The 57,045-nt window shown below is 71.1% G+C and carries 54 protein-coding genes, 2 tRNA genes and 2 pseudogenes (1 of these 58 only partly in view); 37 read left to right on the top strand and 21 right to left on the bottom strand.

The features are described 5' to 3' along the window. A protein-coding gene (locus ACERUN_RS07940) for a PadR family transcriptional regulator (RefSeq protein ID WP_370289327.1) crosses the window boundary here: on the top strand, positions 1–405 show its 3' portion. Its footprint begins 186 nt before the window's first position; 405 of the gene's 591 nt are visible here — the last part of the coding sequence; the start codon falls outside the window, past its left edge; its stop codon occupies positions 403–405. Between the two features lie 134 nt (positions 406–539). Next, positions 540–1,622 (top strand): inositol-3-phosphate synthase, encoded by a 1,083-nt coding sequence (locus ACERUN_RS07935; RefSeq protein WP_370289326.1) that lies wholly within the window; start codon positions 540–542, stop codon positions 1,620–1,622. 85 nt (positions 1,623–1,707) lie between these two features. Here ACERUN_RS07935 and ACERUN_RS07930 read toward each other — a convergent pair whose 3' ends face one another. Continuing rightward, complete coding sequence (locus ACERUN_RS07930; RefSeq protein ID WP_370289325.1) at positions 1,708–2,190, bottom strand: SRPBCC family protein; 483 nt, start codon at positions 2,188–2,190, stop codon at positions 1,708–1,710. Between the two features lie 223 nt (positions 2,191–2,413). Here ACERUN_RS07930 and ACERUN_RS07925 point away from each other — a divergent pair, with 223 nt between their 5' ends. Continuing rightward, complete coding sequence (locus ACERUN_RS07925; RefSeq protein WP_370289324.1) at positions 2,414–3,040, top strand: HAD family hydrolase; 627 nt, start codon at positions 2,414–2,416, stop codon at positions 3,038–3,040. On the opposite strand, the gene ACERUN_RS07920 is transcribed toward ACERUN_RS07925, so the two are convergent. Then, positions 3,037–4,527, bottom strand: a complete 1,491-nt coding sequence (locus ACERUN_RS07920; protein WP_370289323.1) for a CCA tRNA nucleotidyltransferase — start codon at positions 4,525–4,527, stop codon at positions 3,037–3,039. The two genes, ACERUN_RS07925 and ACERUN_RS07920, sit on opposite strands and share 4 nt — an antisense overlap. A gap of 150 nt (positions 4,528–4,677) precedes the next feature. On the opposite strand from ACERUN_RS07920, the gene ACERUN_RS07915 reads away from it, so the two are divergent. From ACERUN_RS07915 to trxA, 7 genes are all read left to right on the top strand, one after another. Beyond that, a complete protein-coding gene (locus ACERUN_RS07915; RefSeq protein ID WP_370289322.1) occupies positions 4,678–7,086 on the top strand; it encodes a DUF6049 family protein in 2,409 nt (802 codons plus the stop codon). Beyond that, positions 7,083–8,756: a murein biosynthesis integral membrane protein MurJ gene (gene murJ, locus ACERUN_RS07910; protein ID WP_370289321.1), complete on the top strand. Its 1,674-nt coding sequence runs from the start codon at positions 7,083–7,085 to the stop codon at positions 8,754–8,756. The genes ACERUN_RS07915 and murJ overlap by 4 nt, the downstream gene beginning before the upstream one ends. 94 nt (positions 8,757–8,850) lie before the next feature. Next, on the top strand, positions 8,851–10,845 hold the full coding sequence (locus tag ACERUN_RS07905) for a hypothetical protein (RefSeq protein WP_370289320.1): 1,995 nt from the start codon (positions 8,851–8,853) through the stop codon (positions 10,843–10,845). Continuing rightward, positions 10,838–11,668, top strand: a complete 831-nt coding sequence (gene sigM, locus ACERUN_RS07900) for an RNA polymerase sigma factor SigM (protein ID WP_370289319.1) — start codon at positions 10,838–10,840, stop codon at positions 11,666–11,668. Before ACERUN_RS07905 ends, sigM begins: the two co-directional genes overlap by 8 nt. Then, positions 11,661–12,524, top strand: a complete 864-nt coding sequence (locus ACERUN_RS07895) for a hypothetical protein (protein ID WP_370289318.1) — start codon at positions 11,661–11,663, stop codon at positions 12,522–12,524. Before sigM ends, ACERUN_RS07895 begins: the two co-directional genes overlap by 8 nt. Before the next feature lie 109 nt (positions 12,525–12,633). Next, entirely contained in the window at positions 12,634–13,605 is a 972-nt protein-coding gene (gene trxB, locus ACERUN_RS07890) for a thioredoxin-disulfide reductase (RefSeq protein WP_370289317.1), read from the top strand. 92 nt (positions 13,606–13,697) lie between these two features. After that, on the top strand, positions 13,698–14,027 hold the full coding sequence (gene trxA, locus ACERUN_RS07885) for a thioredoxin (protein WP_370289316.1): 330 nt from the start codon (positions 13,698–13,700) through the stop codon (positions 14,025–14,027). Positions 14,028–14,067: 40 nt separating this feature from the next. Here trxA and ACERUN_RS07880 read toward each other — a convergent pair whose 3' ends face one another. Next, positions 14,068–14,727: a GNAT family N-acetyltransferase gene (locus ACERUN_RS07880; RefSeq protein WP_370289315.1), complete on the bottom strand. Its 660-nt coding sequence runs from the start codon at positions 14,725–14,727 to the stop codon at positions 14,068–14,070. Between the two features lie 88 nt (positions 14,728–14,815). Between ACERUN_RS07880 and ACERUN_RS07875 the strand changes: the two genes are divergently transcribed. Next, positions 14,816–16,030: a pyridoxal phosphate-dependent aminotransferase gene (locus ACERUN_RS07875; RefSeq protein WP_370289314.1), complete on the top strand. Its 1,215-nt coding sequence runs from the start codon at positions 14,816–14,818 to the stop codon at positions 16,028–16,030. A gap of 170 nt (positions 16,031–16,200) precedes the next feature. Next, a pseudogene (locus ACERUN_RS07870) lies at positions 16,201–16,929 on the top strand (lysophospholipid acyltransferase family protein). Positions 16,930–17,065: 136 nt separating this feature from the next. Here the strand turns inward: ACERUN_RS07870 and ACERUN_RS07865 are convergent. From ACERUN_RS07865 to rpmH, 8 genes are all read right to left on the bottom strand, one after another. Then, on the bottom strand, positions 17,066–18,115 hold the full coding sequence (locus ACERUN_RS07865; protein ID WP_370289313.1) for a ParB/RepB/Spo0J family partition protein: 1,050 nt from the start codon (positions 18,113–18,115) through the stop codon (positions 17,066–17,068). Next, entirely contained in the window at positions 18,112–19,059 is a 948-nt protein-coding gene (locus ACERUN_RS07860; protein WP_370289311.1) for a ParA family protein, read from the bottom strand. Before ACERUN_RS07860 ends, ACERUN_RS07865 begins: the two co-directional genes overlap by 4 nt. A gap of 240 nt (positions 19,060–19,299) precedes the next feature. Continuing rightward, a complete protein-coding gene (gene rsmG / locus ACERUN_RS07855) occupies positions 19,300–20,157 on the bottom strand; it encodes a 16S rRNA (guanine(527)-N(7))-methyltransferase RsmG (protein ID WP_370289309.1) in 858 nt (285 codons plus the stop codon). A gap of 15 nt (positions 20,158–20,172) precedes the next feature. Next, on the bottom strand, positions 20,173–20,631 hold the full coding sequence (locus ACERUN_RS07850; protein ID WP_370289400.1) for a protein jag: 459 nt from the start codon (positions 20,629–20,631) through the stop codon (positions 20,173–20,175). A gap of 68 nt (positions 20,632–20,699) precedes the next feature. Continuing rightward, positions 20,700–21,674 (bottom strand): membrane protein insertase YidC, encoded by a 975-nt coding sequence (gene yidC, locus ACERUN_RS07845; RefSeq protein ID WP_370289399.1) that lies wholly within the window; start codon positions 21,672–21,674, stop codon positions 20,700–20,702. A gap of 36 nt (positions 21,675–21,710) precedes the next feature. Next, entirely contained in the window at positions 21,711–22,043 is a 333-nt protein-coding gene (gene yidD / locus ACERUN_RS07840) for a membrane protein insertion efficiency factor YidD (RefSeq protein ID WP_370289308.1), read from the bottom strand. Then, positions 22,040–22,426 (bottom strand): ribonuclease P protein component, encoded by a 387-nt coding sequence (gene rnpA, locus ACERUN_RS07835; RefSeq protein WP_370289307.1) that lies wholly within the window; start codon positions 22,424–22,426, stop codon positions 22,040–22,042. The genes yidD and rnpA overlap by 4 nt, the downstream gene beginning before the upstream one ends. Before the next feature lie 46 nt (positions 22,427–22,472). After that, positions 22,473–22,610 (bottom strand): 50S ribosomal protein L34, encoded by a 138-nt coding sequence (gene rpmH / locus ACERUN_RS07830; RefSeq protein ID WP_370289305.1) that lies wholly within the window; start codon positions 22,608–22,610, stop codon positions 22,473–22,475. Between the two features lie 652 nt (positions 22,611–23,262). Here rpmH and dnaA point away from each other — a divergent pair. The 3 genes and pseudogenes from dnaA to gnd all read left to right on the top strand — a co-directional run. Continuing rightward, positions 23,263–24,807: a chromosomal replication initiator protein DnaA gene (gene dnaA, locus ACERUN_RS07825; protein WP_370289398.1), complete on the top strand. Its 1,545-nt coding sequence runs from the start codon at positions 23,263–23,265 to the stop codon at positions 24,805–24,807. Positions 24,808–25,293: 486 nt separating this feature from the next. Then, on the top strand, positions 25,294–26,442 hold the full coding sequence (gene dnaN / locus ACERUN_RS07820; protein ID WP_370289304.1) for a DNA polymerase III subunit beta: 1,149 nt from the start codon (positions 25,294–25,296) through the stop codon (positions 26,440–26,442). 82 nt (positions 26,443–26,524) lie between these two features. Further along, positions 26,525–27,418, top strand: a pseudogene (gene gnd / locus ACERUN_RS07815) (phosphogluconate dehydrogenase (NAD(+)-dependent, decarboxylating)); the annotation flags it as partial. A 38-nt stretch (positions 27,419–27,456) separates the two neighbouring features. Here the strand turns inward: gnd and ACERUN_RS07810 are convergent. Together ACERUN_RS07810 and ACERUN_RS07805 are read right to left on the bottom strand one after the other, a co-directional pair. Then, entirely contained in the window at positions 27,457–27,906 is a 450-nt protein-coding gene (locus ACERUN_RS07810) for a DUF2752 domain-containing protein (RefSeq protein WP_370289303.1), read from the bottom strand. A gap of 26 nt (positions 27,907–27,932) precedes the next feature. After that, a complete protein-coding gene (locus tag ACERUN_RS07805; protein ID WP_370289302.1) occupies positions 27,933–28,478 on the bottom strand; it encodes an NINE protein in 546 nt (181 codons plus the stop codon). A gap of 142 nt (positions 28,479–28,620) precedes the next feature. Here ACERUN_RS07805 and recF point away from each other — a divergent pair, with 142 nt between their 5' ends. The 10 genes from recF to ACERUN_RS07755 all read left to right on the top strand — a co-directional run bounded on the left by recF (position 28,621) and on the right by ACERUN_RS07755 (position 39,171). Further along, complete coding sequence (recF, locus tag ACERUN_RS07800; RefSeq protein WP_370289397.1) at positions 28,621–29,763, top strand: DNA replication/repair protein RecF; 1,143 nt, start codon at positions 28,621–28,623, stop codon at positions 29,761–29,763. Further along, positions 29,750–30,412 carry a DUF721 domain-containing protein gene (locus ACERUN_RS07795; protein WP_370289301.1) on the top strand — a complete coding sequence of 221 codons (663 nt, stop codon included), beginning with the start codon at positions 29,750–29,752 and terminating at the stop codon, positions 30,410–30,412. The genes recF and ACERUN_RS07795 overlap by 14 nt, the downstream gene beginning before the upstream one ends. Positions 30,413–30,825: 413 nt before the next feature. Then, on the top strand, positions 30,826–32,874 hold the full coding sequence (gene gyrB / locus ACERUN_RS07790) for a DNA topoisomerase (ATP-hydrolyzing) subunit B (protein WP_370289395.1): 2,049 nt from the start codon (positions 30,826–30,828) through the stop codon (positions 32,872–32,874). A 132-nt stretch (positions 32,875–33,006) separates the two neighbouring features. Continuing rightward, positions 33,007–35,610 (top strand): DNA gyrase subunit A, encoded by a 2,604-nt coding sequence (gene gyrA, locus ACERUN_RS07785; protein WP_370289394.1) that lies wholly within the window; start codon positions 33,007–33,009, stop codon positions 35,608–35,610. After that, positions 35,610–36,095, top strand: a complete 486-nt coding sequence (locus ACERUN_RS07780; RefSeq protein ID WP_370289300.1) for a DUF3566 domain-containing protein — start codon at positions 35,610–35,612, stop codon at positions 36,093–36,095. Before gyrA ends, ACERUN_RS07780 begins: the two co-directional genes overlap by 1 nt. 112 nt (positions 36,096–36,207) lie before the next feature. After that, positions 36,208–36,281: transfer RNA gene (locus tag ACERUN_RS07775), tRNA-Ile, on the top strand. Positions 36,282–36,343: 62 nt separating this feature from the next. After that, entirely contained in the window at positions 36,344–36,469 is a 126-nt protein-coding gene (locus ACERUN_RS07770; protein WP_370289299.1) for a DLW-39 family protein, read from the top strand. Positions 36,470–36,499: 30 nt separating this feature from the next. Next, a tRNA-Ala gene (locus tag ACERUN_RS07765) sits at positions 36,500–36,575 on the top strand. Positions 36,576–36,727: 152 nt separating this feature from the next. Next, a complete protein-coding gene (locus tag ACERUN_RS07760) occupies positions 36,728–37,999 on the top strand; it encodes a DNA cytosine methyltransferase (RefSeq protein ID WP_370289298.1) in 1,272 nt (423 codons plus the stop codon). Continuing rightward, positions 37,996–39,171, top strand: a complete 1,176-nt coding sequence (locus ACERUN_RS07755) for a DNA cytosine methyltransferase (protein WP_370289297.1) — start codon at positions 37,996–37,998, stop codon at positions 39,169–39,171. The genes ACERUN_RS07760 and ACERUN_RS07755 overlap by 4 nt, the downstream gene beginning before the upstream one ends. Here the strand turns inward: ACERUN_RS07755 and ACERUN_RS07750 are convergent. From ACERUN_RS07750 to ACERUN_RS07735, 4 genes are all read right to left on the bottom strand, one after another. Beyond that, the gene (locus tag ACERUN_RS07750) at positions 39,158–40,159 is read right to left on the bottom strand and encodes a hypothetical protein (protein ID WP_370289296.1); all 1,002 of its coding nucleotides are present in this window, start codon (positions 40,157–40,159) and stop codon (positions 39,158–39,160) included. The genes ACERUN_RS07755 and ACERUN_RS07750 overlap by 14 nt on opposite strands. Positions 40,160–40,374: 215 nt before the next feature. Then, on the bottom strand, positions 40,375–41,790 hold the full coding sequence (locus tag ACERUN_RS07745) for an AAA family ATPase (RefSeq protein ID WP_372740695.1): 1,416 nt from the start codon (positions 41,788–41,790) through the stop codon (positions 40,375–40,377). Positions 41,791–41,888: 98 nt separating this feature from the next. Then, entirely contained in the window at positions 41,889–42,320 is a 432-nt protein-coding gene (locus ACERUN_RS07740) for a very short patch repair endonuclease (protein WP_370289294.1), read from the bottom strand. Between the two features lie 437 nt (positions 42,321–42,757). Next, positions 42,758–43,081 (bottom strand): HNH endonuclease, encoded by a 324-nt coding sequence (locus tag ACERUN_RS07735; protein WP_372740696.1) that lies wholly within the window; start codon positions 43,079–43,081, stop codon positions 42,758–42,760. A gap of 88 nt (positions 43,082–43,169) precedes the next feature. On the opposite strand from ACERUN_RS07735, the gene ACERUN_RS07730 reads away from it, so the two are divergent. The 7 genes from ACERUN_RS07730 to ACERUN_RS07700 all read left to right on the top strand — a co-directional run bounded on the left by ACERUN_RS07730 (position 43,170) and on the right by ACERUN_RS07700 (position 50,583). Then, a complete protein-coding gene (locus ACERUN_RS07730) occupies positions 43,170–43,559 on the top strand; it encodes a hypothetical protein (RefSeq protein WP_370289292.1) in 390 nt (129 codons plus the stop codon). Between the two features lie 9 nt (positions 43,560–43,568). Then, on the top strand, positions 43,569–44,132 hold the full coding sequence (locus ACERUN_RS07725; protein ID WP_370289291.1) for a hypothetical protein: 564 nt from the start codon (positions 43,569–43,571) through the stop codon (positions 44,130–44,132). Positions 44,133–44,253: 121 nt separating this feature from the next. Then, positions 44,254–45,282 carry a patatin-like phospholipase family protein gene (locus tag ACERUN_RS07720; protein ID WP_370289290.1) on the top strand — a complete coding sequence of 343 codons (1,029 nt, stop codon included), beginning with the start codon at positions 44,254–44,256 and terminating at the stop codon, positions 45,280–45,282. Positions 45,283–45,330: 48 nt separating this feature from the next. Beyond that, positions 45,331–46,866, top strand: a complete 1,536-nt coding sequence (locus tag ACERUN_RS07715) for a flavin-containing monooxygenase (RefSeq protein ID WP_370289289.1) — start codon at positions 45,331–45,333, stop codon at positions 46,864–46,866. Continuing rightward, positions 46,863–47,714 (top strand): SDR family oxidoreductase, encoded by an 852-nt coding sequence (locus tag ACERUN_RS07710; RefSeq protein WP_370289288.1) that lies wholly within the window; start codon positions 46,863–46,865, stop codon positions 47,712–47,714. The genes ACERUN_RS07715 and ACERUN_RS07710 overlap by 4 nt, the downstream gene beginning before the upstream one ends. 120 nt (positions 47,715–47,834) lie before the next feature. Then, a complete protein-coding gene (locus ACERUN_RS07705) occupies positions 47,835–49,493 on the top strand; it encodes an alpha/beta hydrolase (protein WP_370289287.1) in 1,659 nt (552 codons plus the stop codon). A gap of 85 nt (positions 49,494–49,578) precedes the next feature. After that, positions 49,579–50,583 (top strand): hypothetical protein, encoded by a 1,005-nt coding sequence (locus tag ACERUN_RS07700; protein WP_370289285.1) that lies wholly within the window; start codon positions 49,579–49,581, stop codon positions 50,581–50,583. A gap of 45 nt (positions 50,584–50,628) precedes the next feature. Here the strand turns inward: ACERUN_RS07700 and ACERUN_RS07695 are convergent, their stop codons facing one another. Next, positions 50,629–51,264: an NAD(P)-dependent oxidoreductase gene (locus ACERUN_RS07695; RefSeq protein ID WP_370289284.1), complete on the bottom strand. Its 636-nt coding sequence runs from the start codon at positions 51,262–51,264 to the stop codon at positions 50,629–50,631. Positions 51,265–51,312: 48 nt separating this feature from the next. Between ACERUN_RS07695 and ACERUN_RS07690 the strand changes: the two genes are divergently transcribed. Next, positions 51,313–51,813, top strand: a complete 501-nt coding sequence (locus ACERUN_RS07690) for a MarR family winged helix-turn-helix transcriptional regulator (RefSeq protein ID WP_370289283.1) — start codon at positions 51,313–51,315, stop codon at positions 51,811–51,813. Positions 51,814–51,866: 53 nt separating this feature from the next. On the opposite strand, the gene ACERUN_RS07685 is transcribed toward ACERUN_RS07690, so the two are convergent. Together ACERUN_RS07685 and ACERUN_RS07680 are read right to left on the bottom strand one after the other, a co-directional pair. Continuing rightward, positions 51,867–52,643 (bottom strand): MBL fold metallo-hydrolase, encoded by a 777-nt coding sequence (locus ACERUN_RS07685; RefSeq protein WP_370289282.1) that lies wholly within the window; start codon positions 52,641–52,643, stop codon positions 51,867–51,869. 11 nt (positions 52,644–52,654) lie between these two features. Beyond that, positions 52,655–53,566 carry an ABC transporter substrate-binding protein gene (locus ACERUN_RS07680; RefSeq protein WP_370289281.1) on the bottom strand — a complete coding sequence of 304 codons (912 nt, stop codon included), beginning with the start codon at positions 53,564–53,566 and terminating at the stop codon, positions 52,655–52,657. A 201-nt stretch (positions 53,567–53,767) separates the two neighbouring features. On the opposite strand from ACERUN_RS07680, the gene ACERUN_RS07675 reads away from it, so the two are divergent. Both ACERUN_RS07675 and ACERUN_RS07670 read left to right on the top strand, forming a co-directional pair. Further along, positions 53,768–54,589 (top strand): SURF1 family protein, encoded by an 822-nt coding sequence (locus ACERUN_RS07675; RefSeq protein WP_370289280.1) that lies wholly within the window; start codon positions 53,768–53,770, stop codon positions 54,587–54,589. Beyond that, a complete protein-coding gene (locus tag ACERUN_RS07670; RefSeq protein ID WP_370289279.1) occupies positions 54,586–54,954 on the top strand; it encodes a DUF3817 domain-containing protein in 369 nt (122 codons plus the stop codon). The genes ACERUN_RS07675 and ACERUN_RS07670 overlap by 4 nt, the downstream gene beginning before the upstream one ends. 37 nt (positions 54,955–54,991) lie before the next feature. Here the strand turns inward: ACERUN_RS07670 and ACERUN_RS07665 are convergent, their stop codons facing one another. Further along, on the bottom strand, positions 54,992–55,144 hold the full coding sequence (locus tag ACERUN_RS07665) for a hypothetical protein (protein ID WP_370289278.1): 153 nt from the start codon (positions 55,142–55,144) through the stop codon (positions 54,992–54,994). Positions 55,145–55,359: 215 nt separating this feature from the next. Between ACERUN_RS07665 and ACERUN_RS07660 the strand changes: the two genes are divergently transcribed. Both ACERUN_RS07660 and ACERUN_RS07655 read left to right on the top strand, forming a co-directional pair. Further along, the gene (locus ACERUN_RS07660; protein WP_370289277.1) at positions 55,360–55,902 is read left to right on the top strand and encodes a peptidylprolyl isomerase; all 543 of its coding nucleotides are present in this window, start codon (positions 55,360–55,362) and stop codon (positions 55,900–55,902) included. A 28-nt stretch (positions 55,903–55,930) separates the two neighbouring features. Continuing rightward, the gene (locus tag ACERUN_RS07655; RefSeq protein WP_370289276.1) at positions 55,931–56,845 is read left to right on the top strand and encodes a rhomboid family intramembrane serine protease; all 915 of its coding nucleotides are present in this window, start codon (positions 55,931–55,933) and stop codon (positions 56,843–56,845) included. The last annotated feature ends 200 nt before the right edge of the window (positions 56,846–57,045 follow it).

The following is a 57,045-nucleotide window of genomic DNA, read 5'->3' as shown; positions in this document are numbered from 1 at the left end:
CCGTCGGGGCCCGTGTCCCGTCGCCAGCGGATCGTCTACCAGCTCACCGAGCTCGGAGCCTCCGAGTTCACGCGGCTGATGTCCGAGGTCGGCCCCGCCGCCTGGGAGGACGACAACTTCGACATCCGCTTCCGCTTCTTCTCCTCCACCGACATGGAGATCCGGCTGCGCGTGCTCGAGGGCCGTCGCTCCCGCCTCCAGGAGCGGCTCGACCGGGTGCAGCGCGAGCTGTCGATGACGCAGAAGGAGGTCGACCGCTACGCGGCCGAGCTCCAGCGCCACGGTGTCGAGTCGGTCGAGCGCGAGGTGCGCTGGCTCTCGGAGCTCATCAACGCCGAGCGCGACGCCGCCCCGCGGCGCGACGACACCGACGACCGGTCCGGCCTCCCGCCGCGACCGGCCTGATCCGCTGCTCCACCCCGCACGACCAGCACCCCAGCAGCACCGCACCCCAGCACCAGTCATCACCCAGTCATCACCCAGCAGCACCCAGACCCGTCACTCCTCCCCAGTGACGCAGACCGAGGAAGGAAACCCCTATGGGTTCGGTTCGAGTAGCCATCGCCGGCGTGGGCAACTGCGCCACGTCCCTCATCCAGGGCGTGCAGTACTACCGGGACGCCGATGCTTCGAGCACCGTCCCCGGTCTCATGCACGTCCAGTTCGGCGACTACCACGTGGGCGACGTCGAGTTCGTCGCCGCGTTCGACGTCGACGACAAGAAGGTCGGCAAGGACCTCTCCGAGGCCATCAACGCCTCCGAGAACAACACCATCCAGATCGCCGAGGTGCCCACGCTGGGCGTCGAGGTGCAGCGCGGCCCGACCCTCGACGGTCTGGGCAAGTACTACCGGATGACGATCGAGGAGTCCTCCGCCGAGCCCGTGGACGTCGTCCAGGTGCTCAAGGACAACCAGGTCGACGTCCTCGTCTCCTACCTCCCCGTGGGTTCGGAGGAGGCCGACAAGTTCTACGCCCAGTGCGCGATCGACGCCGGCGTGGCCTTCGTCAACGCACTGCCCGTCTTCATCGCCTCCGACCCCGAGTGGGCCAAGAAGTTCGAGGACGCCGGCGTCCCGATCGTCGGCGACGACATCAAGAGCCAGGTCGGCGCCACCATCACCCACCGCGTGATGGCGAAGCTGTTCGAAGACCGCGGCGTCACGCTGGACCGCACCTATCAGCTCAACGTCGGCGGCAACATGGACTTCAAGAACATGCTCGAGCGCGAGCGTCTGGAGTCGAAGAAGGTCTCGAAGACCCAGGCGGTCACCTCGAACCTCAACGGCCCGCTGGCCGACAAGATCGACGACAAGAACGTCCACATCGGCCCGTCCGACTACGTCGCGTGGCTCGACGACCGCAAGTGGGCCTACGTGCGCCTCGAGGGTCGCGCCTTCGGTGACGTGCCGCTGAACCTCGAGTACAAGCTCGAGGTCTGGGACTCCCCGAACTCGGCCGGCATCATCATCGACGCCGTGCGCGCCGCGAAGATCGCCAAGGACCGTGGTGTCGGCGGCCCGATCATCCCGGCCTCGGCCTACCTGATGAAGAGCCCGCCGGTGCAGATCGAGGACACCGAGGGCCGCGCGCTGCTCGAGAAGTTCATCGCGGGCGAGTGACCCTGTCGCTCTGACGACCGACGACGAAGGCCCCGTCCCCCACGTGGGGGCGGGGCCTTCGTGACGTTCGGGCGCCGGCTCGGGCTCAGCCCTCCGACTCGGCCTTGATCCGCTCGAGGGTCTGGCGGATGCCGCGGCGCAGCTCGGCGGTGAAGCCCTCCTGCCCGCCGAGCACGACCTTGGTGAGCAGCATCGAGATGCCCGAGACGCCGTCCGGGGTCTCGCGGCGCTCGGTGAGGCGGGTGCGGCCGCCGTCCAGGGGCTCGACCTGGAAGGACCACACCGTCTTGTTCTCGCGGATGCGGAAGGCGAAGTCGCCGGCGGCGGTGGCGGTGGGCGGGGAGAAGCGGACGACCTTGCCCGCCGTCGGCCACCGCTTGAGGCCCTGCTTGTTGAGGTTGGAGAAGGTGGCGCCGAGCTGGACGTGGCCGCCCTTGACCGTGGACTTCACGACCTGGGGGCTCCACTTGGCCATGCGCGGGATGTCGGTGACGAGCGACCACACCTTCTCAGCGGGCGCGTCGATCTCGATGGTGTCCTGCAGGAGCTTCTCGTAGGTCTCGGGCATGGCGGCAACCTTCCGTACGGCGGTGTTCGGATGGGGGTCCTCTCCGCGGGCTCGCGGCTCCGCGACGGTACCCGTCCGAGCGGACCGCTGGCGGTGGGGACCGGGATGCGGGCCGGTGCGCAGGAATCGCCGGTCGACCGGCGATTCCTGCACTTGGCACGTGTTGCAACGCGTGCCAAGTGCCAGGAACGCGTGCCAAGTGCGGCACCGTACCCTCGCCAACGTGACCGCGCGCCCTCCCCTCGTCGTCGGCTTCGACCTCGACCTCACCCTCATCGACACCGCCGCCGGCTTCCGCTCGGTGCTGCGGGCGCTGGGCGAGGAGCTGGGTGTCGAGTTCCCGGTCGAGCAGATGACCGCCAAGCTCGGGCCCCCGCTCGACCACTTGCTCGAGCCGTACCTGCCGGCCGAGCAGATCCCCGCGGCCGGCGACCGCTTCCGAGCCCTCTACCCCGAGCACGCGATCACCACGGTGCCGGCGCTGCCGGGCGCCCATGAAGCCTTCGCAGCCGTGCGCGAGCGGGGCGGGCGGGTGCTCGTGGTCACCGGCAAGTACGCCCCCAACGCCCAGTTGCACCTCGACCACCTCGGGCTCGAGGCCGACCACCTCGAGGGCTGGGTGTGGGGTGTCGGGAAGGCCGACGTCCTCGCCCGCGAGCAGGCGCTGGCCTACGTGGGCGACCACGTGCACGACGTCGAAGGGGCGCTCGCGGCCGGCGTCACGAGCGTGTCGGTGCTCACCGGCGGCTGCACCCGCGCCGAGCTCCAGGACGCCGGCACCCACGTCGTCCTCGACGACCTCACCGGCGTCCCGGCCTGGCTGGACGGCGCCCTGGCCGCCCGGGGCTAGTCCCGCTGGCGCTCGGCCCACCATTGCCGCAGGGCGGCGGTGGCGTCGTCCTCGCTCATCGGGCCGTTGTCGAGGCGCAGCTCGAGCAGGAACTTGTAGGCCTCGCCCACCTCGCGTCCCGGCTCGATGCCGAGGATCGTCATGATCTGGTTGCCGTCGAGGTCGGGGCGGATGGAGGCGAGCTCCTCCTCCGCCGAGAGCCGGTCGATGCGCTGCTCGAGGTCGTCGTAGGTGCGGCGCAGGCGTTCGGCCTTGCGCTTGTTGCGCGTGGTGCAGTCGGCGCGGGTGAGCACGTGCAGGCGCTCGAGCTGGTCGCCGGCGTCGCGCACGTAGCGGCGCACCGCCGCGTCGGTCCACTCCCCCGAGCCGTAGCCGTGGAAGCGCAGGTGCAACTCGACCAGCGAGCCCACCGCCTCGATCTGGTCGTTGCTGAACTTCAGCGCGCGCATGCGCTTGCGGGTGATCTTGGCGCCCACCACGTCGTGGTGGTGGAAGGTGACGGTGCCGTCGTCGAGGAAGCGGCGGGTGCGGGGCTTGCCGACGTCGTGCATGAGGGCGGCGAAACGCGAGACGAAGTCGGGCGCCGGCAGGTCGGCGCGCTCGTTGAGCCGCGGCTCGAGCTCGATGGCCTGCTCGAGCACGGTGAGGGTGTGGTCGTAGACGTCCTTGTGGCGGTGGTGCTCGTCGCGCTCGAGGCGCAGGGCGGGCAGCTCGGGCAGCACGTGGTCGGCCAGCCCCGTGCCGACGAGCAGCTCGAGCCCCTCGCGCGGGTGCGGGGCGCAGATCAGCTTCACCAGCTCGTCGCGCACCCGCTCGGCCGAGACGATGGCGATGCGATCGGCCATCGCCGTCATCGCGGCGACCACGGCGTCGTCCACCGTGAAACCGAGCTGGGCGGCGAAGCGGGCCGCGCGCATCATGCGCAGGGGGTCGTCGCTGAACGACTGCTCGGGGGTGCCCGGCGTGCGCAGCACCCCGTGCGCGAGGTCGAGCACGCCGCCGAAGGGGTCGACGACCTCGCGCCCGGGCAGGCGCACCGCCATCGCGTTGACGGCGAAGTCGCGTCGGCCGAGGTCGCCCTCCAGGGTGTCGCCGTAGGCCACCTCGGGCTTGCGCGAGGACGGGTCATAGCTCTCGGAGCGGTAGGTGGTGACCTCCACGACCCAGTCGCCCTTGCGGCAGCCGATGGTGCCGAAGTCGCGCCCCATGTCCCACCAGGCGTCACCCCAGGCCTTCAGGATGCGCTCGGTCTGCTCGGGGCGGGCCGAGGTGGTGAGGTCGAGGTCGTTCGAGCGACGCCCGAGCATCGCGTCACGCACCGGGCCACCCACGAGTGCCAGCTCGTGCCCGGCGGCCTCGAAGAGGGCACCGAGCTCGTCGAGCACGGGCGCCAGGCGGTCGAGCTCGGCGTTGACCGCCGCCTGGACGTCGACGAGCCGCCGCGGTGCTGCGCCGGACGGCGGGAGGGCGGCGTCGGCGTCGGTCACGGCGCAGGAGTCTAGGGGGCCCGGGCCTCGCCGGCCGGATCGCAACGGCCGCCGCGTCGTCTACACGGGGGCTCGCGGCGGCGCGAGCACGTCGTCGTCGACGGCCCGGCGAGTGCCGAGGTCGGGGTGCGCGCGCATTACCCTCAAGGCGTGTCCGTCGGCTCTCGCGCGCTGCGCGCCCTGCTCGCGAGCGCCGCGACGCTGGCGCTCGTGGCCGGCGCGCCCGGAGCACCTGCGTCACCACGGGCCACCGCGGCACCGGCGCCCGCGCCGAGCAGCCCCCCTGCTGCGGGCGGCGCGGCGACCGCCGACCCCCTCGGCCCCGCGCGGACGACGCCCCGCACCGCGGTGCGCGCCAAGGACGGCCGACCAGGCCGGGCCGCGCGAGCGCGCACCACCGCACGCGTCGACGACACGGCCCTGACCGTCACCATCGACGACCTCGCGCCCGGCGTGCTGCCGCGCACCGGGCCGCTCGTCGTCCGCGGCACAGTGACCAACAGCGACCTCGAGACCTGGCGCGACGTCAACGTCTACCCGCTCTTCGGCGAGGGCCCCACCTGCGGCACCTGCGCGGAGGTGATGACCACCTCGGCGCAGCTCTCCCTGGCCGCGAGCACGGCGGCCACCACGCCTGTGGGCGAGCGCTACACCCGCGACGACCGGGTGCGGGCGCAGATCGACGCCCTGGCTCCCGGGCAGAGCGCCAGCTACGCGATCACCGTGCCGCAGCGCGTGCTCCGCTCGATCTTCGCCGACTCCGCCCCCGGGGTGTACTGGTTCGGCGTCCACGCGCTCGGCTCGAGCGACGCCTCCCCGCGCGACACCGTGGCCGACGGTCGCGCCCGCACCTTCCTGCCGGTGATGCCCGCCACGGCGCCGGCTGTCGACACCGCGCTCGTGCTGCCGCTGCGGGCCCGCATCGAGCGCACCGCCGACGGCGCACTGGCCCGACCCGACGACTGGCGCAACGCGATGGCGCTGGGCGGGCGCCTGGGCAGCCCGCTGGCCTTCGGCGCTGCCGCGGGGCTGCGCCCCCTGACCTGGCTGGTCGACCCGGCCGTGCTCGACGCCGTGGGCCAGCTCGCCGACGGCAACGCGGAACGCTCGCTCGAGCCGGCCGACCCGGTCGAGCCCGACGAGGACGCCGAGGGCGGCGAGGACGGCGGCACCGACGCCGGTACCGAGCCGACCGACGGGGCGCCCTCAGGTGAGCCGTCGTCGTCCGCGTCCCCGAGCGACGCACCCGAGGACGACGCAAGCACCGCCCCCACCGAACCGGTCGACCCCGCCGTGAGCGCCGCGACGTCGTGGCTGCGCCAGGCCCGCGCCCAGCTCACGGCCCGCAGCGTGGCGGCCCTGCCCTACGGCGATCCCGACCTCGCCGCCGTGGGCGACACCTCCGGGCGGCTCTACGGCCTCGCGCGCCAGCACCCGTCCAGCGTGCTCGACGCGTGGGGCGTGCGCGGGCTGCCGGTGGCCACCGGCCCCGACGGCTACCTCGACCTCGCCGCCATCACCACCGTGGACGACGACGCCACCCTGCTCCTCGGCGACCAGCTGTTCGACCGCGAGAACTTCGCTGCGGCACCGCCCGCCGACGCCCGCATCGGACGTCGCCCGCTCGTGGTCACCTCCACCGGCGCCGCCGAGGGCGGTCCGGGGCCGCAGGAGGCCCTCAGCCCGATCGGGCTGCGCCAGCGCATCCTCAGCGAGGCGGCGGTCCGCTCGCTGCGGGCTGCGCGCGAGCGCTCCGCGCAGGCCGACCGGCTCACCGTCGTCCTGCCGGCCCAGCTCGACGCCGCCGGCGCCGGCGCCTTCTGGGCGGGCCTCGACGTGCCGTGGCTGCGGCTCACCGACCTCGCCGGCCAGCAGTCGAGCGCCGGGGGTGCGTCGTCCACCGCCACCATCGACCCCACCGACCTGGCGTTCACCAGCGACGGCGAGGACGACGTCCTCTCCCCCAGCGTCGTCACCGAGGCTCTGCGCACGGTGCGGGCCGCCCGGGTGCTGCAGCGCATCCTCGGCAGCGAGTCGACCATCGGCGACACCCTCGTCGGCGAGGCCCTCGCCGGGATCTCGGTGGCCGAGCGCGGCCGCGACGACGCCGCGAGCCGCCTGGGACGCACCCGCGACTGGGCCGAGGCGCGCCTGGGCCGGGTGCGGATCACGGCTCCCGAGGGCGTGACCCTCTCCAGCGGGTCGGGGCCCTTCACGGTGGGCGTGCGCAACGACCTCGACCAGCCCGTGACCGTGCGGATCGAGGCCGCCAGCGCCGACGCCGACCTCCGCGTGCGCAACCCCATCACCGTGGCCGCACGCAGCAGCGTCTCCGTGCCGGTGGAGGCCGAGGTCGGGAGCGCCGGTGTGCAGAACGTCACCCTGCGCCTCACCGACGTCGAGGGTGACCCCGTGGGCGCCGTCGCCACCACGTCGGTGCGCTCGAGCCAGGTCGGCAGGGTGATCTGGGTGATCATCGGCGCCGGCGGCGGGATCTTCCTCGTGGCGCTCGCGCTGCGCCTGCGTCGCCGCCTGCGCGGCGAGAGGGCCACCGCGTGAGCGAGGCCAGCACCGCCGAGGAACGCGGGATCCTCGCCAACACCGCCGTGATGGCGGCCGGCACCGTCGTCTCCCGCTTCAGCGGCTTCATCCGCTCCACGCTGCTGGCCGCCGCGCTCGGCATCTCGCTGCGCGGCGAGGTGTTCACGATCGCGAACACCGTGCCGAACATGCTCTACATCCTGCTGGCCGGCGGCGTGTTCAACGCCGTGCTCGTGCCGCAGCTCGTGCGCTCGATGCGCAACGACCCCGACGGCGGCGCCGCCTACATCGACCGCGTCATGACCATCGCGCTCGTCTTCCTCGGCACCGTCACGGTGCTGCTGGTGGTCGCCGCCCCCGCGGTGATGCAGCTGCTGCTCAGCAGCCAGTGCACGGGTGCCGACGCGCGGGCCTCCGCGGTCGACCTCGCCCGCTACTGCCTGCCGCAGGTGTTCTTCTACGGCATGTTCGTGCTGGTAGGGCAGGTGCTCAACGCCCGCGGTCGGTTCGGCCCGATGATGTGGGCGCCGATCGCCAACAACCTGATCTCCATCGCGGTGCTGCTGGGCTACCTCATCGCCTTCGGAGCCGCCTCCACCGCCGAGCAGGGCACCGGCTTCAGCCACGCCCAGGAGCTCGTGCTCGGCGTGGGCTCGACGCTCGGGATCGCCGCGCAGCTGCTCATCCTCGTGCCCTACCTGCGCGCCGCGGGCGTGCGCTACCGCCCGCGCTTCGACATCCGCGGGGTCGGCCTGGGGCAGACCTTCCGCCTCGGCGTGTGGACGGTGCTCTTCGTCATCGTCAACCAGATCGCCTACGTGGTGGTCGTGCGGCTGGCCTCCAGCGGCCCGGCCTGCGACCCGTCGGGCACCGGCATCACGGTCTACTCCAACGTGATGCTCGTGGTGATGGTGCCGCACTCGATCATCACCGTCTCGCTGGCCACCGCGATCCTGCCGCGCCTGTCGGCCTCCGCCGCCGGCGGCGACCTGCCGGCACTGGCCCGCACGCTCGGCGGCACCCTGCGCACGGCACTGGTGGTCGTCGTCCCGGTGGCGGCGGTGATGCCGTTCGTGGCGCTGCCGGCCGCCCAGGTGATCTGGGGTCACGGCGCCACGGCCGACACCTACCCGCGCTTCGAGTCCTCGATGATCCTCTTCGCGTTCGGGATCGTCGCCTTCACCGTGCACTACCTCGTGCTGCGCGGCTTCTACGCCCTCGAGCTCAACCGCACGGTGTTCTTCGTGCAGTGCGCGATCGCCGCCACCAACATCACCCTCGCGATCGCCCTCGTGGCCCAGGTGGACGCCGCCCACACCGCACCCGCCCTCGTCGTCGCCTACACCGGCGCCTACGCCGTGGGAGCGGCGATCTCGGGCGCGCTGCTGGTGCGCATCGTGCGCCGGCGCGCCGGGGCCGACGCCCTGCGCCCGGCCGGCTGGATCGGCTGGGTGGCGCGCCTGCTCGGCGCCGCGCTCGCCGTCGCGGCCGCCGCCGCGCTCGCCCGGGTGATCGCCCACGACACGGTGCGCGAGATCGTCACCGCCCCCGGGTGGCCGTGGGCGGCCGCCGAGGTCGCGGTCGTCGGCACCGTCGCCGCCACCGCCCTGCTCGTCGCCGCCCGTGTGCTGCACCTCCGCGAGGTCACCTCCGTGGTCGGCACCGTCACCGCGCGCCTGCGCCGTTGAGCCGCACCATCGCGGCCGTTGGACGCGCCACCCGACGGCCCGCCCGCGCGGCTCGCCCGGGCTCCTAGGATGGGAACGACCGGAGGGGGACGAGGTGGCCACGTCGACGCGGTCCGGTGATGTTCTCGCCGGCCGCTACCGCTTGATCGACCTGCTGACCGAGAGCGGCGGCGGTCGGTTCTGGCGAGCCCACGACACGATCCTCGAGCGCTACGTCGCCCTCCACGTCATCGACGAGGACGACCCGCGCGCACCCGGCCTCGTGGAGGCGGCGCGCACCTCGGCCGCCGTCCTCGACCCGCGGGTGCTGCGCGTGCTCGACGCCGCCACCGAGGACGGCCGCTGCTTCGTCGTCAACGAGTGGGGCACGGGCACCTCGCTCGACATCCTCGTCACCCACGCCGGCCCGCTGGGGCCGCGCCGCGCCGCCTGGCTGGTGGCCGACGTCGCCGACGCCATCGCCAGCGCCCACGCGGTCGGCGTCGCCCACGGGCGTCTCAACCCCGAGAACGTGCTGATCGACCGCTACGGCGCGGTGCGCCTCATCGGCCTGTGCGTGGACGCCGCCCTCCACGGCGCCGTCCCGGGCGAGGTGCGCGGCGACCTCGAGGACATCGGCGGCCTCCTCTACTGCGCGCTCACCGCCACCTGGCCCGGACCCTCCGGCTCGATCGTCCCGGCCGCTCCGCGCGAGGGCGGCGTCGTCCTCAGCCCGCGGCAGGTGCGCGCCGGCGTGCCCGGTCCGCTCGACGTCCTCTGGCGCGAGTTCGAGTGCGAGGGCCGCCACGACCGTCGTCGACGCCGCCTCGCCGACCGCCTCGCCGACCACCCCGACGTCGGATCGGCGGCCGCGATCGCCGAGCAGCTGCGCGACTTCGTCGGCGACCCCACCGGCATGCCGGAGGCGCTGGCCCGCTCCATCCCGCCGGTCAACGAGCTCGGGCCCGTGTGGCTGCCCGCCGTGGCCGACCCGCTGCCCCACGACTCCACCGACGACGACATCCCCGTCGTGCGCCCCGCCGCCGAGCAGCCTGCCGAGCAGCCCGCCGACCGGGCCGCGGCCGACGAGGCCGACCCGCCGGCCGCGCTGGAGGCCGACGACGCCGACGCCGCGCCACCGTCGGGCGGCGCGTCGTCCACCGACGAACCCACCCGGGTCAACAGCACCATGACCGACCATCCCGAGGCCCCGACCGAGGCGGGGATCCCCGTGTTCGGCGACGGCGACGACGTCCGCTGGCTGCGCACCCACAGCGCGCCCGCCGCCCCGCCACCGCCGTTCGAGGAGGTGCCGGAGCGGCCGCTCTTCGCCGCTGGCCCCTCGCGTCGTCCGGCCGCCGACGGCTACGGCCACGGCGATCCGACCCTCGCGGGCTCCGCGGTCGATGCCGCGCCGCCGCCGGCGCAGCCCTGGCCGTTCGAGGACCACCTCGACGACCCTCTCACCACCACCGCCGAGCGCGTCCCGGGTCGCCGTTCGCTGCGGCTGGCCCTCGGCGTGGCCGTGGCCCTCGCCCTGCTCGTCGCGGTGCTCGTCGCCATCAACCTCGGCCGCGGGCGCACGCCCCTGGGAGGCGAGCGTGAGCCGGCGTCACCGGCACCGACCACGTCGGGCACCCCCGCGCCCGCGCAGGTGCTCACGGGCGTCACGGCCCGCGACTTCGACCCCCTCGGCACCAACGGCGAGAATCCCGAGGACGTCGGCGCGCTCGTCGACGGCGACACCGCCACCACCTGGGGCACCCAGACCTACAACGACCAGCTCGGCCCGGCGGCACCTGCCCTCAAGTCCGGTGTCGGCTTCGTGCTCGACCTCGGCCGCGAGCGCCAGGTCGCCTCGGTGGCGCTGCGCCTCGTCGAGGGCACCGGCACCGTCCAGCTCTTCGCCGGCACCGACGACCCGCAGTCGGCGCCCACGGGCGAGCCCGCCGCCACCGCCACCGGTTCGGGCCAGCTGGTGCTCGCAGCCGGACCCACCGCCGACGCCCGGCTCCGCGCCCGCTACCTCACCCTGTGGTGGACGGCGCTCCCGCAGGTCTCCGGAGGCTTCAAGGCCACCGTGGCCGAGGTCGTGGTGCGCGGTGACTGACGAGCGGGCCCGCCCGGCCGACGACGCGCGCGACGACCGCGCGCTGCTCGCCGCCCACGTGGACGGCGACCCCGACGCCTTCGGCACGCTCATCGCGCGCCACCGCGACCGGCTCTGGGCGGTCGCGCTGCGCACGTGCGCCGACCCCGAGACGGCCGCCGACGGCCTCCAGGACGCCGTCGTCGCGGCCTTCCGCCGCGCCGGGACCTTCCGGGGCGACGCCGCGGTCACGACCTGGCTGCACCGCATCGTCGTCAACGCCTGCCTCGACCGGCTGCGCGCAGCCGCCGTGCGCCGTGCCGAGCCGCTGCCCGACGACCTCGACCGCACCGACGAGCTGCAACGGCGCAGCCGCACGATCAGCGCGCTGCCCGGCGCCACCGCCCCGGTCGCACCACCCGAGCCGGAGCAGGCTGCGATCGACGCCGAGCGGCGCTCGCGGGTGCACGCGGCCCTCGCCCAGCTGAGCGCCGAGCAGCGAGCGGCCGTCGTCCTCGTCGACATGGAGGGGTACTCGGTCGCCGAGGCCGCCGAGGTGCTCGGATGCGCCGAGGGCACGATCAAGAGCCGGTGCTCCCGGGCCCGCGCCCGTCTGGCCGGCCTGCTCGCCGACATCCTCCTCGTCGGCGAGGGCCACGACGCCCGGCCGCACGCGGCTCCGGGGAACCACCCGTCGTCGGCGCACGTCGGATCGGTGAACCGGCGCGGCCCTCCAGGCCACGGCGCCTCCGACCCCTCCGACGCCTCCGACGCCCCGTCGGGAGCCGCCCCGCCGGCACCCGCCCTCCCCACGACCGACGCAGGACCCCTCACCGATGCCTGACGACCCCCGCGACACCCCGCCCTCCTCGGGCGCCGGTGACGCCCCCGAGCCCGTGCGGCTCGACCCCGCCACCGAGGACGCCGTGCGGCGCACCCTCGCGGCCTCCGGCGGACCGGAGACCACTCCACCTGAGGTCGTGGCGCGGCTCGACGACACGATCGCCGCGCTCACCGCCGAGCGCTCCGCCGAGTCGGTCGCGCGCCCGAGCGATCCTGAGGCCGTCGTCCTCGATCTGGACGACGCCGCCCGCGCCCGGCGCACCCGCCTGCGCTGGCTGCTGGGTGCGGCCGCCGCGGTGGTCGTCATCGGCATCGGCGGCGGCCTGCTGGGCGACGGCGCCGGCACCGGCAATGACGCCAGCACCGCCTCCGACTCCTCCGACAGCGCCCCCCAGCGTGCCGAGTCGGCGCAGGAACCTCCGGCGAACCTCGGCTCGCTGCGCGAGGACGCCGACAGCGCGGGCGGCGTCACGGACACCACCAAGGATCTCCGCGAGTCCGCCGCCGCGTCGTCGAGCCCCGACCGACAGCTCGCCGGCGCCCCCCGACGCGTGGACGACGGGTCGCCGCTGCGCGACGTGCGGGCCGACCGCCTGCGCGCCGACCTCGTGGCCCTGCGCGGGGTGCTGCCACAGGCCCCGGCCGACTACCGCGGGATCACGCTGCTGGCGCCCGCCGACTTCGTGTGCGAGCCCGGCGGGTTCGGGGCCGGTCGGCTCGTGGGCGTGCGCTATGACGGCGTGCCCGCGGTGGTCGCCTTCCGCGCACCGGTCGGCAGCACGCAGGTGGCCGAGGTGCTGGCCTGCGGCACCGGCGACGTGCTGCGCTCGACGACGCTGCCCCGCACCGGGGGGTGATCGGCGGCACGCGCTCCCGGGGGAACAGCGCCCCCTAGGATCGACGTTGTGCCCATCGTCCGGCCGTGAGCGGTCGGACTCCGCCGTACCGCCTCGAGCAGGGAGTCCCATGAGCGCGTCCACCACCGAGACCCGCAACGTCATCGTGATCGGGTCCGGACCCTCCGGCTACACCGCCGCCATCTACGCCGCCCGCGCGCAGCTGGCCCCGCTGGTGTTCGAGGGCTCGGTCACCGCCGGCGGTGCGCTGATGAACACCACCGAGGTCGAGAACTTCCCGGGCTTCCGCGACGGCATCCAGGGCCCCGCGCTCATGGACGAGATGCGCGCCCAGGCCGAGCGCTTCGGCGCCGAGCTGGTGGCCGACGACATCGTCGAGGTCGACCTCACCGGCGACGTGAAGATCGTCAAGACCGCCACCGACACCTACACCGCCAAGGCCGTCATCCTGGCCATGGGCTCGGGCTACCGTCGCCTCGGTCTCGCCGACGAGGACCGCCTGTCGGGCCGTGGGGTGTCGTGGTGCGCCACCTGCGACGGCTTCTTCTTCCGCGAGCAGCACATCGCCGTCGTCGGCGGTGGCGACTCGGCCGTCGAGGAGGCGACCTTCCTGACCCGCTTCGGCTCGAAGGTCTCGATGATCGTGCGCCGCGACGAGCTGCGCGCCTCCAAGATCATGCAGGAGCGCGCATTCGCCGACCCCAAGCTCGAGATCATCTGGAACTCCGCCGTCGACTCCATCAACGGCGACGAGTCCGTCGAGTCGCTCACGCTGCGCGACACGGTCACCGGTGAGACCTCCGAGCTGCCCGCCACCGGCCTGTTCGTGGCGATCGGCCACGAGCCGCGCTCCGAGCTGCTCGTCGGCCAGGTCGACCTCGACGCCGAGGGCTACGTGATCGTGCAGCCCGGCTCGACGGCCACCAACGTCAACGGCGTCGTCGCCGCCGGCGACCTCGTCGACCACCGTTACCGCCAGGCCATCACCGCCGCCGGCAGCGGCTGCGCGGCCGCCCTGGACGCCGAGAAGTACCTCGCCGAGGTCGAGCACTTGGCCGCGAAGGCCGCCGCCACCGCCTGACACCCCGGCCGCGTGCGGCGGGAATGATCAGCCCCCGCCGCACGTTCGGCCACCAGACGTTCCGTTCACCCCATCTTCCGAAGGAGGCCCCCGTGGCCGACAACATCTCCGCTGTGACCGACGCCGAGTTCGACGCTCAGGTGCTCAAGGCCGACAAGCCCGTCCTCGTGGACTTCTGGGCCGAGTGGTGCGGCCCGTGCCGCCAGGTCGCCCCGATCCTCGACGAGATCGCCGGCGCCCACGGCGACAAGATCACCTTCTACAAGATGAACGTCGACGAGAACCCGGTCACCCCGGCCTCCTACCGCGTCACCGGCATCCCGACCATCAACGTCTACCAGGGTGGCGAGGTCGTCAAGACCATCGTCGGCGCCAAGCCGAAGGCCGCGATCCTCAACGAGCTGAGCGACTTCATCAACTGACCGCTTGCTCCACCGCAGCACCCCGGCGGCCCCCGCTCCCTCAGGAGCGGGGGCCGTCTGCTTCGCGCAGCGAGCGCGCCGGCGCCGCGTGTGGACGACGCACCGCTCCCACCAGCCGCTCCCACGCGGCCTCCACCTCGCCGCGCCACGTCACGAGCGATCGCATCTCCATGCGCATCCGCGGCGTCACCGGGTGCGGGCGGTGGGTCTTGAAGCCGGTGCGTGCCAGGAACCCGACCGGCAGCGTGCAGGATCCGGGAGCGGTGAGCCGCGACGACGTGTGGCCGAACGCCTCGACCGCGCGGACGCCGTCCGCGCGCAGCACGAGGTCGCGCGCCATGCCCTGCACGAGCAGGCGGCCGACGCCGCTGCCTGCGTACTCGCGCCGGACCCAGGCGGTGGTGAGGAGCACGGCGTCTGCCGACACCGGCGACGTGGCGAATCCTGCCGCGCCCGGCACGAAGGCCGCCGGCGCGTAGACCAGGTAGCCCACCGGGTGCCCGTCGACCATCGCCACCCGCCCGCACGAGCCCCACTCGCGGAGCACCTCCGAGACCCAGGCCTCCTTGTCGGCGACCCGCTCGGCGGCGGCCATCTTCGTGCGCTCGACCGGCGCCCGCTCCCAGAACAGGCAGTCGCGGCAGGGGGCGGCGAGCGCCTCGAGGTGATCGAGCGTCAGGGGGACGGTGGTGCGGGCCATGGTTCCTCCTACGGCGCGCAGGCGGGGCCTCGATCGTAGGCCGCGGAGCGCCCGAAATGCACTGGCGAGCACCTGCGAGAATGCTCGGGTGCGCACGATCCGGCAGAGCAAGAAGCTTCGCAATGTCCGCTACGACGTGCGGGGCCCCATCCTCGTGGAGGCCCAGCGGCTCGAGGCCGAGGGCCACCGGATCCTGAAGCTCAACATCGGCAACCCCGCACCGTTCGGCTTCGAGGCCCCCGACGCGATCCTCGCCGACGTGATCCACCACCTGCCCGAGGCGCAGGGCTACAGCGACTCGCGCGGCATCTACTCCGCGCGCACCGCGGTGGCCCAGTACTACCAGTCCCGCGGCCTCACGAGCGTGGACGTCGAGGACGTCTTCATCGGCAACGGCGTCTCGGAGATGATCTCGTTGGTGCTCCAGGCCTTCCTGGACGATGGCAACGAGGTGCTCGTGCCCGCGCCCGACTACCCGCTGTGGACCGGCGCGGTGGCCCTGTGCGGCGGTACCCCGGTGCACTACCGGTGCGACGAGGAGAACGGCTGGATGCCCGATCTCGCCGACATCGAGTCGAAGATCACCGAGAACACCCAGGCCCTCGTCATCATCAACCCCAACAACCCCACGGGTGCGGTGTACAGCGAGGAGATGGTCAAGGCGCTGGTCGACATCGCGCGCCGCCACCACCTGGTCGTCTTCTCCGACGAGATCTACGAGAAGATCCTCTTCGACGACGCCGTGCACCACCACACCGCGGCGGCGGCCGGGAGCGACGTCCTGTGCCTGACCTTCAGCGGGCTCTCCAAGGCCTACCGCGTGTGCGGGTATCGCGCGGGGTGGGTGATGGTGTCCGGACCCAAGGAGATCGCCGAGGACTTCCTCGAGGGGCTCACGCTGCTGGCAAACATGCGCATGTGCGCCAACGTCCCCGCCCAGCACGCGATCCAGACGGCGCTGGGCGGTTACCAGTCGATCAACGAGCTCATCGTGCCCGGCGGCCGCCTCTACGAGCAGGCCGCGCTCGCGCACCGGCTGCTCAACGAGATCCCGGGCGTGAGCTCCGTGCAGCCGAAGGGGGCGCTGTACTGCTTCCCCCGCCTCGACCCCGAGGTCTACGCCATCGACGACGACGAGCAGTTCGTCATCGACCTGCTGCGCGCCAAGAAGATCCTCGTCACGCACGGCACCGGCTTCAACTGGTTCGAACCCGACCACTTCCGGCTGGTGACGCTGCCCGACGTCGACGTCCTCGAGGAGGCCATCGGCCGGATCGCGGAGTTCCTCGCCACGCGCCGCTGAGGTCCACCGCGCCGAACGCGGAGCCCGAGCCTGTTCGCTGCGAACAAAGGACGGCCTCCGATTGGCCCGTCGGGGTCTCGTCCCTCACCCCCGCCGCCTGAGACACTGCTCCGGTGCTGGACATCACCTATCCCCCCGTCATCGTCACCGCCAAGATCCTCTTCAAGCTGATGCGTCAGCGGGTGGTGGTCACGGGGTCGGAGAACGTCCCCCGCAAGGGCGGCGCGCTGCTGGCCATCAACCACACCGGCTACATCGACTTCATCTACGCCGGCAAGGGCGCCGAGCCGCAGAACCGGCTGGTGCGCTTCATGATCAAGAAGGAGATGATGGACGCCCCCGGCGTCGGTCACCTGCTGCGCTCCTTCCACCACATCCGCGTCGACCGCGGTTCCGGCGAGGCATCGGCCCGCACGGCGGTGGAGTAGCTCCGCTCGGGGGAGATCGTCGGCATCTATCCCGAGGCCACGATCTCGCGCTCGTTCGAGATCAAGGAGCTCAAGTCGGGTGCGGTGCGCATCGCCGCCGAGGCCGGCGTGCCGCTCATCCCCGTCATCGTGTGGGGTGCCCACCGCCTGATGACCAAGGATCACCCGAAGGACTTCTCCCGCTCACCCAAGACCATCGCCATCAAGGTCGGCGAGCCGATGTACCCCACCGCCGAGGACGCCGCCGGCGAGACCGCGCAGCTGCGCAGCACGCTGCAGCGGATGCTCGACGAGGTCATCGCCGACTACCCCGCCGAGGAGAAGGCGCCCGGGTCGTGGTGGACGCCGGCCCGCTTCGGCGGCGGCGCACCCACCCCGGAGGAGGCCGACGCGATGGACCGCGCCGAACTGCAGGAGCGCGCAGCCAAGCAGGCCACCAAGGCGGCCGAGGAGCGCGACGGCACGAGCTGACTCCGCCCATCTCGGGCCGAGAACGACGACGCCCCGCTGGTTTCACGTGGAACCAGCGGGGCGTCTGCCATTTGTCGACAAAGCGACCTAGCTACTACTCGACTTGTCGCCCTAACGACTAGTCGATGGGTCGACCTCAGATCGGTCGGTCCTCCCGGTTGCGCGGATCGATCAGGTCCACGATGCGCTGGAGGTCGCCGGTGTTCGCGAACTCGATCGTGATGCGTCCCTTGGCCTTGCCGAGGTCGATCTTCACCCGTGTCTCGAGACGGTCGCCGAGGCGCTCGGAGAGCTCACCCAGGCCGGGCGCCTTGGGCTTCGGACGACGAGGGCGCGGCGTCGCTCCGCCGAGCTCGCCGACCGTCACGATCTCCTCGAGCGCACGCACCGAGATGCCCTCCGCGACCACGCGCTGGGCGAGCCGGTCCTGCTGCTCGGCGTCCGGCACGGCGAGCAGCGCCCGCGCGTGCCCGGCCGAGAGCACCCCGGCCGCGACCCGCCGCTGCACGGCCGGCGAGAGCTTGAGCAGGCGTAGCGTGTTGCTGATCTGCGGGCGCGACCGTCCGATGCGCTGCGCGAGCTCCTCGTGCGTGCAGGAGAAGTCCTCGAGCAGCTGTTGGTAGGCCGCTGCCTCCTCGAGCGGGTTGAGGTTGCTGCGGTGCAGGTTCTCGAGCAGGGCGTCGCGGAGCATGTCGACGTCCTCGGTCTCGCGCACGATCGCCGGGATCGTGGTGAGGCCGGCCTGCTGGGTGGCGCGCCAGCGGCGCTCGCCCATCACCAGCTCGTACGCCTCGGCGCCCGTGCGGCGCACGACGACCGGCTGCAGGAGCCCGATCTCCTTGATCGAGTGCACGAGCTCGCCCATCGCGTCCTCGTCGAAGACGGTGCGAGGGTTGACCGCGTTGGGTCGGATCTGTGTGACAGGCAGCTCGGCGAAGTAGGCACCCTCGACCGGCGTCAGGGTCGGATCCGCCGTCTGGGCGCCTGCCGCTCCTCCGGTGGACCCATGGTCCACCGATGCGCTGTTCGGCGCTCCAGCGGCAAAGTCCGCATCCCGGGCGTCGTCCTTGACACCGGCGGTCTGGTCCGGGGCAGATCCAGCCTCGGGCTGACTCGGGGGCGGACCGGTCGGAATGAGGGAGCCCAGACCACGGCCGAGGCCCCGACGAGGCGTTCCGGCGTTCACGACAGTCCCCCGCGGACGACGATCTCGCGCGCCGCCTCGAGGTAGCTGAGCGCACCGGGCGATCCCGGGTCGTAGGTCATCACGGTCTGCCCGTAGGACGGCGCCTCCGACACCCGGACCGATCGCGGGATGGCGGTCTTCAGCACCTGGTCGCCGAAGTGCTCGCGCACCTCCTGTGCCACCCCCGCGGCCAGGCGGGTGCGGGCGTCGTACATCGTCAGCACGATCGTCGACACCGCCAGCTCGGGGTTCAGGTGCGCGCGCACCATGTCGACGGTGGCGAGCAGCTGGCCGAGTCCCTCGAGCGCGTAGTACTCCGCCTGGATCGGGATGAGCATCTCCGCACCGGCCACGAGGGCGTTGAGCGTGAGCAGTCCGAGGGAGGGCGGGCAGTCGATGAACACGTAGTCGAAGCGCTCCTCCCCCACCTCCGCGGCGGTGCCGATGCGCGGGTGCGCGTCGATGGCCCTCTTCAACCGCTGCTCGCGTGCGACCACGCTGACGAGCTCGATCTCCGCTCCGGCGAGGTCGATGGTCGCCGGCACGACCCAGAGGTTGGCGGCGTCCGGACAGGGCTGGGCGAGGTCGACGAGAGCGGTGCCGTCGACGAGGAGCTCGTAGCTGGAGGGCGTGCCCTGGCGGTGCTCGATGTTGAGCGCGGTGGAGGCGTTGCCCTGCGGATCGAGGTCGATCACGAGCACCCGCTGTCCGAGCTGCGTGAGGGCCGCGGCGAGATTCACCGTGGACGTCGTCTTGCCGACGCCGCCCTTCTGGTTGGCCACGACGAAGATCCGGGTCTCCGCCGGACGATCGAGCTTCTCCTGCGGAAGACCGGCACGGACGAGCACCGTCGCCTGGGCCGCGCGGGCGAGTGGCGTCATCGCGTCGTCGTAGCCCGCCTCGCGCTCGGCCAGCTGCGCCGCCGTCAGGGGCGCCGCCGTCACTGCGGCCGTCTCCTCGGGCCCTTGCTCGGGGCGGTCGGTTTCACGTGGAACATCGCCGGTTCCAGCTCGATGGCTATCGCTGGGGGTGGTCATCGCTTCTCCGTTTCACGTGAAACACGGCGGTGGTTGCGGCCGCATCTCTTGTCTGCACTTCTGTGGAAAACCTTCAGGCTTCTGTGGAGACTCACGCTCAGCGCGCTTCTCCCGGCGGTGGAAAACCTCCGTCGTGCCCCGAACGGGTCAGTCCGTCCTGGGACCTCGCCGGCGGCCCGATCCCGTCCCGCCACCGCCACGTCGCCCGCCCCCGGACGAGTGCCGGCGACCGGAGGAGCCGGCCGACCGTCGTCCACCCGCGCTCGCACGGCCCGTCCCGGACGACCGCGGCAACGATACGTTCCCCGGGTCCGCCCAGCCCACTCGGACGACATGGATGCCGTCGGGCGACGGCACCGCGCCATCGAGGTCCCCGTCCGCGGCCTCGACCGGGCCGGGCGTTCCTCCCGCGTGGACGGGCACGAACTCGACCTCAGGACGGCTCAGCCGAAGCTGGGCGACCACATCGGCCGCATCCGCGATCTCATCGGCGACCGATGACCCCTTCATCGCGACCATGTGGCCGGTCGGTGCCACCAGCGGCATCGACCAGGTCAGGAGCCGCCCCAGCGGCGCGACCGCGCGCGAGGTGACGACGTCGAACCGTCGGTCGCCCGCGAGGGACTCGGCCCGCCCGCGGTGCACCTGCACGTGGTCGAGCCCGAGCTCGTCGACGACCTCCTCGAGGAAGGTGGTGCGACGAAGCAGCGGCTCGATGAGGGTGATCCGGAGGTCCGGACGCACGATGGCGAGCACGATCCCCGGCAGGCCGGCGCCCGAGCCGATGTCCGCGACCGAGGCGTCCGTCGGGATGGCGCGGGCGAGGAGCGCACAGTTGATCAGGTGACGATCCCACAGACGGGGGGTCTCACGCGGGCCGATGAGGCCGCGGACCACCCCGTCGGTGGCGAGGAGCGCGGCGTACCGCTCAGCGAGCGGCAGGCGCTCCTCGCCGACGAGGTCGACGGCGTGCGCCGGTGGGGGAGGCGCAGCGTCGTGTTTCACGTGAAACGGCGAGGATCAGGAGGGGAGGACGACGACGTAGCGCCGCGGCTCCACACCCTCGGACTCCGAGCGTAGCCCGGCCGCCGCCACCGCGTCGTGCACGATCTTGCGCTCGAACGGCGACATGGGGTCGAGCGACACCGGCTCGCCCGAGGAACGCACCTGCTCGGCCGTCGTCGTACCGAGGTCGGTGAGGCGCGCACGCTTGTCGGCGCGGAAGCCGGAGATGTCGAGCATCAGCCGCGAGCGCTCGCCGGTCTCGCGGTACACCGCCAGGCGGGTGAGCTCCTGCAGGGCCTCCAGCACCTTGCCGTCCTGGCCCACGAGCTGCGAGAGGTCCGCACCCACGATCGACACGGCGGCCCGGTCGGCCTCCACGTCGATGTCGAGGTCGCCGTCGAGGTCGGCGATGTCGAGCAGCTCCTCCAGGTAGTCCGCGGCGATGTCGCCCTCCTGCTCGAGGCGGGTCACCAGGTCACCACCCGCCGCGGCGGCGCCGTCGGCCTCGGGTGCGGACGCGGGAGCGGTGTCGGTCTCGGCACTCACTGGGTGTCTCCGTTCTTCTGGTTCGGGGTGGGCTTCGAGGAACCGCCGCCCTTGCGCTGCGAGCGCGTCTGCTTCTTCGGCTGCTGCCGGGTGGCAGGACGGCGCTCGTCCTCGACCACCGGCGTCTCGACCTCGGCCTCGGGGGCGCCGTGCGCGGCGGCCTTGGCGCGGTCGCGCTCCTGCTTGGCGGCGAAGGCCGGGGTACCGGGGGCGGGGTTGTTGCGGATCACGTAGAACTGCTGGCCCATCGTCCACAGGTTGGAGGTGGTCCAGTAGAGGAGGACGCCGATCGGGAAGGCGACGCCGCCCAGGCCGAAGGCGACGGGGAGGATATAGAGGAGCAGCTTCTGCTGCTGGGCGTACGGGCCCGTCAGCGCCTCCGGCGGCATGTTCTTGGCCATCAGCTGACGCTGCGTGGTGAACGTGGTGGCAGTCATCGCGAGCACGAGCACCAGGGCGACGATCATCACGGCAGCGTCGGGGGTCGGGCCCCACGTGCGAGCCTGCCAGAACGACTCACCGATCGGGATGGTGCCGAAGATCTCCGACTTGCCGAACTGGGTGGCGCGCTCGACGTCGAGGAAGCCGTGGGGCTTGTTGAACTTCGCCGCCTGGTCGAGCAGTCGGAACAGCGCGAAGAAGATCGGCATCTGCAGCAGGATCGGCAGACAGGAGGCGAAGGGGTTGGTGCCCGCCTCCTTGTAGAGCTTCATGGTCTCTTCGGCCAGCTTGTTGCGGTCGTGGCCGTACTTCTTCTGCAGCTCGCGCACCTTGGGCTGCAGCATCGCCATGTTGCGGCTGGACTTGATCTGCTTGACGAACAGCGGGATCAGCGCGGCACGGATGACGAGGGTGAGGCCGACGATCGAGAGCGCCCAGCTGAGGCCGCCGGCGGGGTCGAGGCCGATGAGCGTGAAGAGCTCGTGCCAGCCGATGAGGACCGCGGAGATGATGTAGTACAGCGGCACCATGATGAAGCTGCCGATGTCGCCGATGATGCCCACGGATCAGACTCCTTGCTGCGAGGGAGGACCGCCGGCGGCTGCCGCGCGGGTGTCGGGGGAGGGGGCCGGGTCGCTCACGACTGCGGCTGGGGCCGGGGCCTCGGCGCGCCGGCGTCGTGAGGTGCTCTCGGGCACGTGGTCGACGCCGCCGGGGGACCAGGGGTGGCACCGCAGGAGGCGACGCAGGGCGAGCCAGCCGCCGCGGAGCGCACCATGGCGCTCGAGGGCGGTGACCGCGTAGCTCGAGCACGACGGGTAGTAGCGGCAGGTCTGGCCCAGGAACGGACTGACGACGAGCTGGTAGGCGCGCACCAGCGCGACCAGGACCCACTTCATCGCGCCTCCTGCGCCGCCGCGCAGGCGGGCTCTCCCGGGGCGACCGCCCGGGAAAGACAACGATCGAGGTCGGCCGCCAGTTCCTCAGAGCCAGCCTGCGCAGCGGCGGGCTGAGCCCGAACCACGACGCGGCAACCGGCGGGCAGCAGATGCTGGCGCTCGCGGACCAGGTGGCGCAACCTGCGCTTGACCCGGTTGCGGACGACCGCGACCCCCACTGCCTTGCTGACGACGAATCCCGCGCGCGCGGGTACGCCGACGGCCTGCTCGCCCTCGGGGGCCAGCAGGTGGACGACGACGGTGCGCGAGCCGGCTCGGCGACCGCGCCGGCTCACGGTGCGGAAGTCCTCCGCATCGTTGAGTCGGTGCTGGGCGGCGAGCACCTCAGCTCCACGCGCGCGGGGCCGACATGGCGTCTGCCCGGTGCGCTCAGACCGACAGGTTCGAGCGACCCTTGCGGCGACGGTTCGCCAGGATCGAGCGGCCGGCGCGCGTGCGCATCCGCAGTCGGAAGCCGTGCACCTTGTGACGGCGACGGTTGTTCGGCTGGTACGTCCGCTTGCTCACGAATCGACCTCTCAGACGGCTAGGACATGGGAAGGGTCAACCGCGGCTCGCCGACGATCGAACACGACCCGGAGGGCGCTGATCGGCGCGGTGAGAACCTCGTGCCGGCCGGCACCGCGCAGCCACGCGGGCGGCCGGTGAGAGCGCGGGACCTCGTGGACATGCGGCACCGGTCGACACCGGTTGACCGTCGAACGGTACGCGGGGCCGCGAGGGCGGGTCAAACCGACGGACCACGCCGTGACACCCCCCAGCACCTCCGGTCGGAGACCTGGCTCACAGTGGTCGGCCCTACCTGTGGATAGCGTCTTGAACCTGCTCCACGACAGCGACTACTTTCGAGCCTTCCGGGTTTCCCCCCACCTCGCCCCAGCCGCCGCGCCCGAGCTTGTGCCGTCGTCCGAGAAAACGCCAGCGCAAGCCTCTGACCTGCAGTGATGCAGAGCGCAGCGGCCTGGAGAGGTGGTCTCGGATGAAGGCCAGAGACCTCCGACCCGACAGTTCACAGCCTGTGGACAAAGTTGTGGAACGAGTCGCCGCGGAGTCCGCGGAACCCCAGCAACGAGAGGTGACCGGCGTGAACGGCCAGTCCGAGCACGAGAGCGATGCCACGTCCCCCCGGCCCGACGGAGGTCTCGACGCGACCGCGCGCCTGACCCACGAGTGGGCAGTGGTGGTGGGCGACCTCCAGGCCCACCAGCGCGCGTGGCTGCAGGCCTCGCGCCCCGTCACGCTGCACGGCACCACGGCGATCGTCGCCGTGCCCGACGACTTCACGCGCAAGCGCCTCGAGGGCCGCCTGCGGGGCCAGCTCGAGGACACCCTCACCGAGCGCTTCGGCCACGAGGTCCAGCTCGCGGTCACCGTCGACAGCTCGCTGCAGCAGAACCCCGACTACGACGGCAGCGCCGCCTACGCCTCGCCGGCCTACCCCGCCGGCGAGCGCGAGCAGGGGTACGAGCCCACCTTCGAGGTCGCCACGCCCGATCAGGACGGCGACGCGATTCCGCCGCGCACCGACAGCCCCACCAGCTCCGGTCGATCTGACGACATGTCGACAAAGCGACTCATCGACTCATCGACCTACGAGCCGAGCACCGCCGCTCCCGACCTCGCTGCGGCGACCGCGGCCGGGCCGTCGGCCACCGCGGCCGGCGAGTCGCGGCTCAACCCGAAGTACACCTTCGAGACCTTCGTCATCGGCTCGTCCAACCGGTTCCCCCACGCCGCCGCCGTCGCGGTGAGCGAAGCGCCCGGTCGCAGCTACAACCCGCTGCTGGTCTACGGCGAGTCCGGCCTCGGCAAGACCCACCTGCTCCACGCCATCGGTCACTACGTGCGCACCATCTATGCCGGCTCGAAGGTGCGCTACGTGTCGAGCGAGGAGTTCACGAACGAGTTCATCAACGCCATCCGCGACGACCGCCAGGACCGGTTCAAGCGCAAGTACCGCGAGGTCGACGTGCTGCTGATCGACGACATCCAGTTCCTGGCCGGCAAGACGCAGACGCAGGAGGAGTTCTTCCACACCTTCAACACGCTGCACAACGCCAACAAGCAGATCGTGCTGACCTCGGACCGCCCGCCGAAGCTGCTCGAGGCGCTCGAGGACCGGCTGCGCAACCGCTTCGAGTGGGGGCTCATCACCGACGTCCAGGCGCCCGACCTCGAGACGCGCATCGCGATCCTGCGCAAGAAGGCGGCCATGGACCGTCTCACCGCGCCCTCGGACGTGCTGGAGTTCATCGCCAGCAAGATCCAGACCAACATCCGCGAGCTGGAGGGCGCCCTGATCCGCGTCACCGCCTTCGCGAACCTCAACCGGCAGGACGTCGACATGACGCTCGCCGAGATCGTGCTCAAGGACCTCATCCCCGAGGGCGGTGAGCCGGAGATCACGGCGCCGCTCATCATCGCGCAGACCGCGGCCTACTTCGGGCTCTCGATCGAGGAGCTCACCGGTCCCAGCCGCGGCCGGCACCTCGTGATGGCCCGCCAGATCGCGATGTACCTGTGCCGCGAGCTCACCGGCCTGTCGCTGCCGAAGATCGGCGCCCAGTTCGGCAACCGCGACCACACGACCGTGATGTACGCCGAGCGCAAGATCAACCAGCTCCTCGGTGAGCGGCGAGCGGTCTTCAACCAGGTGAGCGAGCTGACCAACCGCGTGAAGATGCAGGCGCGCCAGGGCGGCTGAGCGTCCGGTTCCTGTCATCCGCACCTGTGGAGAACCACGGCGTACCTGTGCGAATCACACGGGGAGGATTCCGTGGAACGGCCAGGTGCGTCGTCCACGGGGGGTGTGGGGTCCACAGGCGCCGGTGGTTCGTGCCGATTCGTCCACAGGGTTCATCCACGCCTCCATGGCCCGCTGACCTGCGACGACACGAGTTGTCCACAGTTTCCACCGAACCTATGACCACTCCCTACCTACCTACGCATCGATCGATCGTCGAACCTCACCCGGCTCCCGACCTGTGGAACGACACCACTCCGGCCTCCCCGGTCGGGCGCTGCCGGAGATCACAGGGAACCTCGGGCTCGTGGCGCTGCAGGCGACGTGGCAGGATGCACACCCACACGACCGCTGCCCCCGCTCCGGTGCGCGAAGGTGTCGTTCCCGACGCCCTCGCCGCTGCTCCGGGAGCGACCCGGTCCCCGAGTGCGCCTGAGAGGTACGACCGTGAAGTTCCGTGTCGAGCGTGACGTCCTGGCCGATGCCGTCGCCTGGGCGGCGCGCAGCCTCCCCGTGCGCCCGAGTGCACCGGTGCTCGCCGGCCTGCTGATCGAGACCGGCGACGAGGGCCTGGTGCTCTCGACCTTCGACTACGAGACGTCGGCGCGCGCCACGCTGCAGGCCGAGGTGGCCGACGAGGGCCGGGTGCTGGTGAGCGGTCGACTGCTCTCCGACATCTGCCGCAGCCTGCCGAACAAGCCGGTCGAGATGACCCTGGACGGCGCCCGCGTGTCGCTGACCTGCGGTTCCTCGCGCTTCTCGCTCCAGACGCTCCCGGTCGAGGACTACCCCTCGATCCCCGACATGCCGGCCGCCACGGGCACGGTGCGCAGCGCCGACTTCGCCCACGCGGTCGCCCAGGCCGTCACGGCGGCGGGTCGCGACGACATGCTGCCGGTGCTCACCGGTGTGCGCATCGAGATCGAGGGCGACACCATCTCGCTGCTGGCCACCGACCGCTTCCGCCTCTCCCAGCGCGAGCTCGGGTGGAACCCGGGCACCCCCGACGCCACCCTCGCCGCGCTCGTGCCGGCCAAGGTGCTGGGCGACACCGCGAAGTCCCTGACCTCCGGCGAGGTCATCACCATCGCTCTCTCGGCCTCCGGCACGGGCGAGGGCATCATCGGCTTCGAGGGCACCGGCGCGGGCGGCATCCGCCGCACCACCACCCGCCTGCTCGACGGCGAGTTCCCGAAGGTGCGCAGCCTCTTCCCCAACGAGAAGCTCACCACCGCGCGCATCGACCGCGCGGCGCTGATCGAGTCGATCAAGCGCGTCTCGCTCGTGGCCGACCGCAACACCGCCGTCCAGCTGGCCTTCTCCGACGGCGCACTGACCCTCGACGCCGGCTCGGGCGACGACGCCCAGGCCACCGAGTCGGTGCCCGCCGAGATCCAGGGTGAGGACCTCGTCACCGGCTTCAACCCCACGTTCCTGCTCGACGGCCTCGGTGCCATCGACGAGGCTGTGGTCGAGCTCGCCTTCACCCAGGCATCGAAGCCCGTGGTGATCAGCGGCATCGCCGACGACGGCGCGGACGCCGACGAGGGCGGCCTGTTCCGCTACCTCCTCATGCCGCGCCGCCTGCTCAGCTGATCCCTCCCGGCCCCGGCCTGCTGGCAGCGGTTGGAGGCGGGGGACTACGTTCGTCCACGTCGGAACACCACCCCCACACGAAGGACGCGCCATGCACATCGGACTGGTCGGACTGGGCAAGATGGGCGGCAACATGCGCTCGCGCCTGCGCAACGCCGGGCACACGGTCGTCGGCTACGACCGCAACCCCGACCTGGCGGACGTCGACTCGCTCGCCGCGATGGTCGAGGCGTTGCCCTCGCCGAAGGTGGTGTGGGTGATGGTGCCGGCCGGGGAGGCGACCACCTCCACGATCGAGGAGCTCAAGGGCCTGCTCGGCGAGGGCGACCTCGTCGTCGACGGCGGCAACTCCCGCTGGTCCGACGACGCCACGAACGCCGCCTCGCTCGCCGAGAAGGGGATCGGCTTCGTCGACTGCGGTGTCTCGGGCGGCGTGTGGGGTCTGGAGAACGGCTACGCGCTCATGTACGGCGGCTCCCCCGAGGACGCCGCGAAGGTCATGCCGGCCTTCGAGGCGCTCAAGCCCGAGGGCACCGACGACGGCCTCGTCCACTGCGGCCCCACGCCGGGTGCGGGTCACTTCTCCAAGATGGTCCACAACGGCATCGAGTACGCCATGATGCAGGCCTACGCCGAGGGCTGGGAGCTGCTCGAGAAGGTCGACATCGTCGAGAACGTGCCCGAGATCTTCGCCTCCTGGCGCACCGGCACCGTCGTCCGCTCGTGGCTGCTCGACCTGCTCGTCGACCAGATCCGCGCCGACGAGCACCTCGACGCGCTGCGCGGCTACGCCGACGACTCCGGCGAGGGTCGCTGGACCGTCGAGGCCGCCATCGACAACGCGGTCGCCGTGCCCGCCATCTCCGCGAGCCTCTTCGCCCGCTTCGTCTCGCGCCAGGACGACAGCCCCGCGATGAAGGCGATCGCCGCGATGCGCAACGGCTTCGGCGGCCACGCGGTCACCAAGAAGGACTGACCCACCGCCACCTCGGGCCTCGGCCCGCGTCCGAATCGCTAGAGCGCGAGGACGAGCCGCACGATCGCGTAGGCGAGCCACGCCCCGATCACCGCGACGGTGACCGGGTGGCGGATGACGCGATCGAGCGATACGGCGGGCGCACCGACGATCCTGCGGCGCACCGAGGCGACCGCGAGGACGACGACGAAGGCCGCGAACAGCGGGCCGAACCAGTGCACGGCGAAGGCCGCCGGCAGGTCGCCGTGCATCAGGTGCACCCAGGAGCGGGTGAGACCGCAGCCCGGGCACGGCAGGCCGGTGAGGCGCCGGAACGGGCAGATGACCGGACCGGAGTCGATGGAGGAGTCCGGCAGCACCGCCGCCACCCCCAGGGCGAGGACGCCGGCGGCCGCCGTCCACTCGGCGCTGGCGAGGCCCCAGCGCGCGCTCTCGACGCGGGCGGCGTCCGGGCCGCTGGTCGGCGGGGTCGTCGGCGGAGTGGTCACGTGGTCTCTCCCGAGGTGTCGGTGGGTCAGCGCAGTGCTCTGCCCTGGCTGTCGGGGATCTTGCGCATCGTCACGAGCACGGCGTCGATGAGCGCCCAGATGCCGAAGCCGCCGCAGGTCAGCAGCTTCAGGATGCCCAGGCCGGTGTAGCCGAGGTAGAAGCGGTCGATGCCGAGGCTGCCGATCAGCCAGCTCAGGATGAGGGTGGTGAGCCACTCCTTGTCGGAGAAGACCCCCGGCACGTCGCGGGCGAGCACGTACTGCTGGGTGTCGGCCAGGCGCAGCGTGGTGTCGGGCTTGATGCGGGTGGCCGAGGCCATCTGCTGCAGCGCCGTGTAGTCGTAGGGGCCGTACTCCTGGCCGAGGTAGCCCAGGTAGTAGGTGGTGGCCCGGGGGTCGGCGAAGCCCGGGTGCCCGTACTGCTGGCCGTAGGGCTGGCCGTACTGCTGTGCCTGCGGCTGGCCGTACTGCTGGCTGTAGCCGGCACCCGGCGCCGGCGGCGGGTACTGGCCCGGCTGCTGCGCGGCGGGCTGGTCGCCGTCCTTGCGGAACGGGTCGTGAGGCTGCGTCATGACGCCAGCCTAAGCCCGGGCGCGGCCGCAGCGCCCCCGCGCGGGCGTCGCTCGCCGTCCGTCGGCGACGATGGTCGACAATGGTGGCTCGAGGGCAGGCAGCGCGCGGAGGTCCGCGCACGAGGCGAGGCGGGTGGACGACGTGCACGTGGCGCACCTGAGCCTGCACGACTTCCGCAGCTACGCCTCGATCGACGTCGCCCTCGAGGCCGGCGTCACCGCCTTCGTGGGCAGCAACGGTCAGGGCAAGACCAACCTCGTCGAGGCCATCGACTATCTCTCACGCCTCTCGTCGCACCGCGTCGCCACGGATGCGCCCCTGGTGCGCGCGGGCGCCGACCAGGCCGTCGTCCGCGCTGCGGTGGTGCGCGACGGGCGCACGGCCGTGCTGGAGGTCGAGCTCAACCCCGGGCGCGCCAACCGGGCCCGCATCAACCGCTCGCCCCTGCCGCGGGTGCGCGAGCTGGCCGGGATCGTGCGCACGGTGGTCTTCAGCCCCGAGGACCTCGCCCTCGTGAAGGGCGACCCCGGCCAGCGCCGCCGCTTCCTCGACGACCTGCTGGTGCTGCGCACCCCGCGCCTGGCCGGCCTCATCGCCGACTACGAGCGCGTGCTCAAGCAGCGCAACACCCTGCTCAAGACGCTGTACGCCGCGCGCGGCGGTGCGCGCGACGCGGCGCTGGCCACCCTCGACGTGTGGGACGACCACCTCGTCGCCAGCGGGGCCGAGCTGCTGCGGGCCCGGCGGGCCCTGGCCGACGACCTCGCGCCCTACCTGGGCAAGGCGTACGAGGCCGTGGCCCGGGGCGCCACCCGTGACGACGCCCGCCTCGAGTACTCCTCGGCGGTGCCGGCCGGCGCCGCCCCCGACGAGGACGCCGCGAACTTCCGCGCCCAGCTCGCCAGCCGGCGCGACGACGAGATCGGGCGCGGCGTCACCCTCGTGGGTCCGCACCGCGACGACCTGCTCCTCACCATCGGGCCCGGCGACGCCGATCGGCTGCCCGTGCGCGGCTACGCCAGCCACGGCGAGTCGTGGTCGTTCGCCTTGGCGCTGCGCCTGGCGGCCTACGACCTGCTGCGCAGCGACGGCGACGACCCGATCCTCATCCTCGACGACGTCTTCGCCGAGCTCGACGCCGCGCGCCGCGAGCAGCTGGCTACCCTCGTCGCCGGCGCCGAGCAGGTGCTGGTGACGGCGGCGGTCGAGGCCGACGTGCCTCCCCAGCTGCAGGGCGCGGTCTTCCGGGTGGCCGCGGGCGAGGTGACCCGTGTCGAGGCCTGAGGACGACGACCGCACGCCGAACCCCGCTCCCGACCCCGCTCTCGACCACGCATCGCCGGAGCCCGCCCCCGAGGACGACGAGCCCCACCGCGCCGACGGCCTCGACCTCGCCCGCGCCCAGATGCTCGGCACGGCCGGCGCGGCGACGACGCCGGCGCGGCGTCGTCCACGTGGCGGGAGTGGCGGGGGTGGCGCGGGTGGCGCCGCCGGTTCGGGCTGGTCGGGTCGACGCGGCTCCGGCTTCCGCACCCGCGGCGAGGGCCCGCAGTTCTCCGGCGCACACCCCGACGGTCGTGATCCGCAGGGTCTCGGCGGCGAGGTGGAGCGCCTCATCGGTGAGCGGGGCTGGGGCCTCGACCTGCAGGTCCGCGGCGTCTTCGCGCGCTGGGCCGAGATCGTCGGCCCGGAGATCGGGGCGCACAGCACCCCCGAGACGCTCACCGACGGCACCCTCGTCGTCCGCACCGACTCCACCGCCTGGGCCACCCAGCTGCGCCTGCTCGCGGCCAGTGTGGTCAAGCGCCTCAACGCCGAGTTGGGCGACGGGGTGGTCACGGTGGTGGAGGTGCTGGGACCGAACGCACCGTCGTGGAAGCACGGTCGTCGCGGCATCCGAGACGGTCGCGGGCCGCGCGACACCTACGGCTGAGCGGGGGTCGAGAGGAGCCGGCGCGAGGGCCGCTTCCGGTGCCGAGCGTGATCGGCGAGGTGCGCTCCCAGGAGCCTCTCAGGCGTATGGGCCCTCATCGGGGCCCCTCCGAGGCGCTCCGACGGCCGATTCTGAGCCGCTGAGAGCCGAATCCGCGGCCGAGACCCTCCACAGGGTGGGTCACCCGCGTGCTCAGAGGCCCTCAGCGGGCTAGGATGGGCTCCTGGCCGGTGGGGCGTCACCTGTGCGCACGTCCGGCCTTCGCCATGCCCTGCGACATTCGGTTCGCAGGCGAGCACAAGAAGAGGTCCTGCGTGTCCACTGACGACCAGTCCCCCTCGATCGAGCCTGCCGAGGCCGGCGCCGACGCCACCGAGTTCGAGGCTGGCGCGCCGCCCGTCGACACCACCGAGATGCCGGAGTACGACGCCTCGGCGATCCAGGTGCTCGAGGGCCTCGAGGCGGTGCGCAAGCGGCCCGGCATGTACATCGGGTCCACCGGTGAGCGCGGCCTGCACCACCTGATCTGGGAGATCGTCGACAACGCGGTCGACGAGGCGCTCGCCGGGTTCTGCGACACCATCCAGGTCACCCTCAACGCCGACGGCTCGGTGAGCGTGGCCGACAACGGTCGCGGCATCCCCACCGACACCGCCCCCGGCCAGGAGCTCCCGGCCGCCACGCTCGCGCTCACGGTGCTGCACGCGGGCGGCAAGTTCGGCGGCGGCGGCTATAAGGTCTCCGGCGGTCTGCACGGCGTGGGCTCCTCGGTGGTCAACGCGCTCTCGACGAACCTCAAGCTCGAGATCAAGAACCGCGGCTACCTGTGGGAGCAGGAGTTCTCCCTCGGCGTCCCCGACTACGCCCTGCGCCAGGTGCGCCCGCTCGAGGACGACGAGCGCACCGGCACCACCGTCACCTGGTGGGCCAGCCCCGACATCTTCGAGACCACCGACTACACCCTCGAGACCATCGCCACGCGCTTTCGCGAGATGGCCTTCCTCAACAAGGGTCTGCGCATCGAGCTGCGCGACGCCCGCCCCAAGGCCGAGCAGCTCGTCGAGGCCGTCGAGGACGGCACGGCCACCGAGGGCGAGGGCATCGCGGAGGCCGCCGACGTCCACGCCGCCGAGGTCGACGGGCGCAAGGCGCTCGAGCAGGTCTTCCAGTACGAGCGCGGCCTGGCCGACTACGTCGACTTCCTCAACCGCCGCAAGACGCCGCTGAGCCCGATCATCGCCTTCGAAGCCCACACCGGCGACGCCGCGCCCAACCCGATGAGCCTCGAGCTCGCGATGCAGTGGCAGGCGTCGTCCTACAACGAGTCGGTGCACACCTTCGCCAACACGATCAACACCCCCGAGGGCGGCACGCACGAGGAGGGCTTCCGTGCGGCGCTCACCTCGCTCATCAACCGCTGGGGCGAGGAGTGGGGCCTGATCAAGAAGAAGGAGGACCGCCTCACCGGCGACGACATCCGCGAGGGCCTCACCGCGATCATCAGCCTCAAGATCTCCAACCCTCAGTTCGAGGGCCAGACCAAGGCCAAGCTCGGCAACACCGAGGCCAAGGGCTTCGTGCAGTCGGTGGTCAACGACCAGTTGGGCGACTGGCTGGAGAAGAACCCCGGCGAGGGCAAGGAGATCATCCGCAAGGCCCAGGCCGCGGCCACCGCGCGCATCGCCGCCCGCAAGGCGCGCGACCTCGCCCGCAACCGCAAGGGCCTGCTGGGCGGCGGCGGGCTGCCGGGCAAGCTGCGCGACTGCTCCTCGCGCAGCCCCGAGGAGTGCGAGGTGTTCATCGTCGAGGGCGACTCGGCGGGCGGCTCGGCGGTGATGGGCCGCGACAACCGCATCCAGGCGATCCTCCCGATCCGCGGCAAGATCCTCAACGTCGAGAAGGCGCGCATCGACAAGGTGCTCGCCAACACCGAGGTGCAGGCGATCATCTCCGCGCTCGGCACGGGCGTGCACGAGGAGTTCGACGCCGCCAAGCTGCGCTACCACAAGGTCGTGCTGATGGCCGACGCCGACGTCGACGGCCACCACATCAACACCCTGCTCCTCACGCTGCTGTTCCGCTTCATGCGTCCGCTGATCGAGGCCGGCCACGTCTACCTCGCCCAGCCGCCGCTCTACCGGATCAAGTGGAACAAGCCCCACGACCACGAGTACGTCTACTCCGACGCCGAGCGCGACGCCGTCATCCGCGACGGCCTCGCGTCGGGCAAGAAGCTGCCCAAGGACGCCTCCATCCAGCGCTACAAGGGCCTCGGCGAGATGAACGCCGACGAGCTCTGGGAGACCACCCTCGACCCCGACCAGCGCGTGCTCCTGCAGGTCACCCTCGAGGACGCCGCGCAGGCCGACGAGATCTTCTCGATCCTCATGGGCGAGGACGTCGAGCAGCGGCGCTCCTTCATCCAGCGCAACGCCAAGGACGTCCGATTCCTCGATATCTGAGTATCTAGCGCAGATCTTAGATTCAGGTAGAACGAGCCAGAGAGAACGATCGTGACCGAGATCCCCACTGACATCACCCCCGGCGACGGCGCAGGCGGCGGCCGCGTCGAGCCGGTCGACCTGCAGGAGTCGATGAAGCGCAGCTACATCGACTACGCCATGGCCGTCATCGTCGGCCGTGCACTGCCCGACGTCCGCGACGGGCTCAAGCCCGTGCACCGGCGCGTGCTCTACGCCATGTACGACGGTGGCTACCGCCCCGACCGCGGTTTCAACAAGTGCGCGCGCGTCGTCGGCGACGTCATGGGTAACTACCACCCCCACGGCGACTCGGCCATCTACGACACCCTCGTGCGCCTCGCCCAGCCCTGGGTGATGCGCTACCCGCTGGTCAACGGCCAGGGCAACTTCGGCTCGCCGGGCAACGACCCCGCGGCCGCGATGCGTTACACCGAGTGCCGCATGGCCCCGCTGGCCATGGAGATGGTGCGCGACATCGACGAAGAGACCGTCGACATGACGCCCAACTACGACGGCAAGACCGAGGAACCGACGATCCTGCCGTCGCGCTTCCCGAACCTCCTCGTCAACGGCAGCGCCGGCATCGCGGTGGGCATGGCCACCAACATCCCGCCGCACAACCTGCGCGAGGTGGCCGAGGGCGCCGTGTGGGCGCTCGAGCACCCCGACGCCACGCGCGAGGAGCTGCAGGACGCCCTCGTGGAGCGGATCAAGGGCCCCGACTTCCCGAACGGCGCGCTCATCGTGGGCCGCGAGGGCATCGAGCAGGCCTACCGCACCGGACGCGGCTCGATCACCCAGCGCGCGATCATCGAGGTCGACGAGGACAAGTCGGGCCGCACGGTGCTGGTGATCACCGACCTGCCCTACATGGTCAACCCCGACAGCCTGCTCATGAAGATCGCCGAGCTGGCCGACGCCGGCAAGGTGCAGGGCATCGCCGACGTGCGCAACGAGACGTCGTCGCGCGTCGGGCAGCGCATCATCGTCGTCCTCAAGCGCGACGCGGTGGCTCGCGTGGTGCTCAACAACCTGCTCAAGCACACCGAGCTGCAGACCAACTTCAGCGCCAACATGCTCGCGCTGGTCGACGGCGTGCCGCGCACGCTCACCATCGACGCCTTCATCTCGAACTGGATCGAGCACCAGGTCGAGGTCATCCGCCGGCGCACCGAGTACCGCCTGCGCAAGGCCGAGGAGCGGGCTCACATCCTGCGTGGTCTCGTCAAGGCGCTCGACGCCCTCGACGACGTCATCGCCCTCATCCGGCGCTCGCCCGACGTCGCCGAGGCCAACGCCGGTCTGCAGGAGCTGCTCGACATCGACGAGCTGCAGGCCACCGCGATCCTCAACATGCAGCTGCGCCAGCTCGCCGCGCTGCAGCGACAGAAGATCATCGACGAGCTTGCCGAGCTCGAGCTGACCATCGCCGACCTCCAGGACATCCTGGCCAACATCGCGCGCCAGCGTCAGATCGTGATCGACGAGCTCAACGGCATCGTGGAGAAGTACGGCGACGACCGCCGCACCCAGATCATCGCGGCCGCCGGCGACCTGTCGATGGAGGACCTCATCCCCGACGACGACCAGGTCGTCTCGATCACCCGCGGCGGCTACGCCAAGCGCACCCGCGCCGACCAGTACCGCACGCAGAAGCGCGGCGGCAAGGGCGTGCGCGGTGCCTCGCTGCGCGGCGACGACGTGGTGGAGCACTTCATCGCCACCACCTCGCACCACTGGCTGCTGTTCTTCACCACCGCCGGACGCGTGTACCGCACCAAGGTCTACAACCTGCCCGAGGCGAGCCGCGACGCGAAGGGCGGCCACGTCGCCGGCCTGCTGTCGTTCCAGCCCGACGAGTCGATCGCCCAGGTGCTCGCCATCCGCGACTACGACCAGGCGCCCTACCTCGTGCTGGCCACCAAGAGCGGCCTGGTCAAGAAGACCCGCCTCGGCGACTACAACTCCCCGCGACAGGCCGGCGTCATCGCCATCAACTTCCGCGAGGACGACGACGAGCTGATCGGCGCCGAGCTGGTCAACGCCGAGGACTCGATCCTGCTGGTGAGCCGCAAGGGTCAGTCGATCCGCTTCGAGGCCACCGACGAGCAGCTGCGCCCGATGGGCCGCGCCACCTCCGGCGTGACGGGGATGAAGTTCCGCCCGGGCGACTCGGTGCTGTCGATGACGGTGATCCGCGCCGCCGACGCCGCCCACGAGGACGCCGACGACCACATCCAGTACGTCTTCACCATCACCGACGGCGGCTTCGCCAAGCGCACCCGCATCAGCGAGTACAAGATCCAGGGTCGCGGCGGCCTCGGCGTCAAGGCGATGAAGCTCGAGAACGACGAGCGCGGCTCCCTGGTGGGTGCCTTCATCGTCGGCGACGGCGACGAGATCCTCTCCATCACCACCTCGGGCCAGGTCGTGCGCAGCCCCATCAACGACGACTTCCGTCCGACCGGTCGCTCCACGCAGGGCGTGAAGTTCGTCAGCTTCAAGTCCGGCGACTCCGTGGCCGTGGTCGCCCGCTCGGTCGAGGCCAAGGAGGCCGCCGAGGGCGTCGTGGTCGAGGGCGCGGACGACGCGGAACCGACGGAATCGGCGGTTGAGGCCCCGGGTGCCACAATCGGAGACACCGAGGCGCCGGCCACGGGTACCGAGGTGTCCGAGTCCGACACCGACCCGGCGCCCGGGGAGAGTGAGAGCTGATGAGCGAGCGTGTCGACGACCCCACCGTGGCCACCCCAACCGTGGGTGAGGCGCACGGCGGCTACGCAGGCTCGTCGTCCACCGATACGGCCACGCGGCCGGCGGTGGCCCGCGGTCCCCGCCGCGCGCGGCTGCGCCTGACCCGCATCGATCCGTGGACGGTCATGAAGACGTCCTTCCTGCTCTCGATCGCCTTCGCCGTCGTCACCGTGGTGTCGGTGGCGATGGTGTGGCAGGTGCTCGGCGCGGCCGGCGTGTGGGACTCGATCAACTCCACGATCAAGGAGTCGATCGGCGGCGAGGACGTCGCGGGGTTCCGCATCGAGGACTACCTCGGCACCAGCCGCGTGCTCGGCTTCACCATGCTCGTGGCGGCCATCAACGTCGTCCTCGTGACGGCGGCCGCCACGCTGCTGGCGTTCCTCTACAACATGTCGGCGGCACTGCTCGGCGGCGTGGAGGTCACGCTCGCCGAGGACAACTGACCGCCTCACGCGATCGGAGGCGGCGGGCGATTTCGTGTGCGGCGTCGCCCTCCGGTAGTCTCCATCCTCGGCTTGCTGCCGCGGGGCTTCCACCCAGAGCGGCATGCCACCCGGGCCTATAGCTCAGACGGTTAGAGCACCACACTGATAATGTGGGGGTCAGAGGTTCAAGTCCTCTTAGGCCCACGTAGAAGCCCCGGCCGCGCGAACAGCGCGCCGGGGCTTTCGTCGAAGTGAGGAGTCGAGCAGTGAAGAAGCTGGTGCTGGCAGCGCTCGCCGCCGCCGGGGTCGTCGTGGCTCGCAAGAAGTTGGCTGAGTCCGGTGCGGAGCGCAATGCCTGGCACCAGGCCACCGACCCGCTCCCGAAGGCCTGACAACTCACCCACCGCGGCGCATGCCGCACCGGGGCCTTGGCGCAATTGGTAGCGCACCTGCTTTGCAAGCAGGGGGTTAGGGGTTCGAGTCCCCTAGGCTCCACCACACGAAACCGCAGGTCAGACCGCGGTTTGCCTCGATTTGAGGCTAGCCCCGTGCTAGTTCCCCGCCCGCCATGGGGGACTGGTGGGGGAGCCGAGATGCGGGAACAGTGCGGCGACTCGAAACCGTCGGCGGTTCGACCTAGAATCACATCCATGTCATCCGTCGCGTCTAAACTCCTCTGCGACGCGGCTAGTCCCGTCGAGAGCTTCACGGTGTCGGGAGACTTGGTACGCCGCACATTGATGATGTCCGACGGCCCCTCGGTCACGACGGCTGAGTCTGCGCGGGACCTCCACAGCTTGCCCGTGGGGACGAATCTGGGCGCAGTTTTCAACGACCTCTGGCTGCGGAGAACCCGCAACGTCGAGGCTGCTGGAGCACCGGTGACGATCGCTGACCTGTTCAGCGGATGCGGCGGCCTCTCGGTCGGTGCGCACGAGGCGGCGCGAGCAACTGGACATCGGGCAGTACACGTTCTTGCTGCGGACAACAACGAGGATGCGCTAGGGGTCTTTGGAGAGAACTTTCCCGAAGCCGAGCTCCACGCGGGTGGCATCGAGGAACTCATCGACGGCGATCTCGGTGCTTCGCCCACAAGAGGCGAGCGCCGCTTGGCCAGTCGCCTTGCGGGGCTGGACATCGTGATGGGTGGACCGCCATGCCAAGGGCATAGCGACCTCAACAATTACACGAGGCGGGCCGATCCCCGGAACGCGCTCTATCTCAGAATGGCGCGGTTCGTTGAGGTTGTGCGCCCTCGACATGTTCTCGTGGAGAACGTTCCTGGCGTGGCGCACGACAAGACCGGTGTCGTTCGGCGGACGACCGCAACGTTGGTCAGTGCGGGGTACTCCGTCGAGGAAGCCGTGTTGACGGCAACCGACTTCGGCGCGGCGCAGTCGCGTCGGCGCCACGTCCTGCTCGCCACACAGACCGGTGCTGCTCCTACGTTGACGGACCTCGTCCAAGGTTTCGGTACTCCCGCGCGGTCCGTGATGGACGCAATCGGCGACGTGGGCGTTAGGCCTGGCGGTGGCATCTTCGACACTCCTGCGCAGCATTCGACGGTCAATGAGCGCCGCATCAACTTCTTGTTCGATAACGACCTTTGGGACCTCCCGAACGAAGAGCGCCCTGACTGTCACCGTCTCAAGCCGCACAGCTATGTGTCGGTCTACGGTCGGATGCATGCAAACCGACCCGCCCCCACAATCACATCTGGCTTCGGCAGTACGGGTCAGGGAAGGTTCGTGCACCCGCTAGAGCGTCGGACGCTGACTCCCCATGAGGCCGCCCGACTGCAGGGGTTCCCGGATTGGTTTACGTTCAAGTCCGTCGAGAAGCGGGGAGCGCTTCAGAAGATGATCGGGAACGCTGTACCTTCGCGTCTGGCCTACGCAACGATCGCGAGTCTTCTCCGATGACAGGTCTTCGAGTCGTTGGCTTGTTCGCCGGTGTCGGCGGGATTGAGAAGGGCCTGCATCACGCTGGCCACACCACCGAGCTCCTATGCGAGTGGGATGCTGCGGCGCAGAACGTCCTACGTGAACACTTCACAGACGTCGAGGTCGTTGGAGACGTGCGAGACCTCAAGTCGCTCCCATCGGTCGATCTCTTAGCGGCCGGATTTCCCTGTACAGACATCAGCCAGGCCGGGCGGAAGACCGGCATCGAGGGTGAGCAATCTGGACTCGTCGGTGAAGTGTGGCGGCTCATGGACTCAGCCAGTCCGTCGCCAGAATGGCTCCTCTTGGAGAACGTCAGCTATCTGCTCTCCCTTGATCGCGGGAACGGCTTGAAGCATCTCATCGACTCGGTCGAGGCACGCGGCTATCGGTGGGCCTACCGAATCGTTGATGCTCGCGCGTTCGGCTTGCCCCAGCGCCGTCAGCGGATTGTGTTCCTCGCAAGCCGCAGCAACGACCCGGCTGCGGTTCTGTTTGCGGACGACGCTGGACTAGCGGCCGGCTTCAACGACGCGGTGGGCGACGTCGACCCCAGCGGGGCCTACGGCTTTTATTGGACCGAGGGCCTCCGGGGCCTGGGATGGGCATACAACGCGGTGCCAACAATCAAAGGAGGGTCGGGTCTCGGGATCCCGTCGCCGCCTGCGATCTGGTATCCGAACACCGGCGAGTTTGGGACGCCCCAGATCGAGGATGCAGAGAGGATGCAGGGATTCCCGCCCGATTGGACCGCTAAGGGATCGCTGGAGGCGGCGCGCAGCGGCAATGCGTCCGGTCCCAGGTGGAAGCAGGTAGGAAACGCTGTCTGTGTTCCGATGAGCACCTGGGTTGGCGAGCGCTTGCTGCAGCCGGGCGAGGTCGCTTCCGACGTCGTCGGGGAGGAGTTCCGGGGACCCAAGTGGCCGCTCGCGGCGTTTGGTCATGCCGGGCGCTCGTGGCGTGCCAACGTCAGCACGCAGCCGTTTGCTCAACCGTTCGACATTCGAAAGTTCTTGGACCTGCCGCTCAAGCCGTTGTCACATCGCGCTGCTTCGGGATTCCTGTCGCGTGCAGAGAGGGGGAACCTGCGATTCTCCCACGGTTTCATCGATAGCCTGCGGGAATACATAGAGAGCGTTACGCCGACGTAGGGCCCAGCAACTGGTCAACGACCGCCTCGCTGGATCGAAGGGCATCGGGGTCTGCAATGCAAATCTCGCCGGTGCTGGACGTTGCCGTTGTCGAGCTGGCAACGACGAGCGACACCACGTCATTCGGTCGCTCTGAAGCGGTCTCCAGGTCGTGTTGATAGGCCAGGCAGTCGATTGTCCCGGCCCGGTCCGGAGAATGCTCTTCGCGAGCGGAGAACTTCACCTCGACTAAAACCGCCCGGGTGCCGTCCTCGTCGTAGAGGAGGAAGTCTGGCCGGAGCGAGGAGACGTTTAGGTCGGCGGCACGCAAGGCGGTGGCGTAGCGTCCCGGTCCCTTGAATACCGGCGTTGACCAATAGCTCCGCTGCCACTCCAAGAAGTAGCTGCGACCCGAGAACTCGATCTCTGCAAAGTGCCGACTACTGACCGCGCTGTCCCAAGGACCGGCAATTACGGTGGCGCCAAGTGAGCGCAGTCGTCGCAGGATCGTCAATCCCGTCCAAAGCTCAAAGAGTTGGTCGTCTTTGCCGGGTGCCAGAACATTCCCAAGCAATGCGTCGGCGAGGGTGCTCTCCTCCTCCCCGTTGATAATCCGCTGCGCGGCGTCACCAACGAGAGCTAGATCCCCTATGGAGGGCATTCGCCTGATGACCGCGCTTCGCACCGCCGCATTGGGCGGATGCGGCGAGACGCGGCGAAGTTTTCGATCCCCCAGCAGATCTTGGACAAGGTCGGATACCTCGCGAATTTCGACGGCGATACCAGTCGTTCCGTCTGGGGGATAGAGCGCCAGCAACCATTGGATTCGGAGCAGGCTGGATCTGATGAGCGCTGTCGCCGGGGTGTTCCACGTGCGCGTGGTCGGTTGAGTGACAAAGAGCGTCGGGTCAGCGGTAGCAATGCGACGCGTCGCCGTGCGCTGCCAGAGCACAGGCCCGGCCACATGGCCGCGGTGCTCTTCGACCTGGCGAATTGCACGAGGTGGCATCCGGCGCAATACATCGACTGCCGCGTGAAGTGCATACCGCGTGCGTGGGTGCACTAGCAGGTGCGCTGCCAACATGCGCTGCCGGAATCCGGGAGGTAGGTCCCAGAGCTCGTCGACGATGGTTGGAAGGGACGAGTGAACTGCTGCGCTTGAGAGGAACCAGTGTAGATCTCGATGGAGTTCGGTGATCGCCGCTTCGCGGTTCCACCGAGCGTTCACTCGACGCCTTCCTTCGTAGTCGCTTCTATGCGAATCGCAGACAGGGCAGCCGATACGGTTTCCGCAGTGATGCCCTGCGGCCCGAAGATGAGAGCCGCGCCCTCGCTGATCGCCATCGAGGCGACGAACTCAAGACTCTCCTCCTCGTAGATGGCCCGCCGCTGGGCGACGTACTTCGCAAGATCTATCCAAAGTGCGGGCCCAAGACGAATCGCGCCCGAGGCCGCCATCGCAGAGATCAGTCGGTCAGCATTGGCGTCCCCGGTCGGGAAGTGACCAAGCAGTGCTGCGAGCCGCTCTGGTGGAAGTGGGGGGACCTCAATGACAGCGAACCGCCGCTTCAGCGCCTGCGAGACATCAAACAGGAGGTCGAGGTCGGAATCGTTCATGGTGGCTAGTAGCCGCCATGAGTTGTGGACGACGATGCATTCCATGTCCGCCGGCAGCGAGGCACCTTCGGGAACCAGGGCGACTCGCTTGAACTCGTCCTCGGACTCGACTTCATGTGGAAGCACAACCTCTGAGCCTGACAGAAGGGTAAAGAGCTGCCCGATGGCCTTGTCGATGTCGGCTCGATTGAACTCGTCGACGATCGCCCACCGCCCTGACTTGATGGCATCAACGACGAGCCCCGGCTGGAACTCCAGTTCGGCGGAGCGGGTCATGCGGTAAGCGCCGACGGTGTCGACCGACGTCCAGTCTGAGGTGGCGGTGGTCATGACAACGCCACGGTTGACCCCGTGCTTGAAGGCGGCATCGCTGACTGCGGCAGCTAGGCTCGTCTTTCCAGTGCCCGGTGGACCCGTGAGGAGCAGATGTTTCCCCGCCCGCAGCGCGGCCAGACAGGAGATGAGGACGGCTTGCGGCACATCGAGTCCGGCGTCGGCCACAGCCTCTTCAAGAGCGCTGAGCTGGATCAACCCGACGGGTTGTAGTAGCGCGTCGGGCTCGACGGGGGGTGTCACGCTGCCGCTGAGGTCCGAGCCGTCAACATTCACGGTCTCGACGTACGCGACGGCGTCCGGGAATGTCTCCTTGAGCTTGGACTCCAGCTCGTCACCAGACCGAACAGCGTAAGCAGCTGCGTCGTACGCCCCGTCGGCACGAGGCATGATCAGGAGGATCGCGTCGAAGTTCTTCTTAACTTGAGCGCGGATGTGAGTAGACGCGAGGGCCAGTTCGTCTGTTCCAAGAACGAAGAGGCCGAGGCGGAAGTGCGTGTACTGCGCCTTTCCCTGGTTGAGTCGGATGGGTACGTTCGACGCCCGACTGCTTGCACCGGACGGGTAGACGCTGTCCTTGTCTATCCCAAGGGCGGCCGCGAGATAGTCGCGGAGTGGGTCGAACTTCGTCGTGCTTGTGCTAGCCAAGTTGAAGCCGACGGGAAGGAGACGCTGAATCTCCTCGCTCACGGTAGTCATTGCCTTCGTCCTCTCCCGACGTCGGCGACCACGCTAGCTGGACGCGCACGGATTCGGGCCGAATCGGCGACGCGCGAGGCCGCCGATCTTTACGTCTTCCCCGCCGACCAGCGGACCACATCGACAACCCGGTTGGCGACGTCGGTTGGGTCTTCGTGCTCCCAGAACCTGAGCACGGTCCAGCCGGCTGCCTCAAGTCGTGCTGTGGTGTCGGCATCACGAGCAACGTTGCGTTGGAGTTTCGCCGACCAGTACTCGGCGTTCGCTCGCGCTCGGGTTCCGTGTTCCGGACAGGCATGCCAGTAGCAGCCGTCCACAAAGACCGCCACCCGCTGCTTGGTGAATACGATGTCCGCGGTCCTTCGCAGGGACGGCTCAGGACGGTAGGCGACGCGGTATCGGAGGCCAGCGGCGTGCAGCAGTCGGCGAACTGCGAGCTCGGGTGAGGTGTCTCGGGACCTGTTTCCCTGCATGACCTTCCGTGAGGCCGGGCTGCTCGCCCAACTCTGGTACGCCGGCATCTCTCTATCTTGCCCAGCACGGCAGCGAGCAAGCCGGACAAACGGCGGCGCCGGTCACCTGACGAGACGACTGGAGATTCCAGCACACCCTGGTGGTGCTGGTTGCTGCTGGATGTCTTCGGCTGTCTCTCAACGCCTGGAGATGTCTGGTCGGACGGCTGGGGTGGCCCTGACGCGCGGGGAGGGGCGCGTCAAACCTAAGAGACTGCTGCCATTCTCGGGGCACGCTGGAGTACGTGTGGTGGTGAAACAACCAAGGGCTTCACAGTGAGCTCTACGTGCGCACCCAGCTTTGGGTCGTGGCGGCGTCCTACGCTGCCCAAGGATCTGCCCAGCTAGCACCCACTGGCCAAGGGGACCGATAGGAAAGAAGCCCAGGGAGAATCACTCATCAGCCGCTTGGACAACCTGGCTGGGCATAGCTAATCGCCGAACGCTCAACCCGCGCGCAGGAAAGTCTCAAAGAGTGCGGCGAGGAGCTCGCGATCGGGTTGCTCGGAACGGCACTGCGGAAGGACCATCAGCTCGCGGCCGTGGAAATCTTGGATGCCGTGGCACAGCATCGGTCCGTCCACCTCTTCCAGCACGTCGGCGTTGACCTGGACCCGGTAGCCGGGCGGCTTGATGCCGAGGATGTTCCGGTCGTAGGCGGCGTGGTGCATCTTGCAGAGGGTGATGCCGTTGGTCACTCGGGTCGGCCGCCAGCGGCGTTCGCGTGGATGTGCGCAGCATCGAGTAGGTCGTCGTGGCGGAACGAGCAGACCGTGCGCTGTACCCGCCTCCCACGCCGAGCCACCAGATCAGCGGCAGCTGCTCCTGCCTCGCCGTGCGCAGGGCACGGTTCTGGTAGTGCTCGGGGTCGTCGCCGCGCATCTTGTAGCGGTAGAGCCCGTCGGTGCCGACCGCGTCGTCGTAGGGGCGATCGCTCCCCTCGGGTCGGTAGACGGTGCGGATCGACAGCGCGGCCTCCAGCGCGCCCGGCTTCCAGATGCCCTGCTGCGTGGGCATCAGGCGAACGCGCTCGCCGGCGAGCAGCAGGTCGCTGGTGTCGTCCTGTGTGAAGGTCTCCTTGCCGGTGGCCCGCTGCTCGTCGAGCCAGGCGAAGGCGGCGTGACGCACCGCGAGCTCACGCAGCCGCTGCTCGGGGGTCACGCTCGGATCATGACAGCTGCGGCCCCCAGCGGGGTTCGCTTCATCGAACCGTCGGATCTGCTGCGCGGCGAGATGTGCGCGCCCTAGTGTCCCCGCATGCGACCTCTCGTCTCGGCCCTCCTGCTCTCCCTCGCCCTCGCTCTGGTGCCCGGCTCGTCGGGCACCGCACCCGCCCAGGCAGCGCCGGCGGGGCTCGTCGTCTCGACGAACTCCTGGGGCAAGCTACGGCTGGCCATGACCGCCGAGCGTGCACAGCGCACAGGGATGGTCAGCACCACACCCAGCGGATGCGCGGCCGGGTACGAGATGACTCCGCGCTTCGCGAACCGCGGATTCGTGGTGTGGACACGGTCAGGCTCGACCTTCAAGGTCGACCAGATCGTCGTGCGCACCGCTCGAGACCGAACGGCCAAGAAGGTCGGTGTCGGCTCCACGCTCGCACAGCTGCGCCGCGCCTATCCCGGCTTGTCCGCCGTCCGATCCGGCGCCGCTGTGCGTGGTTCCTCGCCGAGTGGCGATGACGTCTGGATCGCCTCCTACACCCGGCGAGGCAAGGGCACGATCTCGTTTCAGTTCGCCTTCGGCGTCCGGCCGAAGTCGTCATCGAAGGTCGACACGGTGATCGTCGCCCGCAAGCCCCAGGTCTACTACGGCTGCTGAACCCCTCGCCGTGGTCGGCGAGTTCCCGACGGCCGTGAGCGCGCGGTCCGAGCCGGAGTTCCGATCGCGGCGCATCGGACGACTCCTGGTGGCGGCTGGTAAGAGGCGGCACTCTGGGGTCATGACGCGACGCGCTCTTGCCATCGGCTGCGGTGGCACGCTCGGATTTGCGTGGACGGCGGTGGCCCTCCGTCTGCTCGAGCAGCGCCTCGACTGGGACGCCCGCACCGCCGACCTCCTCATCGGCACCTCGGCCGGTGCCGAGGTCGTCGCCGCTCTCGGCACGGGACGCACCCCGCAGCAGTTGCTCGACGCCCTCGACGCGGCTGAGGCGGTCGAGCCGCGCGAGGACGGCGATGACCTCGCCCGCCGTGGGCTCAGCGGGCCGACGCTCGTCGACCCCGTGCTCGCCGCCCACCTCACCCGCCACCCGGGTCACCTCCCGCCGGTGCCGTGGCCGGCGCTGCCGAGTTTCGGACTGCTCCGCGAGGGTGTGGCGAGAGGCTCGGCCTACACCGTCGGGGCCGCGCTCCTCCCGCGCGGCAACGGCGACGCTTCCTGGCTGCTCGCCTACGGCGACGCCCTCGCCGACGCCGGCTCGTGGACGACGCACCCCGGCGTCCGCATCGTCGCCGCCGACGCCCGCACCGGCCGCCGCGTCGCCTTCGGCGCGCCCGAGGCCCCCGCGGCCAGCCTCGGCGAGGCCGTCGCGGCGTCGTGGGCGATCCCCGGCTGGTTCCCGCAGGTGCGCATCGGCGGCCGCGGTTACGTGGACGGCGGCACGGTCTCGTCGGTGTCGGCCGACCTCGTGCTCGACCTGCCCGAGGACGAGCGGCCCGACGAGGTCGTGATCGTGGCGCCGATGACCAGCCACGGCGGCGCTCGCGGCCGCGGGTGGAGCCGGCTCGAGCGACTGCTGCGCGCCCAGATGACCCACGGCCTCGAGAAGGAGGTGCGCGCGCTCAAGGCGGCGGGCATCGGCGTCCTCCGGGTCGAGCCGGGCCCGCAGGAGCTCGCCGCGATGGGGGCCAACTTCATGGATGTGCGCCGTCGGCGCGCCACCATCGCCGCCGCTCGTAAGTCGCTGCCGTCGCGCATCGACACCCTCGCCCGCCACCGCGCCTACACCGCGGGCCGCCCGCTCACCTGATCGCCCGAGTGCGCCCTCGCACCACTTCCCACCCACCCAGGAGAACTCGTGACCGCACCGATCCAGCACGTGGAGGTAGCCGTGGTCGGCGCCGGCATCTCGGGCATCGCCGCCGCCATCCGTCTGCGCGATGCCGGCCTCGACGGCGAGGACGACCTCGTCGTCCTCGAGAAGGCGGAGACCTACGGCGGCACCTGGCGGGCGAACACCTACCCGGGGTGCGCCTGCGACGTGCCCTCGGGGCTGTACTCCTTCTCCTTCGCCCGCACCGGGCGATGGTCGCGGGTCTACGGCACGCAGCCCGAGATCCTGGCCTACGTCGACCGCGTGGCCCGCGAGCACGGGCTCGCCGCGATCACACGGTTCGGCACCGAGCTGCTCGAGGCCGCCTGGCACGACGACGAGGCGCGCTGGCACCTCACCACCTCGGCGGGCACGATCACCGCCCGCTTCGTGGTGGCGGCGGCCGGACCCTGGAACGAGCCCCGCATCCCCGACCTCCCCGGCCTCGCCGACTTCCCGGGCGAGGTTTTCCACTCCGCGCAGTGGAACCACAAGCACGACCTGCGTGGACGACGCGTGGCCGTGGTCGGCACCGGCGCCTCCGCGGTGCAGTTCGTGCCCGAGATCCAGCCGCTGGTGGAGCAGCTGCACCTCTTCCAGCGCACCGCCCACTGGGTGCTACCCAAGGTCGACGCGCGCGTGCCGCGCCTGGGCCAGTGGGCCCTCGACCGGGTGCCGCTCGCGAACCAGGCGATGGGTGCGGTGGAGTACGCGGCCATGGAGGCGGTGGGCGCCGCCTTCCACCACCCGCAGCCGCTCATGCGCGCGCTGCAGGGAGTGGGCGAGGCGCACCTGCGGGCCGTCGTCCGCGATCGGGCGCTGCGCGAGAAGCTGACGCCGCGCTACCTGCTGGGCTGCAAGCGCATCCTGTTCTCCAACCACTACCTGCCCTCCCTCACCCGACCCAATGTCAGCGTGCATGCGACCGGGGTCGATCGCGTGGAGGGCAGCGTGCTCGTGGGGTCCGACGGAACCCGAGCCGAGGTCGACACGATCATCCTCGGCACCGGATTCCACATCCTCGACATGCCGGTTGCCGACCGCGTGCGCGGCGGCGCGAGCGTCGACGGACGCACGCTCGCCGAGGTGTGGGACGGCTCGCCCGAGGCCCACCTCGGCACCACGGTCGCCGGCTTCCCGAACGCCTTCATCGTGCTCGGGCCGAGCCTGGGCAGCGGCCACACCTCGGCCTTCACCATCGCCGAGGCCCAGGTGCGTCTGGTCGTCGACGCGATCGAGGCGGCGCGCGCCAACGACTGGGAGACCCTCGAGGTGCGCCCCGAGGTGCAGGCCGCCTACGTGGCCGAGGTGCAGCAGGCCCTCGACGGCACCGCCTACACCGGCGCCGACTGCCACAGCTACTACCTCGACGACAACGGCCGCAACAGCTTCAGCTGGCCCTGGCCCACCGCCGAGTTCGGACGACGCCTGCGCTTCCGCCCGGTCGAGTACACCGTCACCTACGCGCCGGATGCGCTGCAGGCGCCGTCCACCGCCACCTCGAAGGAGGCCCACGCATGAGCCGCACCCGTCCGGCACTCGACGACGCGCTCGTCGCCGTCACCGGTGCCGCCCGCGGCATCGGCCTGGCCACCGCCCGCGCCTTCGTGGACGCCGGCGCCTGCGTCGCGCTCGGCGACCTGGACGGCGAGCTGGCCGCCCGGGCGGCCGCCACGCTCGGGGCGCGCGCCACCGGGCACCAGCTCGATGTCACCGACAAGGAGTCCTTCGCCTCCTTCCTCGGAGCCGCGGAGACCTCGCACGGTCGTGCGCTCGACGTCCTAGTCAACAACGCCGGCATCATGCCGAACGCCGCCTTCCTCGACCAGGACGAGCGCACCGACCGCCAGACGATGGACGTCAACGTCCACGGCGTCATCCACGGCATGCGTCTGGCGCTGCCGGGGATGGTCGAACGTCGCCGCGGTGCGGTGGTCAACGTCGCCTCCCTTGCGGGCAAGTTCCCGCTGCAGGGACTCGCGGTCTACAACGCCAGCAAGTACGCGGTGGTCGGGCTCACGGCCGCCACGCGCCTCGAGGTGGCCGCGAGCGGCGTCCACGTGGGCGCGGTGCTCCCCAGCGCCGTGCGTACGGAACTCTCCTCGGGTATCGACCTCGGTGTGCTGCCCACGGTCGATCCCGAGGACATCGCCGGCGCGGTCGTGCGCTCGGTGCTCACCGGGCGCGGCGAGATCGCGGTGCCCGGCTACGTGGGACTCGCCGTCGCCGCCGCACCGCTCGTCCCGGAGCGGGTGCTCGGCATCGTGCGGCGCCTCGCCCGCGACGACGCCGCCATCTCCCGCGTGGACGACGACGTCCGCCGGGTCTATCTCGACCGCGTCCGCGCCCAGGGGGAGTCGCGTGGCTGAGGGTCGCCGGGTGACCTGCGTCGCATCCGTCGGACGGTCGTCGTAGTCTGCTGCACGGGGCGTGGGCCCCCCGGGTCGGTCGAGGAACCGACACGGCACTTTCTCGGGAGGTTGCAAGAAGTGAAGAGAGCACTGACCATCGCGGCGTCGGCCCTCGCCGTCGGCGCGGGCCTGCTGGCCGCGCCGGGCAACGGCGCCGCGGCGTCCCCGGCCTCGGCCGCCTCGTCGGCATCCGCCTCGTCCACGATCCCGGCCTACACCCCGCCGCCGCTCGCGTGGGGCACCTGCACCAGCAAGCGGCTGCAGGACGCCGGCGCCCAGTGCGCGCTGATGACCGTGCCGCTCGACTACGCGCGGCCCCGCGGCGCCAAGATCAAGATCGCGGTCAGCCGCGTGCTGCACACCGACGCCGACTACAAGGGCATGATCGCGGTCAACCCCGGCGGGCCCGGCGGCTCCGGCCTGAACTACTCGGTGCTCGGCGGCTCGATCCCGAACGGCGTCGGCGCCAAGTACGACTGGTACGGCTTCGACCCCCGCGGCGTCGGCTCCAGCCAGCCCTCGCTCTCCTGCAACCCCAACTACCCCGGCGCCGGCTACAACCGGCCCAACTACGTGCCGAACCGTGCCGCTGACCGCAACTGGTGGCTGCGGGTCACCGCGAAGTACGCGCGCGACTGCGGCCGTTCCGACGCCCGCGCCCTGCTGCGCCACATCAAGACCACCGACGTCGCCCGCGACCTCGATAGCCTGCGTCGCGCGGCCGGTCAGGAGAAGCTGAACTACTACGGCTTCTCCTACGGCACCTACCTCGGCCAGGTGTACGCCACGCTGTTCCCGCAGCGGGTCGGCCGCTTCGTCTGGGACGGCGTGCTCAACGCCAAGAACGCCTTCTACCGGGCCAACGTCGAGCAGAACGTCGCCTTCGACCAGAACATCAACCGCTACTTCGGCTACCTCGCGCAGAACAACGCGACCTTCGGCCTCGGTCGCACCGCCTCCCTCGTGCGCCAGGGCTACTACCGCCAGCTGCGCCTGCTCGACCGCAGGCCGGCCGCCGGTGGTCGCCTCGGTCCCGACGAGCTCACCGACGTGCTGCAGAGCGCGGCCTACTACGTCTACAGCTGGGTCGAGCTCGGCCAGGCCTACGCCAAGCTGGTCAAGACCGGCGACGGCACCGACGTCCTCGCCCAGTACGCCGGGCCCGGCGACGACAACGGCTTCGCCGTCTACAACGCCGTGCAGTGCACCGACGCCAAGTGGCCGAACCAGCAGCGCACCTTCGCCGACACTCGTCGCACCTACGCCAAGCACCCGTTCCTGGCCTGGAGCAACACCTGGTACAACGCGCCCTGCCTCACCTGGCCGGCACCGGCCCGCAACGCCGTCACCGTGTCGGGCAAGGCCGTGAAGACGCCGATCCTCATGATCGCGGAGACCTACGACGCTGCCACCGTCTACTCGGGCGCGCTCGCCACCCGCAAGGCGTTCCCGACCTCCTACCTCATCGAGGGCGTCGGCGGCACCACCCACTCGGGCTCGCTGTCGGGCATCGCCTGCACCGACGACACGATTGCCAGCTACCTCGACACGGGCGAGCTGCCGGCCCGCGCGGCGGGCAACCGCAGCGATCAGCAGTGCGCGCCGGTGCCGGCGCCCCAGCCCACCGCGACAGCGGCACTGCGCGCGCGTCAGGGTGCGTCGTCCACCGCGGTGCGCGACCGCATGCCGGCCGACCTGCGTGCCGGCCTGCAGGAGGCCCAGCTGATCGGCCGCTGAGCCCGATCGAGCAGCAGTCACAGCGGCGGGGGCCGGTGTCACGTGGAGTGATGCCGGCCCCCGCTGGCGTGAGAGGATCGCCGCCGTGAGTCGAGGTTCGTCCGGCGCCCGAGTGCGCAGGGGGGCGCGGGCCGCGGTGGCCTCCGCCTGCGCGGTCGTTCTCGCGACCCTGCTCGCCGCCTGCAGCGAGGAGCCGAAGCCGGTCTACCAGACCTCGCCGAGACCGGTGGTCGAGGTGAGTGCGTACGACCCGTCGCTGGAGCCGTCGGCGGCGGTGCTGCCGCTCGTCCCGGCCGAGGCCACCCGCCTCGAGGTCACCGACTTCGACCAGCTGCGCCTCGTCCTCGGCTACGGCAACCTCGACGGCCGCAGCCCCGCCGCCGACCGGGCCCGCTTCGCCCGCCAGGCCCTCCGTTCCACGGCCCTCACCCAGGGGCGACTCCGTGCCGGTGACGCGCGACTGCGCCGCGACTTCGGCATCGGGCAGGACGACGTCGCGTGGGAGGCCACCTGGCAGCTGCCGAGCGGCGGACGCGGTTGGGTCGTCGCCTTCCACACGAACGTGCCGATGGCCTCGGTGGATCGCGCCGTGCGAGCCGGCGCCGCGGCCCTGCGCGGCGGCACCGTGGACACCGCCCGCCGCCTCGTCACCTCGGGCGCGGCCCCCGAGCCGACGTCGTCCTGGGGGGCCGAGCAGCAGCTGGTGCGACTGGTCGGGCGCACCGCGGTGTCGACCTACGTCGAGCGCGACTGCATTCCGTTCGCCACCGTCTACGGAGCCGGCGTGGAGGAGCAGCTCGCCACCATGCCGGCGCTGCGGCTGCGGCGCCTCGACCGCCTCGACGCCTTCGCGGTCGCGCTGGGTGGCGAGCTCGCCACCGTGCAGCTCGGCCCGTCGCGCAGCGACGCCTTCGACCGTGCGCGCATCGCCGACCTGCTGCCCTCGACCACGCCGGACTTCAGCTCCGTGCTGGGCCGCCCGGTCGCCGACCCGTCCACCGGACGCGTCGGCTACACGCTCTCCGATCCCGCTGCGGCCGCGCGACTCGTCCTGGCGCGCACGCTGCCGTTCGCGGTCTGCCCGGGCTGAGGGCTCTCGGAGGCGCAGGTCGGCGGTCCACGCCGGTGGTGCTCGTCAGGTGGCCACTGCGAGCGCGTGTCCGGCGGCGTCGTCGGGGAGGGCGCGGTGCAGGATCGCGTGGGCCAGGCTCCAGCGGCTGAGGGAGCCGTCGTCGTCCAAGGGGCGATCGATCGCGACCCGGTAGTCGGTGCGCTGGCGATCGCCGGTGAGGTAGCCGGGTCGAACGAACGTCCACTCCAGCGAGCTCTCGCGCAGTCGGCTCTCCGCAAGGCGCATGTCGCGGTAGGTGGGCTCGAGGAAGTGACGCTTGAGGACGTGGGTGTAGAACCAGCCGTCGCCGGGCTGGTCGACCACGCCGCCGCTGGTCACGAGGACCACGCGCCGGAACCCGGCCGCGGGAGCGGCCTCGATGAGTGCCGAGGCGCTGCGGCTGTACACGTCGGTGCCGCGACGTGCGGCCAGCAGGCCGCTGACGCCGACGAGGTCGACGACGACGTCGGTGCCCTCGAGGCCGGCGGCGAGAGCCGCGGCGTCGGTCGCGTCGCCGGCAACGACGGCGAGTCGAGGGTGGGTGGTCGTCACAGCCTCGGGACGACGGGCCACCACGGCGACCTCGTGGCCGGCTTCGAGTGCCAGACTCAGCAGGGCCGAGCCCGAGCCACCGGTGGCGCCGAGAAGTCCGATACGCATGTCTGCTCCTCTGTTCATCCCGAGAAACTCGTTTAGAATCTAAAGTACATGACCACTCCAGCACCCTCCTCCGCGCCGCATCCGAGCGAACCAGCGGCCACGACGGCCGTGCCTCCGGTCGACCCTCTGTCCGACGCCCTGCAGGTGCTCCTGCTGGCCCACACCCGGGCGCAGGCGGCCCTCGCCCTCCGCCTCGGAGCGGGGCGCAGTGACGTCGATGCCCTCGAGCACCTCATGGTCGGCCCCCTGGGACCGGGTGAGCTGGCCGGTCGGCTCGGGCTCACGCCGGGCGCGGTCACCCAGATGGTGACGCGCTTCGAGCGACGCGGCCACGCCCGCCGCACCCCCGACCCGGCCGACGGCCGCCGCAGCCTCGTCGAGCTCACCGATCAGGGACGCGCGACCGTCCACGAGCACGTCTGGCCGATGCTGATGGCGCTCGACGACCTCGCCCGCGCGATCGAGGGCGGCGAGGCCGACGCCCCGCAGGCCGTGTTGACCTATCTCACCGGCGCGGCGCGGGCCCTGGGCGAGTTGGCCGAGTCGTAGCGGGCAGTGCCGCCGGAGGCGAGCCGGTCGGATCCGGTCTGGCCCGGTCGGACTCAGACGGCCGCGAGCTCCTCGAACTGCCCGCGGTCGTGCGCGCAGAACACCGTGACCGCCTCCGCGCGCTCGTGTGCCAACTGCTGCAGGCGGCGCAGGTTGACCGCCCGAGCGCCGTCGTCCACGGCCATGAGCTTCTGGAACGCGGCGAGGCTGGGCGGGCAGGTGGGCGGCTGATCCATCTGCGTGCCGGCGAAGAAGGCGTCGCCGGCGTGCAGCAGCCAGTGGCCGTCGTCGCGGCGCACCGCCACGGCGCTGTGCCCGCGCGTGTGGCCGGGCAGCGGCACCAGCAGCACGTCGTCCGCGAGTGCGGTGATGCTGGCGAAGCCGAACCAGTCGTCGCCGTCCTCGGCGTGCTCGACCCACTGCGGACCGTGCGCCCACTGCGCCGCCACGTAGCGGGCCCGCTCCCGCAGCGGTGGACGACGCGCCGCCGCCAACTCGCGGGCGTGCACGTGCACGCGGGCGCGGGGGAAGTCGCCGATGCCGCCGGCGTGGTCGAGGTCGAGGTGGGTGAGGACGACGTCGGTGACGTCATCGGCGGTGAAGCCGAGGCCACGCACCTGCTGCAGGGCGGTCTCGCTGGCGTCGAGGGCCGGGCGGACAGCAGCGAGGAACGGGCGACCGAGGCGTCGCGACTGGGCGATGTCGGCGGTCCCGAACCCGGAGTCGACCAGCGTGAGACCGTCGGTGCGCTCGAGCAGCAGCACATGCGCGACCATCGCCGGCGCCAGCGGCGGGCGCATCGTGGCGCAGTTGAGGTGGTGGATCCGCATGAGCGGCATCCTCACACCTGCGCGGGCGCTGCGCGCACGAGTCGTGCGAGTTCGGGGTCGGGGTCGGGGGCGCTCGCGTCGAGCGCGCCGGGATGCAGCAGCGCGGCGAGCGCCTCGACCCCGTCGACCAGGCGCGGTCCGGGGCGCGCGAAGGCGGCGTTGGCGTCGACCGCCCACACCGAGGCGCCGGGGAAGCGGGAGGCGACCTCGGCGGCCAGGTCCGCGGCCGCGTCGGTGTCGAAGCCGCACGGCGCGCAGACGACGACGTCGGGGGCCGCGGTGATGGCGGCCTCCCAGGTGATGCGCACCGACTTCTCACCGGCCGCGCCGAGCACGCAGTCGCCGCCCGCCAGCTCGACCATCTCCGGGATCCAGTGGCCGGGGGCGAAGGGCGGGTCGGTCCACTCCAGCAGCAGCACCCGCGGTCGCGGACGGCCCGCCACCGCCCGCTCGACGACGTCGAGCCGCTCGCGCAGTGTGGCCACCCAGTCGTGCGCGGCGTCGCTGCGCCCGATCCGCTCCCCGATCGTCACCACCGACTCGAGCACCTCGGCGAGCGTGTGCGGGTCGACGGTGAGCACCTCAGCGGTGCAGCCGAGGTGGGCCAGGGCGTCGTCCACGACGGCGACGTCGACCGCGCACACCGCGCACAGGTCCTGGGTGAGGACGACGTCGGGGGCGAGGTCGCGCAGAGCGTCGGCCTCGAGGCGGTAGAGGTCCTCGCCGCGGCGCAGGGCATCGGCGACGAAGGCGTCGATCTGCGCCGGGGTCAGTCCCTCGGGCATCGCGGAGGTCGACACGACGCGACGGGTGCGGGCCTCGGCGGGGTGGTCGCACTCGAAGGTGACGCCGACGACCTCGTCGCCGGCGCCGAGGCCGAAGACGATCTCGGTGGTCGAGGGCAGCAGCGACACGATCCGCACGCGGCGAGCCTACGTCGTCCTCGGTGCCGGGCCTGACCGTGCGGTGGCGAGCTGGTGTGGGTCTGAGAGGGCGACTGGGACGACGAAACTGGCACGTGGACGACGGAACTCCGTCGTCCAAGTGCCGGATTCACCGGCCGGCCGGTGAATCTGCCACCGGCGGCCGCCCGGCCCCCCGCGCCGCCCACGTACGCTGGAGGGGTGAGGTGGTGGAGCGTGCGACTGTGGGGCGCCCACGTGCTGGGCGTCCTCGCGGTCGCGATCGCCGTCGGCATGGGCGTGTGGCAGTACGACGCCTACAACGCGCGCCGCGCGGCCGAGCAGCGCGACCTCACCGGCGCCGCACCTGTGCCCTTCGCCAGCGTGCTGGGTCCCGATTCGCCGTTCCCCTCGAAGGACGTCGGCCGACCCGTGACCCTCGAGGGCACGTGGATCGGCGACGCCACGGTGTTCGTCGACGGCCGTGAGAGCGATGACGGTCGCGAGGGCATGTGGGTCGTCACGCCGATGAACGTCGGCGGAGCCAGCGCGCCCGCGGTGCCCGTGGTGCGGGGGTGGGTGCCCGAGGGCACCACGCTCGCCCATCTGGGTGCCGCGCCGAGCGGCGAGGGTCGGGTCACCGGCTGGGTCCAGCCCACCGAGGGCACCGGGCAGAGCGATCCCGACCCGACCGATGACATCCTCCCGCAGCTGCGCACCGCCGACCTGGTCCAGCGTGTCGACGTCGACCTCTACGGCGCCTACGTCGTGGCCGACGCCGTGGCGCCCGCCGATCGGGCTGCGGGTCTCGACGGCGCCACCCTCGACCAGCTGCCCCCCGCGAGCCGCTTCACCGGCCTGCGCAACATCCTCTACGCGATCGAGTGGTGGGTCTTCGCGGCCTTCGCCGCTTTCATCTGGTGGCGCTACGTGCGCGACGCACTCCGCGATGACGACGAGGACGACGAGGCCGAGGACGACGAGGGCGAGGACGACGAGCCCGCCGCGAGCGCTGCGGACGACGCCGTAGGCTCGGCCACGTGAAGTCGAACCTGACCGCCTACCGGGTGATGGCCACCATCGTCGGCGTCCTGCTGATCGTGCTGGTGCTGGTGGGCCTCCCCCTGCACTACGGCTACCTCGTCAGCGACGCGTCCTTCCTCGCCAAGGACACCGGCTCCGGGTGGCAGCTGGGTTCGGACATCTCCGAGTACCTCGGCGTGGCCCACGGGTGGCTCTACATGATCTTCCTGATCGCCGCGTTCCTGCTCTCGCGCCGTGCCGGCTGGGACATGCGCTTCACGCTGGTCACGCTGCTCTCCGGCACGGTTCCGGTGCTCAGCTTCTGGGCGGAGCGCCGAGCCACGCGGCGAGTGCTGGCCGAGCACCCCGAGGCCGCACGCGCCTGAACGCGAGCGACGCACCGCGGGGCGGACGCCGTCGCGCTCAGTCGCCCGGGCGGCTGTGCCACACGGGTTCGCCGCCGCCCTGCAGGCGCTTGGCCGCAGCCGCGACGACGGCGCCGAGGACCAGCGCGGTCAGCAGCCGACGCGGCGAACGCCGTGCGCTTCGGTCGCTCTTCTTCTGACGGTGGCTCATGGTGTCTCCTCTGGATCCGGTCGCTCTTCTCGGGCGTGGTCGGCGGGGAGCCGACGCGCGGCGCCCGGTACCCGTCGTCCCAGCCTGCCACCCCGCGGAGCGGGGAGGAGGGCGGGTAGGGCCCACGCCCTAGGATCGTGGCGTCGCCGGGCACCGATGACCGGCGTGAGCAGACGACGCGGCCCCGCACGGGGCCGAGGAGACGAGGCATCACCATGGCAGAGCCGCAGGCCGTCCTGAAGACCAACAAGGGCGACATCACCATCAACCTCTTCCCGAACCACGCGCCGCTCACCGTGGCCAGCTTCGTGGGCCTGGCGAAGGGCGAGCCGGTCGAGGTGAGCCCGAGCGGCCCCTACACCCCCGACCGCCGCGGCGGCTCGGTCGGCAGCGGCCCGTTCTACGACGGCCTCACCTTCCACCGCATCATCCCCGGCTTCATGATCCAGGGCGGCTGCCCCACCGGCACCGGCACCGGCGGCCCGGGCTACCAGTTCAAGGACGAGCCGCACCCCGAGCTCACCTTCGACAAGCCCTACCTGCTCGCGATGGCCAACGCCGGCCCGGGCACCAACGGCTCGCAGTTCTTCATCACCGTCGGCGCCACCACGTGGCTGAACTTCAAGCACACCATCTTCGGTGAGGTCGCCGACCAGGCCGGCCGCGACGTCGTCGACGCGATCGCCGCCGTGCCCACCGGCCACCAGGACAAGCCGATCGACCCCGTGGTCATCGAGTCCGTCCAGATCACCGACTGATCCGCGACCCTGGAGTCCTGAACCGCCCATGAGCACGCCTCCGGTCGGGGTGCCGACCTGCTATCGGCACCCCGATCGCGAGACCTGGATCCGCTGCCAGCGCTGCGAGCGGCCGATCTGCCCCGACTGCATGACGGAGGCCTCGGTCGGGTTCCAGTGCCCCGACTGCGTGGCCGAGGGCCGCAAGTCGGTGCGCCAGGCTCGCACCACCTTCGGCGGCGTGCGGACGACGAAGCCCGGCGCCGTCTCGACCACGCTCATCGGCATCAACGTCGCTGTCTGGCTGCTCATCACGATCACCGGCGGCAACGCGAGTCGGCTGGTCGGCTACCTCGCCCTGCACGCGCGGGGCTACTGCGAGGTGCCGGGCGGCGCCCGCTTCTTCGTGCAGCAGGCCGCCTGCGACCCGAGTGTGGGCCGCTGGGTGCCCGGAGCGGCCGACGGCGCCGTCTGGCAGCTGTTCACCACCGTCTTCACGCACGTCCAGCCGTTCCACCTGGCCTTCAACATGTTCGCCCTGTGGGTCCTCGGGCCCCAGCTCGAGCACCTTCTCGGTCGGGCGCGGTACCTCGCGCTCTACCTCCTCGCCGGGCTCGCCGGTTCGGTCACCGTGCTCTGGCTCTCCGACGAGCTCAGTCAGACAGTGGGCGCCTCGGGAGCGATCTTCGGCCTCATGGGCGCCCTCGTCGTCTTCGGCCTCAAGCTGGGCGGCGACATCCAGGGCCTCCTCGTGTGGATCGGCATCAACCTGGTGTTGACCTTCACGCTCAACAACGTCAGCTGGCAGGGTCACTTCGGCGGTCTCGCCGGCGGTGCCCTCATCGCCGCCGTGCTCGCCTACGCCCCACGCGAGCGCCGCACGAGCGTGCAGGTGGCCGGACTCACCGGCATCGGCGTCGTCCTCGCGCTGGCGACGGTCGCGCGCATGCTCGTCCTGGCCTGACCCGGGATCACCCACCCGGCAGCCGGCGCGCTCCCGGCCAGCGGGCCCCCAGCCGATCTGCTGTGTTCGGGACCGGAAAGCAGCAGATCGGCTGGGGGCCTCGGCCTGGGCGGCCGGCCTCAAACGCCGGGGGACGCCACCGAGGCCGACCCCATCGATTGGTGGGAAACCGCAACGCACCGCCCGGAAATGTTGCGGGG

This window comes from Nocardioides sp., assembly GCF_964229035.1.
In the GTDB taxonomy this organism is placed as follows: Bacteria; Actinomycetota; Actinomycetes; order Propionibacteriales; family Nocardioidaceae; genus Nocardioides.
Note: the sequence above shows the minus strand (reverse complement) of the source record. Positions and strands in the feature narration are given on the sequence as shown.

What these genes read in the sequence shown, in the direction of transcription:
- ACERUN_RS07755 (WP_370289297.1), top strand. Translation starts at nt 37,996, where the DNA reads ATGACAGGTCTTCGAGTCGTTGGCTTGTTCGCCGGTGTCGGCGGGATT.
- trxB (WP_370289317.1), top strand. Translation starts at nt 12,634, where the DNA reads ATGAGCGCGTCCACCACCGAGACCCGCAACGTCATCGTGATCGGGTCC.
- ACERUN_RS07750 (WP_370289296.1), bottom strand. Translation starts at nt 40,159, where the DNA reads ATGCCACCTCGTGCAATTCGCCAGGTCGAAGAGCACCGCGGCCATGTG.
- ACERUN_RS07805 (WP_370289302.1), bottom strand. Translation starts at nt 28,478, where the DNA reads ATGACGCAGCCTCACGACCCGTTCCGCAAGGACGGCGACCAGCCCGCC.
- ACERUN_RS07880 (WP_370289315.1), bottom strand. Translation starts at nt 14,727, where the DNA reads ATGGCCCGCACCACCGTCCCCCTGACGCTCGATCACCTCGAGGCGCTC.
- ACERUN_RS07930 (WP_370289325.1), bottom strand. Translation starts at nt 2,190, where the DNA reads ATGCCCGAGACCTACGAGAAGCTCCTGCAGGACACCATCGAGATCGAC.
- ACERUN_RS07695 (WP_370289284.1), bottom strand. Translation starts at nt 51,264, where the DNA reads ATGCGTATCGGACTTCTCGGCGCCACCGGTGGCTCGGGCTCGGCCCTG.
- ACERUN_RS07780 (WP_370289300.1), top strand. Translation starts at nt 35,610, where the DNA reads ATGAGCGAGCGTGTCGACGACCCCACCGTGGCCACCCCAACCGTGGGT.
- ACERUN_RS07685 (WP_370289282.1), bottom strand. Translation starts at nt 52,643, where the DNA reads ATGCGGATCCACCACCTCAACTGCGCCACGATGCGCCCGCCGCTGGCG.
- ACERUN_RS07690 (WP_370289283.1), top strand. Translation starts at nt 51,313, where the DNA reads ATGACCACTCCAGCACCCTCCTCCGCGCCGCATCCGAGCGAACCAGCG.
- ACERUN_RS07665 (WP_370289278.1), bottom strand. Translation starts at nt 55,144, where the DNA reads ATGAGCCACCGTCAGAAGAAGAGCGACCGAAGCGCACGGCGTTCGCCG.
- gyrA (WP_370289394.1), top strand. Translation starts at nt 33,007, where the DNA reads ATGAAGCGCAGCTACATCGACTACGCCATGGCCGTCATCGTCGGCCGT.
- yidD (WP_370289308.1), bottom strand. Translation starts at nt 22,043, where the DNA reads ATGAAGTGGGTCCTGGTCGCGCTGGTGCGCGCCTACCAGCTCGTCGTC.
- ACERUN_RS07935 (WP_370289326.1), top strand. Translation starts at nt 540, where the DNA reads ATGGGTTCGGTTCGAGTAGCCATCGCCGGCGTGGGCAACTGCGCCACG.
- ACERUN_RS07740 (WP_370289294.1), bottom strand. Translation starts at nt 42,320, where the DNA reads ATGCCGGCGTACCAGAGTTGGGCGAGCAGCCCGGCCTCACGGAAGGTC.
- ACERUN_RS07760 (WP_370289298.1), top strand. Translation starts at nt 36,728, where the DNA reads ATGTCATCCGTCGCGTCTAAACTCCTCTGCGACGCGGCTAGTCCCGTC.
- gyrB (WP_370289395.1), top strand. Translation starts at nt 30,826, where the DNA reads ATGCCGGAGTACGACGCCTCGGCGATCCAGGTGCTCGAGGGCCTCGAG.
- ACERUN_RS07725 (WP_370289291.1), top strand. Translation starts at nt 43,569, where the DNA reads ATGCGACCTCTCGTCTCGGCCCTCCTGCTCTCCCTCGCCCTCGCTCTG.
- ACERUN_RS07660 (WP_370289277.1), top strand. Translation starts at nt 55,360, where the DNA reads ATGGCAGAGCCGCAGGCCGTCCTGAAGACCAACAAGGGCGACATCACC.
- ACERUN_RS07720 (WP_370289290.1), top strand. Translation starts at nt 44,254, where the DNA reads ATGACGCGACGCGCTCTTGCCATCGGCTGCGGTGGCACGCTCGGATTT.
- ACERUN_RS07710 (WP_370289288.1), top strand. Translation starts at nt 46,863, where the DNA reads ATGAGCCGCACCCGTCCGGCACTCGACGACGCGCTCGTCGCCGTCACC.
- ACERUN_RS07895 (WP_370289318.1), top strand. Translation starts at nt 11,661, where the DNA reads ATGCCTGACGACCCCCGCGACACCCCGCCCTCCTCGGGCGCCGGTGAC.
- ACERUN_RS07655 (WP_370289276.1), top strand. Translation starts at nt 55,931, where the DNA reads ATGAGCACGCCTCCGGTCGGGGTGCCGACCTGCTATCGGCACCCCGAT.
- yidC (WP_370289399.1), bottom strand. Translation starts at nt 21,674, where the DNA reads ATGGTGCCGCTGTACTACATCATCTCCGCGGTCCTCATCGGCTGGCAC.